Raw genomic sequence first — 43964 nt, 5'->3', positions numbered from 1 at the left:
CGCCGACGGTGCCGGGGTCGCCGACCGCCCGCCACGACGCACCGCCTTGCCGCCGCGGCGATCACGGCCCACCGGGTGCAGCGATCCCACCAGCTCGGACGGATCGGAGGGTGCGGTCCGGCCGTCTCTCGGCTGGGTTCGACCGCTCGCCGCGCCCGCGCCGGGGCCGGGGCCGGGGGGCGTACCCGCGGGTTCGCCCGCCGCAGTGCCCTCCGCAATGCCCTCCGACGGCGGCGAAGAGGGCTCGCCGGGCTCCTGCCAGGCCGCGTCCGCCCCGCCGCCCGCCCAGACGTCCGGAACAGCGGCCTCGGAAGGATCGCCGCCGGGTGGCAGCAGCCGCCCGCCGGCCCCGTCCTCACCGACAACCTCGCCGCCGCCCTGGGCACGCGCGGTGTGGCGGCGACCGGCCTGCCACTCCGGCCCCGTGGCCCACGGGTCACGGTCGCGGTCACCACCGAGATCATCACCGGCGTCTGCCACCGGCTCCGCCTCGTCGATCCACGGGTCGGAGGCGAGCTCGATCTCGCTGCCCACGGAGCCGCCGGGCGAGACGCCCGTCATGCGGATCGGCAGTGGGGTGGCACTGCGTGCGAGGCCGGCGGCCAGCTCGGCCGCGGACGGCCGGCGCAGCTGATCGTCGATCAGCGCCATCGCGACCGCCACCGCGACCGCGGCCGCGTCGGGGCCGGTGGCCTGGCTCATAGCCCCGAGCAGAAGCTCCGCGAGATCATGCACGTCGTCCGCGGGAGACCCGCCGGGGCTGGTCAGGGCGGCGACGCCGACGCCGGCGAGCACCGGCCGGCCGTTCGGTTCCAGCAGGATGTCCAGCGCGGTCAGCTCGCCGTGGACCAGCCCGGCGCCATGCGCCGCCGCGAGTGCCTGCGCCACGGGCAGGCCGATCGTCACGACCTCGCCCGGCTCCAGCCGGCCCCGGGCCGCGAGCAGCCGGGACAGGCTGACGGTCTCGGGCACCGGCTCGGCCACGACTGCCAGCCCGTCCGCCGTCCGGATGGCATCGGTCACCGAGACCAGGTGCGGATGGCGGACGTCGAGCTGACGCCGGATCTCCCCCAGCCCTTCGGCACGCACCAGCGGATCCGCCGGCAGCCGCACGTACCGAACCGTGACGTCCGCGCCGAGCTGCTCGACACGACCGGCCCAGACCTCACCGGCCCCGGCGTCGTAGCGCCGGTGGCGAAGGATAATGCCCGGCACCGTGGGATCACCGCCGTGCCGGCCCGGCCGATCGCCGGAATCGTCCGTGAAGGTCACGATCGTCGACGCTAGGCCGAACCGGCAACCCTCGCAGGACACTTTCCGCTGTTGTGGATAACTTCGTTCCGAACGGTGGGAGCGAGCCGGCCGGGCCTTCGGTCGAGCCAGGAGCCGAACTCAACCAGGAGTCAGCTGTGCAGATCCTCGCGACAAGCGGTGGCTTCCAGCCCGACGGCAGGTGGGGTGCCAAGGTCGGGCCGCTGCTGGATCACGCGATCGCCCTCGCGGAGCCGACCGGCCGGCCCCGGCTTTGCCTGTTGCAGACAGCTCTCGGCGACGACCAGTCCGCCTACGCCCGCGGCTACGCGGCGCTGAACCGGGACCGGCCGGACGTCGCCGTCTCCCACCTGGCGCTGTTCCCGATGCCGAACGTCGCCGACCCGCGGGCCCACCTGCTCGCCCAGGACGTCATCTGGGTCGGCGGCGGCAGCGTGGCGAACCTGCTCGCGCTCTGGCGGGTGCACGGCCTCGACGAGATCCTGCGTGAGGCCTGGGAGGCCGGCGTGGTGCTGGGCGGCGTCTCGGCCGGGTCGCTGTGCTGGCATGTCGGCGGCACCACCGACTCCTTCGGCCCGGACCTGCGCCCGGTCACGAACGGCCTCGGCCTGCTGCCACACAGCAACACCCCGCACTACGACTCCGAGAGCGCGCGCCGCCCGCTCTACCAGCGCCTCGTGGCCGACGGGACGCTCCCCGCCGGCTGGGCCACCGACGACGGCGTCGGCCTGCACTTCCGCGGCACCGAGCTGGTCGAGGCCGTCTCGGACCGGCCGGACGTCCACGCCTGGCGGGTCGAGCCGGGCCCGGGCGCAACCGCGGTCGAGACACGCGTCTCACCGCGCCGCCTGCCGGAGTGACATCCGCCCTGGAAGCCAGACCGGTCTGAAGCCGGTGGGACGAGCCACTCGTCCGTTGCCGGCCGGGCCGGTCGTCCCACCGGCGTACCCTCGGGACGTGGATGTCCTGCAGTTGGGTGTCGTTCCCTATCAGGAGGCCTGGGGCAGGCAGCGCGCGCTGGCCGAGGAGCGCCGTCACGGGCGCGGCGAGGACACGCTGATCCTTCTCGAGCATCCCGAGGTCTACACCGCGGGCCGGCGCACCGACCCCGCCGACCGCCCGGTGGACGGGGCGGAGGTCGTCGACGTCGACCGCGGCGGCAGCATCACCTGGCATGGCCCCGGGCAGCTCGTGGGCTATCCGATCGTCCAGCTCCCGATGCCGTTGGACGTCGTCGCCTACGTCCGGATGCTCGAAGCCGGCCTGATCGCGGTCTGCGCCGAGTTCGGCGTGGCGACCCGCCGGGTCGACGGCCGCACCGGGGTCTGGACGGCGGACGGCACCCGCAAGCTCGCCGCCATCGGCGTCCGGGTGAGCTGGAAGGTCACCACGCACGGCTTCGCGCTCAACTGCGACCCCGCCCTGGGCTCGTTCGGCCGGATCGTGCCGTGCGGGATCTCCGACGCTGGCGTGACCAGCCTCAGCCTGGAACTGGGGCGCACGGTGACGGTGGCGGACGCCCGCCCGGTGGTGGAGCGCCACCTGACCAGCGCCATCACCGACTACCTCACCGCCGGCTACGAGGCGCAGGCCCGCCGGCAGTCGCAGGCCGGCGCGCTGATCGGCGCCGGAGACATCGAAGGAGGAGCCGCCGGATGACGGCCACGCCAGTCGTGCCGGAGGGCCGGCCACTGCTACGCCTCGAGGCCCGCAACGCCCAGACCCCGATCGAACGCAAACCCCCGTGGATCCGTACCCGGCTGCGCACCGGCCCCGAATACACCGACGTCCGCAGCCTCGTCCACGGCGCCGGCCTGCACACCGTGTGCGAGGAAGCCGGCTGCCCCAACATCTACGAATGCTGGGAGGACCGCGAGGCCACCTTCCTCATCGGCGGGGACGTCTGCACCCGACGCTGCGACTTCTGCCAGATCGACACCGGCCGCCCGACTCCCCTGGACACCGACGAACCACGCCGCGTCGCCGAATCCGTGTCGACGATGGGCCTGCGCTACGCCACCGTCACCGGCGTCGCCCGTGACGACCTCCCCGACGGCGGCGCCTGGCTCTACGCCGAGACCGTCCGGCGCATCCACGCACAGTCCCCCGGCACCGGCGTCGAAGTCCTCATCCCCGACTTCGCCGGGCACCCCGACCAGCTTGACGAGGTCTTCGGCGCGGCACCCGAGGTACTCGCCCACAATCTCGAGACCGTCCCGAGGATCTTCCGCCGCATCCGGCCCGGATTCCGTTACGAACGCTCCCTCGACGTCCTCACCCGCGCCCGCGCCGCCGGCCTCGTCACCAAGTCCAACCTGATCCTCGGGCTCGGCGAGACCGATGACGAGGTCGAGGAAGCCATGACCTCGCTGCACAACGCCGGCTGCGACCTGCTCACCGTCACCCAGTACCTACGCCCCACCCCCCGCCACCACCCCGTCGAACGCTGGGTGCACCCCGACGAGTTCATCGCCTGGCAGCAACGCGGCACCGAGATCGGCTTCGCCGGCGTCCTGTCCGGCCCCCTCGTCCGCTCCTCCTACCGCGCCGGCCGCCTCTACCAGCAGGCAATTACCTTCCGTAGTGAAACTGCCCGGGGTGAGGCGGTTACCTCCCAAAGTGTGTCGCACGACTCTCACACCGGGTGACGAGTGCGCTGGTGATGACTACCCCGGACGACTAGGCTCGTGCCTGCGTCACGCGGCGGTCACAAGACACGGGGCTCGCCGCGCTGCGGGCACCCCCGTCATCTCCGCCAGCTGCGGGAGTAATCGGCGACGCCCGCGCCTTCACACTCAGTGCTGTTCCGGCGGGGCACCTGTCCCGCCTCGGGCTCCACGACCGCGTCGGGAGGTCGTCGACACCGTGTTCCGCTCACTCCTCTCCGCCCTTGAGGAACTGACTCTTCTCGTCCTGCCGCACGGCGGCCAGCGCACCGCTCGCCACAACGCCTGGCGGGCCGCCACCGACCTGCACGTCACGACCGGCTACCGCTGGGTCGACCAGATCTCCGTCTCCGCCTTCGGCCTGGTCCCCGCCCCGGCGAACGCGTCCGTCCCGTCGCCGGCGGTCCCGCCGGCGACGACCGCCCACGCAGGCATACCCGCGGAGGCGAGGACGGGTGCGCCGCTGGTCACCCGCCCGGTGGCAGCGGCCGCCGGGGGCGACTGCCCGGCGCCGCGCGAGCGGGAGTCGGCGCCGCGGCCAGCGGTCGCCAGGGCCCCGGGAACCCGCGGCTCCACCGGGCGCGCCCCCAAGCCTCGGGTCTCCCCGCCGCGCGCCCGCGCCGCCGCCGCCGCACGTTCCTGACCCGCAGGCGCCGACCGGGCCACCAGCCGGGCCCGCGAAGGCCGTAGGCTCGCGCCTATGGCGCTGCGGAGGAAGCCGACCGGTGCCGGCGGGGAGCCGGCGCTCGCGGCCGTGGGTGGGAACGGAACAAGTGGTGGCGGGTCGTCCCGTCGGTCGGGCAAGGCCAGCGCCGCGGGGCGGAACGGACCGGGCGCGGCTGGTGATGGCCCACGTGGCCCGGAGCGGAGCACCATGGCTGGCAGGAGTGGCGGGGCTGGCAGGAGTGGCGGGGCCGCCAAGAACGGCGGGGCCGGCAACGGCGGTCCGAAGGCCGGCGCCAAGGCGGGCTCGAAGGCAGGGTCGGGCAAGGCCGACCAGCCGGAGAAGGCCGGCCGGGCCACCGGTCCCGCGTCCGGCGGCGCGGGCGCCGGCGCGCCGGGCAGGCTCGCCCAGATCCGGATGGTCTACAAGATCACCCGGCAGCGCGATCCGCAGGTGCTCTGGCTAAGCCTGCTCGGGCTGGCCGTGCCGGTGGTGATCGGCGTGTTGCTCGGAGTCTTCGTCGGCCCGCTGTATGTCTGGCTGCCGATCGCGATCCTGCTGGGCATCGTGGTGGCCCTCAATGTCTTCAGCCGCCGGGTCCAGAAGACCGCGTACGCGGAGATGGAAGGCAAGCCCGGCGCGGCGGCCGGCGTGGTGGAGCGCATGCGCGGTGACTGGCGCCTCACCCCCGCCGTCGGGGTCAACCGGCACCAGGATGTGGTCCATCGCGTGGTCTGCCGGGCTGGCGTGGTACTCATCGCGGAGGGCCGCGGGCGCGGGCCTCGGGAGCTGCTCGCCGCCGAGAAACGACGCATCCGCAAGATCGTCGGTGAGGCGCCGATGGTCGACTACATCGTCGGCAACGGCGAGGGCGAGATCCCGTTGCCGAAGCTGCAGAGCACCCTCATGCGGCTGCGCCGTGAGCTGCGCAAGCGCGACGTCGACGCCCTCGAGCGCCGACTGCGGGCCGTGAGCAGCCCCGTCCTGCCGATTCCGAAGGGCCCGATCCCGCGCAACATCCCCCGCGGCGGCCGCCCGCGCTGAACCCGCCCGCCGCGCCGCGGCGGCGGCCAGCGGTCGCGGCGGCCCATCAACGTCATGACGCCCACGTCCCCGAGCGGGGACGTGGGCGTCGGTGTCTCGCCTTCCGCTCAGGCCGCGGCTGTCTCCACGGCCTGTACGTCAGGCCTTCGACGGGACGATCTCGTCACGCACGACGACCGTGCCCGCGGCGCGGTCGTGCGTGCCGCGCAGGTCACGGTCCCAGATGAACGCCGGGACCAGCAGGGCCAACAGCAGCGTCCGGACCAGGACCCACGGCCAGCTCTGCCGCCCGAAGTCCCGCACCCGGATCACCCTGATCCCCGCGAGCCGCATGCCGATCGTCTGCCCGGCCACCGTGACCAGCACCAGTTCCTCCAGGAGGAAGGCACCGTAGATCGCCAGGCCGCGGATGTCCGCCGCCGCGTCGACCCCGACCACGAAGAGCAGGCCGACCAGCAGGTTCGCCAGCACGCCGTCGACGATGTACGCAATGATCCGGGGCCCGAAGCCCACCACCGAACCGGGCCCGTCCGCCGGAAGCCCGAGCCGGGCTCCGGGCGGCGTGTCCCGGGGCAGACCGGGGCCCTCCAGCCAACCTCCGAGTGCGCGTCCCACCACGCAAGCCTATGCGGCCCGCTCGCGCCACCAGGGCCATGACAGAACGTCACCAACGCCGTTAACGTAACATCCACGAAACGGTGCGTTGATTCCCTCGACGCGCCACGCGGTGACACCGCGCAACCGATCAGAGCGTACTCTGTCAGTCATTGGAAGCCTGAAGAACGCTGGAGGGTGGATGTTCACGAACGCCGACGACGTACTCCGCTATATCCGTGACGAAAAAGTTCTGTTCATTGATGTACGGTTCTGCGACCTGCCCGGCGTCATGCAGCACTTCACGATCCCGGCGGAGGTCTTCTCCGAGTCGGTCTTCAGTGACGGTCTCATGTTCGACGGGTCGTCGATCCGCGGTTTCCAGGCGATCCACGAATCGGACATGCTGCTGCTGCCGGACCCGCGGACGGCCTTCGTCGACCCCTTCCGCGAGCACTCCACCCTCGCGATGACCTTCTTCATCCACGACCCGATCACCAAGGAACAGTACTCGCGGGATCCCCGCAACATCGCACGGAAGGCCGAGGAGTACCTGCGCGGCACCGGCATCGCCGACACCGCGTACTTCGGGCCCGAGGCCGAGTTCTACATCTTCGACGACGTGCGGTACGACTACACCCCGTACGGTTCGATGCACGCGGTCGACTCGGTCGAGGCCGCCTGGAACACCGCACGCAAGGAGGAGGGCGGGAACCTCGGCTACAAGCCCCGTTTCAAGGGCGGCTACTTCCCGGTGCCGCCGACGGATCACTTCACCGACCTGCGCTCGGAGATGAGCCGGGTGCTCTTCGATGTCGGTATCACCGTCGAGATGCAGCACCACGAGGTAGGCACCGCCGGCCAGGCCGAGATCGACATCAGGTTCGACACGCTGCTCAAGACGGCCGACAACCTGATGCTCTACAAGTACGTGATCCGCAACGTGGCCCGCGCCCGGGGCAAGACGGTGACGTTCATGCCCAAGCCGCTGTTCGAGGACAACGGCTCCGGCATGCACACCCACCAGAGCCTCTGGAAGGACGGCGAGCCGCTCTTCTACAGCCCCAACGGCTACGGCGGGCTTTCCGACACCGCCCGGCACTACATCGGCGGGCTGCTGCACCACGCGCCGGCCCTGCTCGCGTTCACCAACCCCACCACGAACTCCTACCGGCGGCTGGTGCCCGGCTACGAGGCGCCGGTCAACCTCGTCTACTCGGCGCGCAACCGCTCGGCCTGCTGCCGGATCCCGCTCGGCGGTGACTCGCCGAAGGCGAAGCGGGTCGAGTTCCGGGTGCCCGACCCGAGCTGCAACCCGTACCTCGCGTTCGCGGCGATGCTGATGGCCGGTCTCGACGGGGTCAAGAACAAGATCGACCCGCCGGACCCCATCGACAAGGACCTCTACGAGCTCCCTCCGGACGAGCTGGCCGCCGTCCCGCAGGTGCCCGGCTCCCTGGAGAAGGTCCTGGAGGCGCTGGAGGCCGACAACGACTTCCTCCGCGAGGGGAACGTGTTCACCGGCGATCTCATCGAGACCTGGATCGACTACAAGCGGGTGAACGAGGTCGACGCCATCCGGCTGCGGCCCCACCCCTACGAGTTCAGCCTCTACTACGACATCTGAGTCTCGATTCCGTCCCGGTCCTCCACCAGCGTCACCAATGGGGTTCCACCGTCTCTCGACACACCGCGCATGGTGGCCCTCGGTGGCTTTCGGTGGCTTTCGGCATGACCTAGGACTGCGCCGCGCCGGACCTCCGCTCCGCACCCGTGGTCCGGACCTCCGACTGGTCGGCGAAGACCTGCGGTCAGACCCACCGGAATATCCTCGGCAAGGCCGTGGCGGGATCGGCCGATGAGGCGGGGCCCGTGTCCGTGAACCCCTGGACACGGGCCTTCTCTCGTTACAGCCGCTTTTCCGTTCCGCATCTGTCGCGGCTCGCCCGGTATTCGCTTCGAGGCACGGCTTTGGCCGCCCGGCAACAACCGAGTGACCGAGAATTAACAAGACGGGAACTGATTGGAAACCGGGCCCGACCAAGCTCCGGACGAACCCTCCCGTCAGTCGCGGCCGGGGTCGGCCCTCCCCCGGCCGATCACACAGTCGCTCCGTCACGTGACACGTCAACCACGGGGAGTACTAGTGAGCTATCAGGCCGAATACATCTGGATCGACGGCACCGAGCCGGAGCCGTTGATGCGGAGCAAGACCCGCATCGTCAAGAGCGGCAAGGAGCCGGAGATCTGGGGCTTCGACGGCTCCAGCACCAACCAGGCCCCGGGGTCGAACTCCGACTGCGTGCTGCAGCCCGTCGTCACCGTTCCGGACCCACTGCGCGGTGGCGACAACGTGCTCGTCCTGTGCGAGGTGCAGCTGACCGACTTCACGCCGCACCCGACGAACACCCGTGCCATCGCCCGCGCGGTGGCCGACAAGTACGCCGACATGACCCCGATGTTCGGCATCGAGCAGGAGTACACGTTCTTCCAGAACGGCCGGCCGCTCGGCTGGCCGGCGGTCGGCTTCCCCGAGCCGCAGGGCCCGTACTACTGCGGCGTCGGCGGCGAGAAGATGCCCGGCCGGGCCATCGTCGAGCGTCACACCCAGGCGTGCCTGGACGCCGGCCTCGCGATCGAGGGCACCAACGCCGAGGTCATGATGGGCCAGTGGGAGTTCCAGATCGGCGTGCTGCCGGCGCCTACGATCGGCGACCACATCTGGCTGGGCCGCTGGCTGCTGCACCGCATCGCCGAGGACTTCGACACCACGGTCTCCTTCGCCGCGAAGCCGGTTCTCGGTGACTGGAACGGCGCCGGCGCGCACACCAACTTCTCCACGAAGCAGACCATGGAGAGCTGGGACGCGATCGTCACCGTCTGCGAGTCGCTTGCCCCCCGGGTTCTGGAGCACGTCACCCACTACGGGACGGGCATCCAGGACCGCCTCACCGGCAAGCACGAGACCGCCCCGTGGAACAAGTTCTCCTGGGGTGCCTCGGACCGCGGCGCGTCGGTCCGGATCCCGTGGGCCGTCGAGAAGGCCAAGAAGGGCTGGATCGAGGACCGCCGTCCGAACGCGAACATGGACCCGTACGTGGTCTCCGCGCTCATGATCGACACCTGCTGCAGCGCGCTGGCCGGCGACAAGCCGACCCTGTTCGTGCCGTCGCAGGGCGCCGAGGCCACCGTCACGGTCTGACGTCAGATCCCGCGGACGGATACTCGCGGGCGGGCCTCGCCGCCCGCGGGACCGCTCGTCCATCGGCTCCGGTTCGGCGCATCCCGTACCGGAGCCGGTGAACCGCCCGTCGGGTGCGCACCGATCCCCGGGTGTGACGGAAAAGGCTCACTGCTCGCGGCCGAGCACGTCCAGGGCGACCGCGTGCGCACGTGCCGCTGCCCGGCGGTAGTCACCGGGCAGCTGGTCCACCTCGTCGGCGGGGTAGCCGAGCGCGCGGGCGACCCGTTCCAGGCCGGGCGCCACGCCCGGAAGAAGATCACCGCGTTGCCCGGACGTCAGCATGACGCCGTTGCGCACCCGGGAGGCCAGGGTCCAGGCCGCATCCAGCGCGGACAGCTGCGCAGGCGCGAGCAGGCCGGCCGTCGCGGCCGCGCGCAGACAGGCGCGGGTCGCGGTCGTGCGCAGCGCCGGGACGCGGTGGGCGTGCCGAAGCTGGAGCACCTGCACGGTCCACTCGACGTCCGTCAGCCCGCCGGGACCGAACTTCACGTGCATCGCCCGGTCGACTCCGCGCGGGACACGCTCACGCTCCATCCGCCCGCGCAACCGCAGGATCTCGGCGATCGTGCCCGCCGGCAGCGCCGACGGGTAGCGGATCCGGTCCGCGAGCGCGCAGAACCGGGCACCGAGCTCGGCGTCGCCGGCCAGTGGCTCGGCGCGCAGCAGCGCCTGCGCCTCCCACCCCAGTGACCACCGGTCGTAGTACGCCGCGTAGCCCTCGACCGTCCGCGACAGCGGGCCGCCGCGGCCCTCGGGGCGCAGTCCGGCGTCCAGGGCGAGGGCCGGGTCGGGCCCGGGAAGCGCAAGCAGGCGGTGCAGCTCACCGATGACGTCGGCGGCGAGCCGGGCGGCCAGCGGCTGCGGCGTGCCCGGCAGCGCCTCGTGGACGAACAGCACGTCGGCGTCACTGCCATAGGACAGCTCACGGCCACCCAGACGTCCCATCGCGATCACCGCGAGCCGCACCGGCAGCGCCTCGTCGTCCCCGCCGGCGACGCGGCGGCGCGCGACGAGCAGCGCCGCCTCCACGGTCGCGGCGGCCGCGTCGGACAGCGCCTGCCCGACAGCGCCCACGTCCAGCAGACCGAGCAGGTCCGCGCAGGCGATGCGGACCAGCTCCACCCGCCGCACCGCCCGCGCCCGGCCGACCGCGTCCGCGGCCTCGGGGTTGCGTCGCGACACCGCGAGCAGGGTGCGCACCATCGCCTCGCGCGAGGTCGGCCGCAGCTCCTCCTCGGTGCGCAGCAGCCGCACCGACTCCGGCGCGCGGGTCATCAGGTCGGCGACGTAGCGGCTCGTCGCGAGCACCCGCGCGAGGCGGTCCGCGGCCCCGGCCGAGTCCCGCAGCAGGCGCAGGTACCACGGCGTGCGCCCCAGTGCCTCGCTCACCTGCCGGTAGGCGAGCAGCCCGGCGTCCGGCTCGGGTGCGTCCGCGAACGCGGGCAGCATGGCGGGCAGCAGGCGCCGTTGGATGACGGCGGTGCGGCTCACCCCGTTGGTCAGCGCCTCGATGTGGCGCAGGCAGCGCGCGGGCTGGGCGAAACCGAGCGCGGCGAGCCGGTCCGCGGCCTCCTGCGGGGTCAGCCGCATCTCCCCCGCCGACAGCCGCGCCACCGCCTCCAGCAGCGGCTGGTAGAACAGCTTCTCGTGCAGGGACCGGACGGTGCGGGTCACCCGCCGGTGCTCGTCCTCCAGCTCGGCGGCGCCCGGCAGCCCCATGCAGCGCGCCAGCCAGCGCAGCTCGCCGGGATCCCGGGGCAGGGTGTGCAGCCGGCGCAGCCGCTGCAGCTGCAGCCGGTGCTCGGCGACCCGCAGGAACCGGTAGGCGTCGGCGAACCCGGCCGCGTCGCGGCGGCCGACGTAGCCTCCGCGCCGCAGCCCGTCCAGGGCGTCCAGGGTGGCGGCCACCTGCAGCTTGGCGTCCGCCCGGCCGTGGACGAGCTGCAGCAGCTGCACGGCGAACTCGACGTCACGCAGCCCGCCGGGGCCGAGTTTGAGGTTGCGGTCGGCCTCGAAACGGGACAGCGACCGTTCCACCCGGCGCCGCATGGCCCGGACGTCCGTGACGAAGTCGGGGCGTGACGCCGCCGTCCACACCAGCGGTGCGATCATCTCGCCGAAGCGCGCCCCCAGTTCGAGGTCGCCGGCCACCGGGCGGGCCTTGAGCAGCGCCTGGAACTCCCAGGTCCGTGCCCAGCGCCGGTAGTAGGCGCGATGGCTTTCCAGGGTGCGCACAAGCGCGCCGTGCCGGCCCTCGGGCCGCAGGTTGACGTCCACCGGGAACAGCTCGCCGGCCGCGGTGGACGTGCCGCACACCCGCACGACACCCTCGGCCAGCCTGGTGGCGGCACGCAGCGTCGCCTCCAGGTCGGGCGGGGCGCCGACGCCGGGGTGGTCTCCCGGCTCCCCCGGCTCCCCCGGCGCCCCCGGTTCCCCGAGCGCCCCCGGCCCGTGGTCGGCGGCCGGTTCGGCGACGAACAGCACATCCACGTCGCTGACGTAGTTCAGCTCACGTCCGCCGCATTTACCCATGCCGATGATCGCCAGGCGGACGGGCACATCCGCCGGGCTCGCTCCGGCGCGGGCGACCGCGAGCGCGGCGTCGAGCGCCGCCCCGGCCAGGTCCGCGAGCTCCGCGGTGGCGTCGTCCAGCGACACGGTGCCGGTGAGGTCCCGCGCGGCGAGCACCAGAAGCGCACGCCGGTAGGCCAGCCGCAGCGCGTCGAGGACCGCCACGCCGTCCTCGCGGGCCCGGGGCACGGCGGCCGCCGGGTCGGCGCCGACCGCACGCAGCAGGCCGCGGCGGATGGCGGCCTGGTCCGACGGCCCCGCGGTGGCCTCGTCCGGGGCGAGGATCATCCAGTCCAGCGGATGGGCGACGAGGTGGTCCCCCAGCGCCGAGCTCGCGCCCAGCACGGCGATCAGCCGGCGGCGCAGACCGGGATTGTCGGCCAGTGCCGGCAACAGCCGGGGTTGTGCCCCGGCGGGCTGGGCCTCGACCAGCCGTTCGAGGCAGCGCAGGGCGAGATCGGCGTCCGCCGAGGCGGCGAGCTCGCCGATGATGACATTCACCGCGAGCCCGGCGGCAGGCCCGGCGGGCTCCGCGGGCCCTGCGGGCGCCGCCCCGTCCGGCGGGGGCAGCAGCCCGAGCCGGCTCATCGTGGCCGCGACCCGCTCGACGTCGGAGAAGCCCAGCCGGGCAAGCTGGGCGCCGACGGTGTTCCGGCGGGGGTCGACGCCCCTGGCCGGCCGGTCACTCACAACGTCGGAAGGTACCGGTCAATCTCGAAGGGCGTGACCTGGCGGCGGTACTCGATCCATTCGGAGCGCTTGTTCCGTAGGAAGAAGTCGAACAACTCGTCGCCAAGCGTCTCACGGACCAGCGACGAGTTCTCCATCGCGGTGATCGCCTCGGCGAGCGATCCGGGCAGCTCGGTGATGCCACGCTCGCGGCGCTGGGAGTCGGTGAGCGTCCACACGTCGTCCGCCGCGGGCGCCGGAAGCTCGTAACCGCCCTGGACGCCGCGCAGTCCGGCGGCGAGCATCAGCGCGAAGGTCAGGTACGGGTTGCAGGCGCTGTCCGGGGAGCGGAACTCGACCCGGGCCGTGTTCGCCTTGTTCAGCTTGTACAGCGGTACCCGCACCAGGGCCGACCGGTTGTTGTGGCCCCAGCAGACGTAGGCGGGCGCCTCCCGCAGCTCGCCGGCGCGCCCCTCACCCACCAGCCGCTTGTACGAGTTCACCCACTGGTTCGTCACCGCGGTGATCTCCGCGGCGTGCGTCAGCACCCCGGCGATGAAGGCCTTCCCCACCTTCGACAGCTGGTACTCGTCGGTCGGGTCGTGGAAGGCGTTGCGGTCGCCCTCGAACAGGCTCATGTGGGTGTGCATGCCCGAGCCGGCCTGGTCGCTGAACGGCTTGGGCATGAACGTCGCGTAGATGCCCTGCCGCAGCGCCACCTCCTTCACAACCTGGCGGAAGGTCATGATGTTGTCGGCGATGGTGAGCGCGTCGGCGTACCGCAGGTCGATCTCCTGCTGGCCGGGCGCGACCTCGTGGTGGCTGAACTCCACCGAGATGCCGAGGCGCTCCAGCACGCTGATGGCCTGCTGGCGGAAGTCATGGCTGATGTCGTTCGGGGTCAGGTCGAAGTAGCCCGACTCGTCCACCGGCGGCGGCACCGGGCCGCCGCGGGTCGGCGGATGCTTGAGCAGGAAGAACTCGATCTCGGGGTGGGTGTAGAAGGTGAACCCGGCGTCGGCGGCCTTCGCCAGGGTGCGGCGCAGCACCCAGCGGGAGTCCGCGGCGGCCGGCGTGCCGTCCGGCATGATCAGGTCACAGAACATCCGGGCGGTCATCGGGTGCTCACCGCGCCACGGCAGCACCTGGAAGGTGGACGGGTCGGGCCGGACGAGCATGTCCGCCTCGTGCACCCGGGCGAAGCCCTCGATCGCCGAGCCGTCGAACCCGATGCCCTCCGCCAGCGCACCCTCCAGCTCGGCGGGCGCGATCTCGACGGACTTCAGCACGCCGAGCACATCCGTGAACCAGAGCCGGACGAACCGGATGTCACGTTCCTCGAGGGTGCGGAGAACGAATTCCTGTTGCTTGTCCACGGGCCCTCCGCGCGTGAGTGCGGACTCGTCTGCACGGCGAGCCGAGTCATCATCCGGCCGTGCGTTCCGGTTCCAGGTCGGGACACGGTGCCACCGGGTGCTTCGACCCGAGAGTAGCGACTGATCGCACCTCGGGCTCCGCACGTTACAGCGAAGTTGCGCGGTCGCAATGCCCGGTGTCACCTGCGCCCCAGCAGCCCATCACCGACCGCCGGGCCGGCGATCGCGGCCTACGCTGCTGGTATGGCCCAGCTTCGGATCGCCCTCGCCCAGGTGGACACCACCGTCGGAGATCTGGACGCCAACGCCGACCTGGTGAGCTCCTGGACCAAACAGGCACTGACCCAGGGCGCGCATCTGGTCGCCTTCGGCGAGATGACCCTGACCGGCTACCCGGCCGAGGACCTCGTCCTGCGCCGCTCCTTCGTGGCGGCCTCCGCGGCGACGCTGGAGCGGCTCGCGGCCCGCCTCGACGAGGAGGGAACGGGCTCCGTCGCCGTCGTCGTCGGGTACCTCGACGCCTCCCCCACCCCGGCGCCGGCGGTCGGGCGCCCCGCCGGCGAGCCACAGAACTGTGTCGCCGTCCTGTGGCAGGGCCGCGTCGCCGCCCGCTCGGCCAAGCACCACCTGCCCAACTACGGCGTCTTCGACGAGTTCCGCTACTTCGTGCCCGGCACGACCTTCCCCGTCTTCCGCCTGCACGGCGTGGACGTCGGCCTCACCGTCTGCGAGGACCTCTGGCAGGCCGGCGGCCCCGTCGCCGTGGCCCGCAAGGTCGGGGTCGGGCTGCTGCTGTGCATCAACGGCTCGCCCTACGAGCAGGGCAAGTCCTTCCACCGGGACGAGCTGTGCGCACGCCGGGCCCGCGAAGCGGACGCCACCCTCGCCTACATCAACCTGGTCGGCGGCCAGGACGAGCTGGTCTTCGACGGCGACTCGCTCGTCGTCGACCCGACCGGGGCGGTCCTCGCCCGGGCACCGGTCTTCGAGGAGACCCTGCTCACCGTCGATCTCGACCTGCCCGCCCGCAACACCCCGGGAACGGCCACCGGGATGACCGGCCAGGTCGCCGCCGGCGACGGCACCATGATGGAGGTCAGCCACATCGTGCTGGCCGGCGAGCCACTGCCGGCCTGGGAGCCGCGGCCGCACCAGATCGCGCAGCGCCCCGACCCCGTCGGTGAGCTGTACGCCGCGGTGGTCACGGGCACCCGCGACTACGTCCGCAAGAACGGCTTCCGCTCGGTGGCGCTCGGCCTGTCCGGCGGCATCGACTCGGCCCTGGTCGCCACGATCGCGGTGGACGCCCTCGGCGGCGAGGCCGTGCACACGGTCGCGATGCCCTCGGCCCACTCGTCCCAGGGGTCGCTGGACGACGCCGCGGAGCTGGCCCGCCGCCAGGGCACCCAGCACAGCGTCGTCCCGATCGAGCCGACCGTCGCGGCCTTCCACGCGGCGCTCGCCGCCGCCGGCGGCCTGCACGGCCTGGCCGCGGAGAACCTGCAGGCACGGGTGCGCGGAACGCTGCTGATGGCGCTGTCGAACGAGCACGGCCACCTCGTGCTGACCACCGGCAACAAGAGCGAGCTGGCCACCGGCTTCTCCACCCTGTACGGCGACAGCGCCGGCGGCTTCGCCCCGATCAAGGACGTCTCGAAGACGATGGTGTGGGCGCTCTCCCGCTGGCGCAACGCGCAGGCGACGGCCCGCGGGGAGGTCCCGCCGATCCCGGAGGAGATCATCGTCAAGCCGCCGTCGGCCGAGCTCGCCCCGGGGCAGCTCGACTCCGACCGGCTGCCCGACTACACCGAGCTCGACGCCGTCCTCGACGACTATGTCAGCCATGACCTCGGCCGGGCCGAGCTGACCGCCGCCGGCCACGATCCGGCCACGGTCGACCGGGTGATCCGCCTCGTCGACCTCGCCGAGTACAAGCGGCGGCAGAACCCGCCCGGCCCCAAGGTGACCTCCAAGGCGTTCGGCCGCGACCGCCGCCTGCCGATCACCTCCCGCTGGCGCGAGCGCGAACGGGAATGAGTCCTCCCCCGTTGGCCGGGTCACCGGCTCGACCCTCACCCGGAGGCCGCGCGCGGAGCCTGGCGGCGATCTCGTCCAGGTAGGGGTTGAGTTGCCCCTGACACTCCCTCCGAGACAAGATCGAGACGGGTGTCGCTGCCCACCGGTGGCAGTCGGCGGCGTTCGCGGGGCCAGGGAGGTTCGGTTGCGCATCGGGTGTGCCAGTGGGCTGACGGAACAGCACTCGCCGCGAGTCGACCGCACGGGTCTTCGGAGATGTTGGCGATCCGCCGGCATCTTCGCCGCGGTGGTCGTCGCACTGGCCGCGTGCGGCGATGCGGTAACCGGGGCGACACCGGCCGCGCCTTCCGGCACGCCCGGGCTCCCGCCTGTCGTGCTCCCCGCCGGGCCGGGGGTGAACCGGTCACGCTCCGCTTCGTCGAGAGCCGACCGCTGCTCGATCTCGACACCGCCGCCGAGGCAGCCGTCGTCCACCGTTGCGCCCCGGGGAACATCCGCGGTCCGGTGGCCCCGGGCGGCAGCGCGCCGGGCGGCAGCGCGCCGGACAGCAGTGGCCGGCTGCTCGTCGCGGTCGACGGCCCCCTCGTGCTCGTCCAGAACAGCCGGGGTCTGGCCGCCTGCCTGGTCAACCTGGTCAGCCGCGACGGCCCACCGGACTTCTCCTGGTCCGACGAGCCCATGCTCCAGTGGTGGGCCTCGGACCGCGACCCCGACTTCTCCCGGCCGCCGGTGACACCGATCGAGGTCTTCAGTACGAGCACCAAGGTGGACGGCGTGGTCGACTGGGTGCGCCCGACCTGGTTCTGGCACGCCTTCGGGCGGGTTTCCCTCGAGGTGAAGGAACTGTTCGCCGTGATCCCGGACGGCGAGGCAGTCAACGTCGCCTTCGGCGACACAGGCGCGTTCGCCCTCTACTGGAGCAGGACGGTCGACAGCCCCGAACAGGCGGAGGCCAGGCCGCCGCTGTCACTGTTCGCCCGTGACGGCGCAGGTCGGGTGCTGCACTCGATGACCCTTCCCTGACCTCGGCCACGAGGGTGGGTCGGGGACCGGCCCGAACAGCGGCCCACGATGCTGGTCGCTGTTCCGTGGACTCCGTGGACCCGGCGTGGTCTCCGGGTCCACGCTCGCGTTCGCGGCTCAGACCTGGACGCGGCGCTCCACGACGTCGAGGATCTCGGCGACGGCCTCGTCCACCGGCACACCGTTACGCTGCGTCCCGTCGCGGAAGCGGAAGGACACCGCGCCCTTCGAGACGTCCTCGTCGCCTGCCAGCAGCATGAAGGGGACCTTCTGCTTCTGCGCGGTGCGGATCTTCTTCTGCATCCGGTCGTCGGAGGAGTCGACCTCCACCCGGATGCCGCGTTCCCGCAGTTTCGCCGCGACGTCGGCCAGGTAGGGCACGTGCTCGTCGGTGATCGGGATGCCGACGACCTGCACCGGGGCCAGCCACGGCGGCAGCGCGCCGGCGTAGTGCTCCAGCAGGATCGCGAAGAATCGCTCGATCGTCCCGAACAGCGCCCGATGGATCATGAACGGGCGCTGGCGGGTGCCGTCGGCGGCCTGGTAGGTCATGTCGAAGCGCTGCGGGAGCTGGAAGTCCACCTGGATGGTGGACAGCTGCCAGGTCCGCCCGATCGCGTCCTTGGCCTGCACCGAGATCTTCGGACCGTAGAAGGCGCCGCCGCCCTCGTCCATCACCAGTTCGAGATCCTGCTTGGAGGCGGCCTCGCGCAGCAGCTCGGTGGCCTCCGCCCATTCCTCGTCCGAGCCGATCGCCTTGCCCTCGGGACGGGTCGACAGCTCCAGGTAGAAGTCCTCCAGGCCGTAGTCGCGCAGCAGCCCGAGGACGAACTTCAGGACGGAGTCGAGCTCCTCCGGGAGCTGCTCACGGGCGCAGAACAGGTGCGCGTCGTCCTGGGTGAGCCCGCGCACCCGGGTCAGGCCGTGCACGACGCCGGACTTCTCGTACCGGTAGACGGTGCCGAACTCGAACAGCCGCAGCGGCAGCTCCCGGTACGACCGGCCGCGCGACCGGAAGATCAGGATGTGCATCGGGCAGTTCATCGGCTTGAGGTAGTAGTCCGCCCCGCCGTCGAGCTGCATGGGCGGGTACATGCCGTCGGCGAACCAGTCCAGGTGCCCGGAGATCTCGTACAGGTCGGACTTGGTGATGTGCGGGGTGTTCACGAACTCGTACCCGGCCTCGATGTGCCGGCGGCGCGAGTAGTCCTCCATGACGGTGCGGATCGCGCCGCCCTTGGGGTGGAACACGGCCAGCCCCGGGCCGATCTCGGTCGGGAACGAGAACAGGTCCAGCTCGGCGCCGAGGCGCCGGTGGTCGCGCTTCTCCGCTTCGGCGAGGCGGTGCTGGTACTCCTTCAGCGCCTCCCGCGACTCCCAGGCGGTGCCGTAGATGCGCTGCAGCTGCGGGTTGCGCTCGCTGCCCCGCCAGTAGGCCGCCGCGGAGCGCTGCACCGCGAACGCGGGGATGTGCCGGGTGGTGGGCACGTGCGGCCCGCGGCACAGGTCCTTCCAGCACAGCTCGCCCGACTTCGGGTCGAGGTTGTCGTAGATGGTGAGCTCGCCCGCGCCCACCTCGACCGAGGCCTCGGCGTCGTCACCCGCGCTCGACTTCAGCCCGATCAGCTCGATCTTGTACGGCTCGTCGGCGAGCTCGGCGCGGGCCTCGTCGTCGGTGACGACCCGGCGGGAGAACCGCTGGCCCGACTTGATGATTTCCTGGGCGCGCTTCTCGACGGCCTTGAGGTCCTCCGGGGTGAAGGGGCGCTCGACGTCGAAGTCGTAGTAGAAGCCGTCCTGGATCGGCGGGCCGATCCCGAGCTTCGCCTTGGGGAACAGGTCCTGCACGGCCTGGGCGACCACGTGCGCGCACGAGTGGCGCACGATCGCCCGACCGTCCGGCGAGTCGACGGTGATCGGCTCGACGACGTCCCCCGCGGCCAGTGGATGGGCCAGGTCACGCTGGCGGCCACCGACCCGGGCGGCGATCACCGACCGCTCGCCGTCGAAGAGCTCGGCGGCCGTCGTACCCGCCCGCACCACCCGCTCCTCGGCCTGCTGACCTCGCTGAACGGTAACGCGGACGTCGGACACCGGATTCTCCTGCGGCAGTGGACGGATGGCCGGGCGCACCCACGCACGCCCTGACCATGGCTGGTGATGAACTCTGGAGGCTGTTCATTTGTCGGGACGGCCGCCCACGCCGGCACCTGATGCCCGGCACCCGACGCCGGCCGGAGCCGGGCGGGGCCACGCACGCGCGGCGGGGTGCCTCCCCGATCGCGATGCTACCCGTGCACACAGAGCGCACCCACGCGATTTTCCGGCGGCGTCGACCAGCCCAGCCGCGGGGCGCTTCGGTCAGCGTCGGCCAGGCCAGCCGCGGGGAGCCTCAGTCGGCGCGGATGCCACCCAGAACGGTGTCGACGATCTGGCTTATCCGCGTCCCGCTCACCTCGTTGCTGCCGGCGGTGTACTGCCGGTAGGAGACCGGGCCGACGAGCATGTCCGTCGCCAGGTCGACGTCGAGGTCGGCCTTGAGCTCACCGCTGGCCACCCCGCGGCGCAGCACGTTCGCGACCTGTTCCCGGGCCGGGACGATCACCTGCTGGCGGTAGGTGTCGAACAGGTCGGGGTGGGACTCCTTCTCCGCCAGCACGCGGGGCATGATCCGCCCCGACAGCGTCTGGATGCTGTGCCGGCGCACCGCGTTCACCGTCGCGACCAGGTCGTCGCGCAGGGATCCGGTGTCATGCGGCTCGTGCGAGGTGGCCAGGGTCGCGAGCGCCTCGGCGACCAGGGCGCCCTTCGTCGGCCACCGCCGGTACACGGTGGCCTTGCCCACGCCCGCCGCGGCCGCGACCGCCTCCATGGACAGGCCCCCGAAGCCGTTGGCGGCGAGCTCCGTCAGGGTCGCCTCGATGATCAGCGGGTCACGCCGGGTGTCCCGGGGCCGCCCCGGTGGGCGGGCCACACCTGACGGTGGCCGGGACGAGTGTTCACGCGGGTCCGTCCCGTTGGCATGAGCCACCGACATCAGACCGCCTTGCCGGGTCGCCTGTGGAAGGCGTCGCGCCTGCGCCGGTCGCCCGGCCGATCCATCCGCATGCCCGCCGCCACCCGCGCCTTCTTCGCACCATTCACGTCACGCGGCCGTGGAGCACGGCCGCGAATGCCTGGCCCGGTCGACACCGGGCTCATCGTGCCGGTGTTTCCCGGCCCCGAGGATTTGTCAAGATCGGAGAGTACGTGCGTTCGACGCCACATGCATCTGATTGCGCGAACAACACGCCTGAGTAACGCACCCGCGCCGGCCGGCCACACCACACCCGACCGATTCCTCCACGACGTGCATCCGTCAGAACACCGCCCGCAGCCGTTCCGGCACAGCTGGCGACATCACCGGCACGAATGATGGCCCGGTACAGGCAGGCCCGCGCCAGACCTGTCGGCGACGGCCCTTTCGGTGGCAGCATGGAGCCACGCCGGGACGCGATCCCGCGCCCGGACGGCTCACCGGGAGTTTGTATGGACTCGTCGATCGGCAATTCCACCCCCTCCGCTGCGGGCGGCCCCAGCTCCACCCCAGCCGGCGCCGCCGACGGCAGCGACGAGGCGGCGACGCTCTACGGCGCGCCGACCACCGCCGCGACCGCCACCGCACCCCCCGCGACCGATGCATCCGGCACCACCGGCGCGCCCGGCGCGCCCGGCGCGCGGAGCACGATCCGCTCGACCCGTTCGATCCGCCTGGGCCGCAGCGGCCGGACGACGGTGCGCGACATCCGCGCCGCCAAGGAGCGGGGCGAGAAGTGGGCCATGCTCACCTCCTACGACGTCCTCTCGGCCGGAATCTTCGACGAGGTCGGTATCCCGGTCCTGCTCGTCGGCGACTCCGCCGCGAACACGGTCTACGGCTACGAGACCACCGTTCCGATCACGGTCGACGAGATGATCCCGCTGGTGCGGGCGGTGGTGCGCGGCGCGTCGAACGCGATGGTCGTCGCCGACCTGCCTTTCGGCTCCTACCAGTCGAGCCCGCAGCAGGCGCTGGAGACAGCCGCCAGGTTCCTCAAGGAGGGCGGCGCGCAGGCGGTCAAGCTCGAGGGCGGCGCGCGGGTGCTGCCACAGGTCGAGGCGCTCGTCGCCGCCGGCGTCCCGGTGGTCGGCCACCTGGGCCTCACCCCGCAGAGTGTCCACACGCTGGGCGGCTACCGCGTCCAGGGGCGTGACCGCGCCGGTGACGTGCTGCTCGCCGACGCGCTGGGCCTGCAGGAGGCCGGCGCGTTCGCGGTCGTGCTGGAGGTCGTGCCCGCCGATCTGGCCGCCCGGGTGACCAAGGAGCTGACGATCTCCACCGTGGGCATCGGCGCGGGCGCGGACTGCGACGCGCAGGTGCTCGTCTGGCAGGACATGGCCGGGTTGAGCGGCGGCCACTCACCGCGCTTCGTCAAGCGCTTCGCCGAGCTGCGGACGGCACTGGCCGACGCGGCGGCGGCGTACAGCGACGAGGTCTCCCGCGGGGTGTACCCGACGGTGGAGCACAGCTACTGACCGCCGGCCATCGAGCCGCCGGCCATGAGCCGCCGGCCAGCGGTCTGACCAGCGACTACTGGAACCCCAGCGCGTTCGCGAGGTCGGCCCGTGCCTGCACCAGGGACGGGCCGTACCACGTCAGCAGCCGGCCGGACACGCAGACCGCCCGGGCCTCGAACGACTCCGGGCCATCGGACGGGCTGAACGCGTACGGCTCATCCGGCAGCACCACCAGGTCGTGCGGTGGCAGCGCGGCGATGTCCACCCGCGGGTAGCGCTGCTCGGATCCGGCCAGCGCGTTGTCCACTCCGAGCCGGGCCAGCACGTCGCCGGTGAAGGTGTCCCGCCCGACAGCCATCCAGGGCCGCCGCCAGATCGGGATGATCGCGCGGCGGCGCGGGCCACGGAACGGTTCCGCCCACACCTGCTCCGCGGCATCCAGCCAGTCCGGGCGCGCCAGGCCGCAGCCCAGCCGCAGCATCCGGTCGAGGCTGCGCAGCGCCGCGGGGACGGTGGTCGGCGCGGTGACCCAGACCGCGAGACCCGCCGCCCGCAACGCGGCCAGATCCTCCGCGCGGTTCTCCTCCGCGTTGGCACAGACCAGGTCGGGCGCCAGCGCCCCGATGGCGGCCAGATCCGGGTTCTTCGTCCCACGCACCCGGCGCACCGCCAGACCGGGCGGGTGGGAGCACCAGTCGGTGGCGCCCACCAGCAGCTCCGGCGCGCTCGCCGCGACGGACTCCGTCAGGCTCGGCACCAGGGACACCACCCGCCGGACCACCGCCGGCACGGGCACCAGATCACCCAGGTCGTCACGGGCGCCCGAGTCGTCACGGGCGCCCAGGTCGTCACGGGCGGGCCCGCGGGACGAGCCCGGGAACGGTGCCGCCGGCGGGAATGTCATACGGCCAGTCTCACCCGAGCCCGCGCCGGGAGGCGCTTCGGACGTCTCCGCGGTCGTCGGTCGTCTCAGACGTCCTCAGAAGCCTCAGACGTCGGTGACCCGCAGGCCGGCGTGCGCCTTGTAGCGGCGGTTGACGGAGATGAGGTTCGCGGTGAGCGCCTCGACCTGACCGGCGTTGCGCAGCTTGCCGGCGTAGATGCCCCGCATCCCGGGGATCCGGTTCGCGAGCGCGATCACCGTGTCGGTCGCCGGGCGGTCGTCGCCGACCACCAGGATGTCGGTGTCGATGGACGCGACCGACACGTCCATGAGCAGGACCGCGGAGACGTGGTGGAAGGCACCGACGACGGTGCTGTCCGGCAGCACGGCCGCGGCCTGCTGCGCGGCGCTGCCCTCCTCGACCGGCAGCGCGAACGCGCCACCCTTGTCGAAGCCCATCGGGTTGACACAGTCGATGACGATCTTGCCCGCCAGCTGCTTGCGCAGGTCGGCGAGCAGCTCGCCGTGGCCCTCCCAGGGCACCGCGATGATGACCACGTCCGCCTGCTCGGCGACGTCGGCGTTGTCCCCACCCTCGACGAGCCGCCCGGCCCCGGAGAGCTTGGCGGCGGCGTCCCGACCGCGCTCCGCCGAGCGCGATCCGACGAGCACCCGGTGCCCGGCCAGCGCGAAACGGACCGCGAGCCCGCCACCCTGGGGCCCGGAACCGCCCAGGATGCCGATCGCGAGGGAGGAGACGTCAGGAAGAGAGGGCGCGGCTGAGGTCACAGACCCATCCTGCCCGAATCGGCCCGCAGGTGCCGGTGCGCGTCGCTGCCTGTGACTCCGCTCCCAGTTGCCCGGGTCATCCGCCAGGCCCCGGGGCGCTCACGTGGACTGGGCGTCAGATCCGACGAAGGCCCACGGTCAGCACAGATGCCACAACGGGAGACGGCAGGACATTTTTCCCCACCCCGCCGGCGCGGACACTCACCCGATAGTGGACTATGAGGGAACAACGGGGCAGCTACGATCGCGACCGCGACTCCCGGGCCGGCCTGCACCCCAGGCCCGACGAACAGCAGCGCGGACCTCAGGAAAAGCGTCGCGACCGGCGAAGGAGCAGGACCAGTGGCGGATCCGCACAGAACTCTGACCGCGACATGGAGCGCCAACGATCTGACACACCGTGAGGGGTGGCCTGCTTCAGGGAACCCCGAGCGTGCGTTCGTCCGAGATGGGCCGTACCGTTCCCAGTCACACGTACCCCAGTCATACGCACCAGACAGATCTTCGGTAGGTAGACCTTCCGAGTCAGGCGAGAGAGGTCGAGCAATGGCGGACGTATCGGTTCGCTTCGCGATGACGAACGACAGCGAAGTGGTGCTGAACCTGTCGCTGCCGCAGGCACTGCGCCTGATGGAAGCGATCGCGCGCAAGGTGGGCGAGACCCTGGCCGAGCGCAGCAACCAGTCGGTCGGCGGTGTCGGCGGGGTTCCCTCGCCCGCGCCCTCCAACGGCATGCCGAGCCTCGGGCCGTACACCCCGTCCTGAGCCGGCCTCCCGGTCACCGTCCTGAGGCGGGCGGTTACGTCCCCGCCTCGGGCGACCGGACACCATCACGATCACCTGCGCCGATCGGATCACCATCGCCGATCGGCCGCTCTCCGACCGGCGCCGGCACGGACGGTCTCGTCACCGCCGGCGCTGTCGCTGTTGCGGTCGTGCCTGAGCATGGGCACGGCACCGCCCGCGGATGCGACGACGTGTACACCTCGCGAAGATGGTCCATGGTCGTCAGGTCTGTGTTCTTCAGGGTGTAGATCTGGGTCGTGCTGACCGACGCGTGACCCAGCAGCTCCTGGACGACCCGTACATCCGCGCCGCGATCGAGCAGATGGGCCGCGAACGAGTGCCGCAGCACATGCGGTGACGCCCCGGTCACGCCGGCCGCATCCGCCGCCGCCCGCAACGCCGACCAGGCGCTCTGGCGGGACAGCCGGGTACCCCGCCGCGAGACGAACACCGCCGGGCCCACCCCCACCGCCGGATCGGCACCACCCACGGCATCGGCTTCACCCAAGGCCCCGGCACCGCCTGCGACGCCGGCTCCGGCGCCCTCCGCACCCGCCCCGCCAGCTTCAGCACGGCCTGCTCCAGCGCTGGCAGCTCCAGCACTGCCAGCTCCAGCACTGCCGGGGCCGGCCACCAGCAGCGGCCGGCCGGCCCGCAGATACCGCTCCAGCGCGATCACCGCGTAGCGCCCCAGGGGCACCACCCGGCCCCGCCCGCCCTTGCCGCGCAGCCGGACCGCGGACCCGTCCAGATCGAGATCGTCGAGGTCGAGCCCGACCGCTTCCGAGATCCGCGCACCGGTCCCGTACAGCAGCTCGAGCAGAGCCGCGGAGCGCAGCCGGCGGGCCGGGCCGGACTGGTCCGCCCCCGCGGCCGCCCCGGCCTGCAGGATGAGCGCCGTCACCTGGTCGACCGTCAGGGCCCGGGGTGGACGCCGCGGCGGCGCCGCCGGCCGGACCGGCCCGGACACGTCCGCGCTCACATCTCCCTCGCGGGCCGCGTAGCGATGCAGCGACCGCACTGCGACCAGCATCCGGGCGACCGACGCCGGCGCGAGCGGCGGATGCGACTCGTCGCCGGTGCGCAACGTGATGGCGAACTGCGCGATCTGCGCCTCGCCGACCGCGCCGAGCGACCTGATTCCACGCCCCGACAGGTGCTCGTGGTAGCGACGCAGATCCCGTCGGTAGGCGAGCACCGAGTTGCGCGCCAGCCCGCGCTCACCGTCCACATGATCGAGGTAGCGGGCGATGACCTGGCCCGCGTCGGCCCCCTCATCCGCCCCATCGCCCACCAGGCCACCGCTCGCGGCATCGGCCGGATCACCGACCGGATCAACGGCCGCGGTCGGGGCGTGGTCGTGTGCGGGCCCACCGCGGCGGGCGTCGCCGCCTTCCGCCGTGGTCATCATCGAACTGATATTAGGGCGCGCGGACGTCGGTTCGTTGATGCCCGTTCCCGACGGCGCCACCGAACGTCTATCGTGACACCCTGTGCGGACTGACGCTGAATCGTCACGTTTCGCTGCATGTCGGAGGCTTGTCATCGCCACTGTCTCGGCCGGCACAGTCCCGGTCGCCGCTGTCTCGGTCGTCCTCACCCTCTGCGCGGGCGTGTCGCTCGCCGGGTGCGGCGACGCGCAGGGCCGGTCGGCCGGCGCACCGCCCCCGGCCCGCCCCGGCTCCGCCACCAGCTCGGGGGCAGCGGCCGGCGCCGGAGCCGAGACCCCGGCAAGCACCACCACCGCCGGGCCCGACGCCACGGCCGCCACGGGCGCGGCCGACCCCGGAGAGTCCACCCCCGGCGGCACGGGCGGAGCCAGCGCCGGTGGGCCCGCGGCCAGGGACGACTCCCCCGCCGGCGCCGGCCGGATCGTCTCCGCCTACTACGGCGAGATCAACGCGGCCGCGCAGGCCGGCCGGGTCGCCGACATCTCCGCGACCGCGCTGCCCGGCTGCCAGACCTGCGCGCTCGACGTCGGCATGACCCGCTACCTCGACCAGACCGGCGCCCGGGCCGCCCAGGCACCCTACGAGATCACCGGCCTGGCCGCGGGAGCACGCCGCGGCACCGTCGTCGACGTCCGGTTCGCCGCGACCACCCGGGCGGTCGGGCTCCTCGACCCGGCCGGGCGCGACGCCGGCCAGGTGCCCGCGGTTCCGACCCGCTCCGCCGTCGCACAGCTCGTCCTGACCGGCCCGGGCTGGCGCATCCAGAACATCACCTACGCGGCGGGGCAGCGGTCATGAGCGACAGCCGCGCCCGGCCGCCGGCTTCGGCCCGCGCGGCCACCCGCACCATGCTGGTGGGTGTGGCGGTCATCACCGCGATACTGGCGCCCGGCGGCGGGCCGCTGCCCGGCGCCACCCGGCCGGCCCTCGCCGCACCACCCCCGCAGGCCGCCTGCACGGGAGCCGTCTGGGGCAGCTGCGACACCCGCGCCACGGACAACGGCTTCCAGTACCACTACCGCGGCGGCTACCTCACCAAGGTCCCGCTCGACGACGGCACCGGCGCCGGTGGTGGCTGCGGCGACGACTGCCCACCCGACCCGGACGCTGTGTGCGCGGCACTGACCGGTGTCGGTGCGGCCCCGGAGATGACCGCGGCGGAGCGGGCCGAGTACGACGCCCTGGTCGCCGACTGCGGGCCGGTCCTCTACGACCCCAACGGCATCGCCGTCAACGACCTCGCCGCCCAGTTCGCCGACTACCTGCGTGAGGAGCTGCTGCCCACCCCGAAGGTCGTCGTCCAGCCGATCGGGAACAGCTTCGCGAACCTGCCGACGATCATGTACACCGGCGTGCCCGCCGCGTTCACCTTCGACGTCACCCAACCCGTTCTGGCGACGATCAGCGCGGTCCCGCGCTACTCCTGGCAGTTCGGCGACGGCGAGACCGGCCCGGACGCCCCGGGCCGCCCCTACGACCCGGCGATCTCCCCCCGCGACCACCCGGACGCCTACGTCACCCACCAGTACCACCGGCCCGGGACGTACCAGGTGACCCTCACCGTGACCTGGGACGGCTATTTCACCGTCCCAGGCGTCGCCCAGGCCTTCCCGCTCGACGCCGTCGCCCTCACCGCCGCCACCCCGATCACGATCGAGGAAGCCGGCGGCGTCCTCGTCGGCAACGACTGACCGACCCCCCGACGGATGTCGGGATCACCGGAGCGGCCGTCCGCTCTGTGACGGTACGTGGCAGGCTTGGCACCTATGACGGGGGTCATGGCGGGCCAGAACGGCGCTACAGGCGTGCAGGCGGATCACCGCATGGTCTTCATCAGCTATACGGCGGCCGACGAACCATGGGCGGTTTGGGTCGCTTGGCAGCTGCGACAGGCCGGATACCGACCCCGACTGCAGGCCTGGCATGCAGTCCCCGGGCGCAACCTCGTCGGATGGACCGTTCAGGAGCTGACGACGGCACCGTGCGTAATGGTGATCCTCTCCCCCGCCTACCTGAGCTCCGAGTGGCCCAGGGCGGAGTTGAACGCGGCGCTAGCAGCGTCGGTCTCCGGGCGCCGGCTACTGGTTCCCGTACGGGTGGCGCCGTGTGAGTCACCGCCATTGCTACGTGAGATCGCCCGGATCAGCTTGGTCGATCATGGTGAGGCCGACGCCCTCCGAGTCCTGATCGAGGGGATGCATGCGGCTGTCGGGGGTGAGCCGATGCTTCCCACGGTCGCACCGGCCTTTCCGGGGTGCAACGGCGAGGCCTGGGATCGGCAGGTACCGCCGTTCCCGGGCCCGGACCGGCTGGCCTTGACCTCTCGGCTGCTGGGACTGGCCGAGGATGCATGCCGGCAACGCCACCCCGAGGCGACTATCCGCCGGGACGGGCCGGGCGGATTGTTCCGTTATCTGGACGTGGCCGGGGAACGCGACGGCGAAAGGCAGCGATGGCCGGTCGGGGCCAGCATCGACTCCCCCGACGTGGCCGCGGTCGAGGCCTTCTACGAGGCGGTGGTGAAGCCGGTCTACGTTCCGGTTGACGAGTGGGTCGGTTCCGAGCTGGTCCATCTCGGGGAGCCAGTCGGGGAGGAAGCCCGCCGGCAGGCACGGCGGCGCCGGATCCGCCTGTTCAGCCTGGCCGAGGCATCCTCGCCACCAGCGACAGCGGCAGCAGCGCGGTGCGGCTGTGGTCGCCCGCCACAGGCGCACTTCTGGCGACTCTCGTGTCGACGCGGAGCGGTTGGGCGACAGTCCTTCCTGACGGGGGGCATAAGACCTCCGTCGATACCGGCTCCGTGGTGTGGTGGGCAGTGAAGCTACGCCGCTTCGAGATCGACGATCTCGACGGCGTCGCTTCGATTCGACGGCTCGGGCAGGGTGATCCCATCCCTGGGCTGGAACACGCCCCGCGCAGTGCCCCGCAGGCGCTGAACCATTCTCACCGCCGTCTGCTCCCCTGGACCCGCCGCCCATAGCCCTCAGTTGTCCGGATCCGGTAGCGGTCCGCTCGTCGAGGTGGCCGGCGTTCCTGGTGTCGCTAACGGCGGCGGAGTTCGTCGAAGCGACGCGGGGGTCAGCCGCTGGCCGCGGGCCTGGCCTCCCAGCGGGCGTCTAGCGGGCGCAGGTTGCGGTAGCCGTCGACGCGGGCGCGGTAGGTGGCGAGCAGGCCCATCACCGCCATGCCGTTGGTGATCTCGCCGCGCATCACCTGGTCCACCGCCGCCGACAGGTCGACGCGGGTGATGCCCATCTCGGCCTCCTCGTGGACGCCGACATGCCGCTCGGCGGCGGGGATCTCCGTCAGGTCGCGGGCCAGGAACACGCGGAACGCCTCGTCGGTCATCCCGGGTGAGGCGTAGACGTCGATCAGCAGGTCGAGGCGGCCGGCACGCAGGCCGGCCTCCTCCGCGAGCTCCCGGGCGGCCGCGACCGACGCCGGCTCGCCGGGGACGTCCAGGATGCCGGCGGGCAGCTCCCACAGCGGCCCGCCGACCGGGTGGCGGTACTGGCGCACCATCACGACCCGTTCCTGCTCGTCGAGGGCGACGACGCCGACCGCGCCGGGGTGCACGACGACGTCGCGCTGCGAGGTGTCGCCGTCGGGCATGCGCACCATGTCGCGGCGCAGGGAGATGACCCGGCCGCGGTAGACGACGGAGCTGTCCGCCACCTCGTAGCGGTGCACGGTGTCGCTGCTGTGCACGGTGTCGCTCATGGGGAGACCAGCTCCCCGTCGACACCGGTCACGTCCGCGGTGGCGGTGGAGCCCGCCGCCGCGCGGCTGCCGTTCTTCGAGCCGGCCGCCTTCGAACGGCCCGCCTTCGAGCCACCGGCCGCAGGGCCGCCACTGTCAGGCGCCACGCCGGCCGGGTCGGCGACACCGGCCGCGCCGGCCAGGGCCGAGGCCGGCATGTCGACGGGAAGCAGGCCGCGGCGCCGGTCCGCGTGCACGACCGCCGCACGGGCGAGCCCGCGGAACAGCGGATGCGGGCGGGTCGGCCGGGAGCGGAACTCCGGGTGCGCCTGCGCGCCCACGTAGAACGGGTGGACGTCGGTGGGCAGCTCGACGACCTCGACGAGGCGGCCGTCCGGCGACGTCCCGGAGAAGACCAGGCCGGCGGCGGCGAGCTGGTCGCGGTAGGTGTTGTTCACCTCGTAACGGTGGCGGTGGCGCTCCATCACCTCGGGTTCGCCGTACTCGCGGCGGGCGACGGTGTCGGGGCCGAGCGCGCACGGGTACAGGCCCAGGCGCATCGTGCCGCCCATGTCGCGGCGGCCTTCGACGACGTCGAGCTGGTCGGCCATGGTGGAGATCACCGGGTGCTCGGTCTGCGGGTCGAACTCGGTCGAGTTGGCCTCGGCCAGCCCGGCCAGCGAGCGCGCCGCCTCGATCACCATGCACTGCAGGCCCAGGCAGATGCCCAGGGTGGGGATGCCGTGGGTGCGGGCGTGCCGCAGCGCGGTGATCTTGCCTTCGATGCCCCGGACGCCGAACCCGCCCGGCACGATGATCCCGTCGACGCCGTCGAGCAGGTGCGCGGCGGCCTCCGGGGAGGTGAACTCGTCGGATGCGATCCAGCGGATGTCCGGGCGGGCGTCGGCGGCGAACGCGCCGGCCCGCAGGGCCTCGCTCACCGACAGGTAGGCGTCGGGCAGGTCGATGTACTTGCCGACGATCGCCACCGTCGCCGAGTTCGCGGGATGGTGGACCCGCCGCAGCAGGGTGTCCCACTCGGTCCAGTCGACGTCCCGGAAGCTGAGGCCGAGGCGGCGCACCACGTAGGCGTCGAGGCCTTCACGGTGCAGCACCTTCGGGATGTCGTAGATGGAGTCGGCGTCCGGGGCCCCGACTACGGCCTCGTCGTCGACGTCGCACATCAGCGCGATCTTGCGCTTGAGCGCGTCGGGCAGCGGCCGGTCCGAGCGGCACACGACCGCGTCCGGCTGCAGGCCGATGCTGCGCAGCGCCGCCACCGAATGCTGGGTCGGCTTCGTCTTCAGCTCACCCGACGGGGCGAGGTACGGGACGAGGCTGACGTGCACGGTGAAGGCGTTGTCCCGCCCGACCTCGTGCCGGACCTGGCGGATCGCCTCCAGGTAGGGCAGCGACTCGATGTCGCCGACCGTGCCGCCCACCTCGGTGATCACCACGTCGACCGCGTCGGTCGCCAGCCGGCGGATGCGGTCCTTGATCTCGTCGGTGATGTGCGGGACGACCTGCACCGTCTGCCCCAGGTAGGCACCGCGCCGCTCCCGCGCGATCACCGCCGAGTACACCTGGCCGGTGGTCACGTTGGCACTGCCGTCCAGATCGACGTCGAGAAACCGCTCGTAGTGGCCGATGTCCAGGTCGGTCTCGGCACCGTCGTCGGTGACGAACACCTCGCCGTGCTGGAACGGATCCATCGTGCCCGGATCGACGTTGAGATATGGGTCGAGCTTCTGCATCGTGACCCGCAACCCGCGGGCCTTCAGCAGACGGCCGAGGCTGGACGCCGTCAGGCCCTTACCCAGACTGGAGGCCACGCCTCCAGTTACGAACACATGCTTGGTCATATGCGCCTGCGCCACGCGGAACTCCCGTGGTCACGCCGCCGGTACCGGCCCCGGCGCCTCCACGGGTCTTCACGGTAACACCGCCCTGAGCAGGGCCGCAGGCCGCCCCGCCGGGAACGGCCGCTGAGCGGGGATGTGCGGCGGAGCGTGCGCGCTCAGGAACGGGCCAGTTCGGCCGGGCTCAGGAACGGGCCAGCTCGGCCTTGTCCGCGGCGGCGGCGGCGAGGAGCTCCTCGGCGTGCCCACGGGCCAGCGTGCTCTCCTCCTGGCCGGCCAGCATCCGGGACAGCTCCCGGACCCGCGCCGGGCCGTCCAGCGCCACCACGCCGCTGCGGGTCACCGAGCCGTCGCTGGCCTTGTGCACGACCAGGTGCTGGTCGGCGAAGGCCGCCACCTGCGGCAGATGGGTGATGCAGATGACCTGGTGCGTGCGCGCGAGCCGGGCGAGGCGGCGGCCGATCTCGACCGCGGCGCGGCCACCCACACCGGCGTCGACCTCGTCGAAGACCATCGTCGCGCCGGCGTCGGCCGCGGCGAGGACCACCTCGATCGCCAGCATCACCCGGGACAGCTCACCGCCCGACGCGCCCTTCTCCACCGGGCGGGCGGGCGCGCCCGGGTGCGGCACCAGCCGCAGCTCCACATCGTCGACCCCGCTCGGCCCGTAGGCGACCGTACGGCCCCCCACCGACAGCCCGGCCGGGTCGTCCCGCTGGCCGACCACCGCCAGCACCTTCGCCCTGGGCATCGCCAGGCCCGCCAGCTCCGCCGCCACCGCCGCGCCGAAGCGCTCCGCGGCGGCGCTGCGCGCGGCGCTGATCCGCTCGGCGAGCCCGGCGAGCTCCGCGGTGAGCTCCGCGCACTCGGCGGTGAGCGCGCCGGACTGGTCGCCGTCGGCGTCGAGCTCCAGCAGCCGGCGCCCCGCCGTCTCGGCCCAGGCGAGCACGCCGTCGACGTCCGTCCCGTGCGCGCGGGCCAGGGTCGTGAGTTCGGCCCGGCGGGCCTGGGCGGACGCGAGCCGCGCCGGATCGGACTCCACCCCGGCCCCGTAGGAGGCCAGGTCGGCGGCGACGTCGGCGAGCAGGGCCACCACCTCGGCCAGCCGGTTCGCGAGCTCGGCGAGCTCCGGGTCGAGCGACGCGTCACCCGCGACGATCCGGCGGGCGGCGCCGGCCAGGTCGACCGCGCCCGGGGTGTCGTCGCCGGACTCCGGATCGCTGACGAGCGCCCCGTGCGCCGACCGCGCCACCTGGGACAGGGTCTCGGCGTGCTCCAGCCGGCTCAGCTCCGCGGTCAGCGCGACGTCCTCCCCGGACAGCGGGGCGACCCGTTCGACCTCGGCGAGGCCGAGCCGCAGCAGCTCCGCCTCCTGCGCCCGCTCCCGGGCCCGCCCGGTGATCTCGGCGAGCCGCGCCCGGGCCTTCGCCAGCCGGGCGTAGACCCGGGCGTAGTGCGCCAGCGGCTCGGCGACCGCGGACCCGGCGAAACGATCAAGCGCGTCGCGCTGCATCGCGGGGCGCCGCAGGCGCTGTGCCTCGGACTGGCCGTGCACCGCGATGACGTTCTCGGTGATCTCGGCGAGGACACTGGCGGGCACCGAGCGACCGGCCAGCTGGGCCCGCGACCGGCTCTCGGCGGTAAGCGTGCGCCCCATCAGGATCACGTCGTCGTCGAGCTCGCCGTCGAGCTCGTGCACCCGCTTGACCAGCGGGGAGTCGGCGGCCACGACGAGCCGGGCCTCCACGGACGCCCGGCCGGCCGCCGCGGAGACGAGGGCGTAGTCGGCCCGGCCTCCGGTCAGCAGGCCCAGACCCTGGACGATCATGGTCTTGCCGGCGCCGGTCTCACCGGTGACCACCGTCAGCCCCGGCGCCAGGTCGAGGACAGCGTCATCAATGACACCGAGGCCGCGAATGCGAATCTCCTCGAGCACGCCCCGAACTCTAGCGTCACATCCGCCCCGGCCGGCACCCGGAAATCGTGGAAAGGGCGGCGTGCCGCCGATTCCCGGCACGTCCCGGCGCGGGGTGATGCCGACGCGCGTACTGGTCGGCGCGCTGGTCAGCGCTCCGATCGCCCCCGCCAGCCGGCGACGGGAAGGTCGAACTTCGCCACCAGGCGATCGGTGAACGGCTGTGGTCTGATCACCGCGAGACGCACCGGCCGCCGCCCACGCACCACCTCGACCCGCGACAGCCGCGGCAGATCGAACATCCGGCGCCCGTCGCAGTAGAGCACGGCCGGGACGTCCGGCAGCACCTCGATGGCCACCACCGCGCCCGGTGCGAGCACCAGCGGCCGCGCGAACAGCGCGTGCGCGCTGATCGGCACCACCAGCAGCGCCTCGACGCCCGGCCACAGCACCGGACCACCCGCGGAGAACGCGTACGCGGTCGAGCCGGTCGGCGTCGAGCAGATCACACCGTCGCACCCCCACCGCGACAGCGGCCGGCCGTCGATCTCCACGACGCATTCGAGCATCCGGGCCCGCTCGGCCTTCTCCAACGACATCTCGTTGAGCGCCCAGCCGGTGTAGAGAACCTCACCCTGGTGACGGACCGTCACCTCGACGGTCATCCGTTCCTCGACCGTGTACTCCTTGCGGACCACGTGTTCGACGGTGGCGCGCAGTGCGTCCGGCTCCGCCTCGGCCAGGAAGCCGACATGGCCGAGGTTGACGCCGAGCAGCGGGATGTCGGCCGAGCGGGCGAACTCGGCGCCCCGCAGCAGGCTGCCGTCGCCACCGAGGACGAGCACCAGCTCCGTTCCGACGGCGGCGTCGATGTCCGCCGGCACGACGTTCGGCGCCGAGAGGTCCAGCAGCTCCGCCTCGTCCCGCAGCACCCGCGGCGAGACGCCGGCCGCCGCGAGCATCTCCAGCACCTGCTGGGCGCTCTCCCGCACCACGGAACGGCGCGGATGGGTGACGACAAGCACCTCGCGGGTCATCGATCGGTCCTTGGGGAGTAGGGGGACGAAGGGTGCGCGACCGGCGGAGTGGCCGGCGCAGGCCCGGCCGGTCCGGCGGCGATCGCCGCGGCCGTCATCGCCTCGATCTCCCCGGCGCCACGGACCACGTCGGCACGCAGCCAGAGCAGGTACTCGACGTTGCCCGCCGGGCCCGGCAACGGGCTGGCCGTCACGCCGCACACGCCGAGCCCGAGCTCCGCGGCGGCCGCGGCGACGGATCGCACCGCACCAGCATGCAAGGCCACATCACGGACCACACCGCCCGCGCCGAGGAACTCCCGGCCCACCTCGAACTGCGGCTTGACCAACAGGACGAAATCCGCGTCGGGCCCCGCGCAGGCCCTCAGCGCCGGCAGCACGAGAACCAGCGAGATGAACGAAAGGTCACCGACGACCAGATCCACCGGCTCCCCGACCTGATCGGGCGCCAGGTGCCGCGCGTTCGTCCGGTCCAGCACCCGCACCCGTGGATCCGCGCGCAACCGCCACACCAGCTGCCCGTAGCCGACGTCGACCGCCACCACCTCCCGGGCGCCGTAACGCAGGAGCACGTCGGTGAACCCCCCGGTGGAGGCACCGACGTCGAGGCAGCGCCGCCCGGCCACGACGAGCGCCGGGTGCGCAGGATGCGCTGGCAGGTCCCGCGGCTCATGCTGCGGCTGCGGCTGCTGGGGCTGCGGCTGCGGCTGCGGCTGCGGCGGCTGCGGCGGCTCGACAAGCGGTTCCGCGGAACCGGCGCGCACCGGAAGCGGTTCCGCGGAACCGCCGGACGCCGGAAGCGGTTCCGCGGAACCGCCGGACTCCGGGGCTGCACCTCCCGAACCAGGAATCCCCGCCGAACCAGGAATCCCCGGCTCAGGGACCTCCGGCGCGGGAACACCGAACGCTTCGAAGGCGCCGACCAGCTTGTGCGCGCCTCGGGAGGCATAGCCCGGATCGTCGCCCACCGCCAGGACGATCGACGCCGACGCGTCGACCATCGTCGCCGGCTTCGTCGCCGTGACCCCGCCGACCCGGACCCGGCCGGCGCTGATCGCCTCGGCCGCGCGCTCCCGCGACGTCACCAGCTTGCGGCGGACGAGTTCGACGTCCAGCCGCGCACGGCGAGCCACCGACGACCCCGCCCGACCCGACCGACTCACCGAGGCGCCCGGGCGCCGTCCGGACCGGATGTGCCGGCCAGATCCCGCAAGGCGTCCTCCAGAAGGCCGTGCACCTCCTCGAACGCCTTCAGATGCTCGACCGCCGGCCGGCCGGGGAGCATCGCGAGCCGCGCGAGTGCCGCCGTCAGCTCGGCGGACAGTTCGTCGGTGTTCACCGGACAAGCCTCTCGCATTCCGGATGGTGCCGATGCCCGGCCTGGGCATCGCCATCCCACACGTGGTCGCACTCACACCGGGCCAGTCCCGCTCCGGCCGTCGGCAGCGCTCTCGCGTTAGTGTCTGACGGCGGTGGGGGAAGGAGGTGGACGTCCGGAATGGCGGACCGTTTGCAGTGTGAGGCCGCACTGCGTGACCTCGCCTCCCGCCTGGACGAGCTCGCCCGGAGCAACCGTGCGGCCCGCACCCCCGATCGTGTCATCGTCTGCCGCATCCCGGATCTGGAGACCACCTTCTCCGGTCATCTGCGCGGTGGCTGCCTGCATGACATCGGGGAGGGCGAGCGGCCCGGGGCGCAGATCACCCTCACCCTCAGCAGCGACGACCTCCTCGCCGTGACCAGCGGGACACTTTCGGTCACCTCGGCCTGGGCCAGTGGCCGCCTCAAGGTGGACGCGAGCGTCCGCGACCTGCTCCGGGTACGCGCGCTGCTGTGACCTGCGCTGCCTGACCGACCCGCGTTACTCGCGCTGACCTGCGCTGCGCCGGCCGGAGCCGGCATCAGCGGGGTACACGCAGGTCCTCGCAGCCGGGCGGCCGCTCGTCGGCGAGCGTGGTCAGCGTGCGTCCCGCGTCGGCAGCCGCCCAGGCCAGGGCGCAGGCGGCGCGAAGCGCGTCGAGGCCGTCATCTCCGGCGTCGACGCCGGCGTCGGCGTCGACGTCGACGTCGACGTCGGCGTTGCGACCAGGTGCCCCGTCGTCCGCCGCCGAGTGCCAGCGCAGGGTGGTTCCGTCCAGAACGCAGGCCCAGGCGCCGCACCGGGACGAATCGTCCCGTACCTGGACCGCCGGCTGGGTACGGCGCAGCCCGCGCAGGTCGGCCGCGACGAAGGTGGGCCGGTGCCACGGCGGCGCCGCGAACAGCTCGGCGGGCCCGGTGACACCGGTGAACACCAGCAACGTCGGTGTCGCCGACCGAGTGCCCGCCTCGATGTCGGTGTCCAGCCGGTCGCCGACGATGATCGGGTTGCGTGCACCGCTGCGCCGCACCGATTCGGCGTGCATCGCCAGCTCCGGCTTCCCGGTCACGACGGGCTCGGCCTCCGTCGCGGCCCGGACGAAGGCCACCAGCGCCCCGTTACCGGGCGCCAGCCCACGCTCCGTCGGCACCGTCAGATCCGTGTTGCTCGCGACCCACCAGGCACCCGCCCGGACGGCCAGCACGGCCTCGACCAGCCGGGCGTACGTCATCTCCGGGTCGAAACCCTGGACGACGGCGGCCGGCTCGTCGGCAGCCGACGACGTCGGCGACAGCCCCTCGGCCCGCACCGCCTCCCACAGCCCCGCCCCGCCGGCCACCAGCACCTTCGCCCCCGCAGGGAGACGCTCGGCCAGCACGTGCGCGGCGGCCTGCGCCGACGTCACCACATCGGTGGGCCCGGCCGGAACCCCGAAGCCGGTCAGCCGAGCGGCGACTGTCTCCGGGGTCCGCAGCGCGTTGTTCGTCACGTAGACCGTGCGCATTCCGTCGACCGCCGCGGCCTCGATCACGGCCGCGGCATGTGGCACGGCCCGCTCACCCCGGTTCACGACACCGTCGAGATCCATCAGGGCGACGTCGAACATCGACGCGGGTGTCCGCGACGAACCGGAAAGCGGCGCCCACGTCGCCACCGCCGTCGCGGCCGATGCAGCCGCCGCGGCTGGCGCGGCTGGCGCGGCCGTCGCGGCTGGCGCAGCCGTTACTGGCGCGGTCGAGGGCCTCATGCGCGGTTCAGCGCCGCGCGCGCGCCGCGCAACGCGACACCGTAGTGGGCCAGGTCCGGCCGCATCGCGACGGCGAGCGCCAGGTGCTCGATGGCGACCCGCAGGTCTCCCGCCCGACGGGCCGCCATTCCCAACCCGAACTGGGCGTAGTCGTCCGTGGGATGCCTGTCGACGATCCAGGCGAAGGTGCGCGCGGCGTCGTCGAACTGGCCGGCCTCGAACTGGGCCCGGGCCAGTGCCTCCCGCACGCTCGGCGACGCCGGCTCCGCCGCCACGGCGTGCGCGAGAAGCTGCACGGCGGCGTTCGCGTCGCCGTGCCCCAGCAGGGCCATCCCACGTGTGTACCAGTCGTAGACCTCACCGGCAGGCGAGCGCGCCGGCTCCGGCCCCCGCCGACCGCCTCCGCCCCCCGTGCCGAACTCCTCCGTCATGGCACCTCCACGTCGTCCGGACCACCGCGGTCGCGGCAACCACGGCAGCGGGAACAGCACCGCCCGGCCGACGCCCTCGGCGACACAGATGGGAGGGAGGTGTCCCACCCTCCCAACCAGTTTCACCGTAAGCGGCACTCACATGCCCCAACATCGGAATAACGGCCTGTCTTCCACGCCACCCGGATCCGTCCCGCCGGGACCGCCGCGCCGGGACCGCGGCGTCGCCAGGGTGGGGCAGCCAGCGGGACCTGGACCTCGCGGCGGATGAGGGCGCGGGGTCGGAGCACCTACGATGCGCCTCATGGTTGCCCCTGATGCCGCCGCGCCAGTTCCCCCGGTGTCCGTCCCGGTGCCAGTCCCCGCCGGACTCGTGCTGGCGCCCTTCCGCGCGGCCCGTTTCGCGGCCACCGGCGCGGATCTCGCCGCGCTCACGTCGCCGCCCTACGACGTCATCGACGAGGACGAGCGCACGGCGCTGGAGGCCTCCGCCGCGCACAACGTCGTCCGGCTGATCCTGCCGCGTGACGTTCCCGGCGATGTTCCCGGCGCCCTTCCCGAGCACGTCGCAACGGGCGGGGCGGACGAGGTCGGCAACCGTTATGAGCAGGCGGCGCGAACCCTGCGCGCGTGGGTGGACAGCGGCGTGCTGGTCCGCGACGACGTCCCCACGCTCTACGTGTACGAACAGCGACAGGGAGATCACGTCCAGCGCGGCCTCGTCGGAGTGCTGGCACTCGCGGACCCCGACGCTCAGATCGTCCTGCCGCACGAGAACACCATGGCCGGCCCGGTCTCCGACCGGCTCTCCCTGACCCGCGCCACCGCGGCCAACCTGGAACCGATCTTCCTGCTCTACGACGGCGGCGGCCCGGCCAGCGCAGCCGTGGCCGAAGCCGTTGCCAGCCCTCCGATCATCGACGTCGACACCGACGTCAACACGGCGGACCGCGTGACACACCGGCTCTGGGCGATCGACGACCCGGCCACCCTGGAAGTCATCGCGGCGGACCTGCTCCCCCGCCGCGCGGTGATCGCGGACGGCCACCACCGGTATGCGACCTATCGCCAGTACCAGGCGGAGCGACACGCCGCCGGCGCCGGCGACGGCCCGTGGGACTTCGGGCTCACCTTCCTGGTCGACGCCACCGCCAGCGGGCCGCAGGTACACGCCATCCACCGCGCCGTGCGGGGCCTCACCCTCGCCGACGCGGTAAGCCGGGCCCGGGAGTCCTTCACCGTCCGCCAGCTCACCACCACGAATGCCGACGGCACAGCCGCCACCGCTGCCGGGACCGACGCCATCGCGACCGGCGCGACCGCCGCTGCCGCAGGCACGGCGACCGCACCGGTGCCCGTCCCCGTCGACCCCGCGACGCTGCTCGACGAGCTCGCCACGGCCGGACGGGCCGGCCACGCCTTCGTGATCACCGATGGGTCGGCGGCCTACCTGCTCACCCAGCCCTCGGCCGACCTGCTGCGACAGGCGCTGCCGGCCGAGCGGTCGGAGGCGTTTCGGCGCCTCGACGTCACCGTGGCGCACCTCGCGCTGATCTCGCAGGTGTGGAAGCTGGAGGACGCCGTCGGGGTCGTTGACTACTACCACGACGCGCCGGCCGCGCTGGCTGCCGCACGCGCCTCCGGCGGGGTTGCACTCCTGCTGAACCCGACTCCGGTCACGGATGTGATCGCCGTCGCCGGCGCTGCTGAGCGGATGCCCCGCAAGTCCACCCTTTTCACGCCCAAGCCCCGCACCGGGCTGCTGATGCGTCCGCTGGACTGAGGCTGGCCTTTGGTCGTTCCAGAGCCGGCTCGACCCGCACCGCCACCCATCGCGGATCCCGCACCGCCGCACAGCACCAGCAGTTCACCTGAAGAGGGGCAAAAGGGGCGGGGAGTCGCCTGGCGACCCGCAAGAAAGAACGATTTGGGTCGTCGGAACGACCCAAATCGTTCGCTCTTGCGACTCGTCAACCCGGGTTACCGGGCTACCGGGCGCTCGGAGGTCCGGCCGCGTTCGTGGAGTGCGAACCTCCCCACCCACCGGCCAGCGATCTTGATCGGCGCCAGTCCGTACCTTGCCGCGGGCCGGCCGTCCGGCGCTCCTGGGCGCGCCGGACGGCGCACCGTCAACCGGCCGGCTGGTCCTCGTCCCGGCTTCCCGCCTCGGCCGGCTTCACACCGCCCGGAGCGTCCGAGAAGACGATCTCCGGGATCGGGGCTGCGCTGTCCGCGGCGACTGCCGACGCCGTGCTCTCCGGGGCCGCCGAGAAGTCGACGGCAGGCTCCGCCACAGGCGCCGGCTCGCCGGTGCCTGTGACTGCCGAGGTCGAGGTCGAGGCGGCGTCGACCAGCTCGGCCGCATCCACCTCGCTCGTCTCCTCGCTCGTCTCCTTGGCCGGCTCGTCCTCCGCGAGATCCTCGGCGTTCGCCGCGTTTCCCTCGGCGCGGGACTCCTCACCCGATACCTCGGGAAGGGCCCCCTCGCCTCCGTCCTCAGAGAGCGGCTGCTGCGCGAGCGCCGCCTGGGCGAGTGGCTCCGCACCGATCGGCGCGGTGACGCCGTCCGGCCCGGACTCAGGGCCTGCGTCGTGGTTCAGATCCGTGACGATCGGGATGTCGTCAGACTCGGCCGACCTCACCTGGTCGTCCTGGTCGTCCTGGTCCTCCTGGTCGTCCTGGTCCTCCTGATCGACCTGGTCCTCCTGATCGACCTGGTCCTCCTGATCGACCACATCGAGGTCGTCGACGTCGTCGTCGGCCTCGTCGGCCTCGTCGTCGATGACCGTCAGCTCGTAGATCCGCTCGGCCGCGTCGGTCTCGTCCTCGTCGATCGCCGCGGTTGCCGTGAACCAACGCAGGGCCTCCACCGGACGATCCGCGGCGAGCAGCGCCTCCGCGTAGGCGTACCAGAGCCGGGGCGTCCACGGACGCGGTTCGCTCCTGGCCATCGCCGCGTCGCGCAGCAGCACCACCGCGGCCTCGGGCTGGCCCATATCGCGCCGGGCACCGGACACCACGATCAGCAGCTCCACCCGCGCCGCCTCGTCCAGCTCGGCGACACCGGGATCGGACAGGCAGTCGACAGCACGCTCGGGTCGGCCGAGACCGCGCTCCGCGTCGGCCATCAGTGGCAGGTTGTGCGGCGACCCGTCGATGCGCCTTGCCGCACGCAGCTCCAGCAGCGCGGCCGCGTACTCACCGGCGTGGTAGGCGGCTACGCCGACTGCCTCACGCACAGCTGCCATGCGGGGCAGCCGCGCCGCCGCCGCTCGGGCGTGCTCCAACGCCAGCGCGGGATCGGTGTCGACGAGCATCGCCGCCGCGACGAGATGCCGGGCGATCGTCTCCGCCAACGGCGCCGGCACACTGCGCAGGTCCCGCCGGACGTCCCGGTCGAGCAGCTCGGCCCGCGCCTCGTCCGGCAGCGCGGGCGCGGCCGGACGACGACGCGGGACGGTGCCGTCCCCCGGCCCACCCGACCGGCTGGGGCTGTCGGTGGGACGGCGTGCGGGCCTCCCGACCGAGGAGCCGCCACGGGACGCAGGCCGACCACCATCCGAACGGCGCGGGCCCGAGCGGTTCGCGTCCGGGCGCGAACCGCTCGGACGCTCCCACCGTGGCTTCGCATCGCCACCACGGTAGGCGTCGCCACGACGGTGGGCGTCGCCACCACGGTGGGCGTCGCCCCTGCCGACCTGCGGGCCCGCGTTCGCGGCGCCGCCGTCGGCCGCGCCGCCACGGGCCACCGGCTCGCGGTCCGGCCTCGTGCCTGGTTCCGGCCTCGTGCCTGGTTCCGGCCTCGTGCCTGGTTCCGGCCTCGTGCCTGGTTCCGACCTTGTGCCCGGCTCCGGGCGCGTGCCGGACCCGAAGCGTCGCGGCCGGTCGGCGCCGTCGGACCGAGACCCGTCGGGCCGAGGTCCAGACCCGCTCCAGCGTCCGGGCCGGTCCCCGCCGTCGCGGCGGAAATCCCGGCGGCCGTCGCGACCGCCGTCGCGACCGCCGGCACCGGTTGGACGTCCGCGGTAGCCCGCAGATGACGGCCCGGACTCGCCACGTGGGGTGTTGTCCTCACCGTGCGGTCGCGCCGGCCGGTGCTCGGTGCTGTCGAAGCGTCTTTGGTCAGTACGGCGCTCGGGCCCACGATCCGCGCCTGCGAAACGCCGCTGGTCGGTGCCACGCTCAGCCCGGGGCCAGCGGTCACCGCTGGGCGTGGAAGAGCGGTCGGGGCGCTGCTCACGGGAACCGCCGTGGCGGGCGTCCCCGCGGGAGAAGCCCCTACCGGCGCCACCGCCGTCACCAGAACGCCGGTCGCCGGCGGCGAACCGCTCGGGGGCACGTCCACGGCCCCCGTCGCGACGTGCATCGTCCCGGCGGGCCTCGTCGCGATCACGGCGATCGCTGTCACGGCGGTCGCCGTCTCCGCGGCTGTCCTCTCGGCGGTACCCCTCGCGGGTGGCACCACCGCGTGCAGGTCCGCCCCGCCAGCCATCAGTACCCGGAGCACTGCCGCGCCGAGCTGCGTCATCGCGAGGAGCACCATCACGGCCAGTGGACCAGGGCCGGTTCGTGGAGACACGCGCAGGACCGTCGGAACGCGCACGGTTCACCGGCGCGCCGGCGGACGGCTTACCGGTCCCGCCACCAGGCCGCCGTGCCGCCCGGTCACCGACATAGCGACCGGAACGCGCACCATATCCGGAGCTGTCGCCTTCTCCGCCGTCGCTCGGACGGGACCAGCGTCCGCCGCCGGACGGACCGCCATCAGGTCGACCCGCGCCAGGGGGCCTGCCGTAACTCTCGCGCCGGCCGGAGCTCTCCGGCCGGCCAGACCTCTCCTGCCAGCCGGAGCTCTCGGCGCGGCCTGCACCCTCAGCGCGACCCGGGCCCGCGCCCGCGCCCGGGCTGTCGCCTCTCCCAGCACGCTGCCACTGTGGACGCGGCCCCGAGCCCGAACCACCACCCGATCCGCCGGTCTGGTTGTCGCGCCAACGGCCTCCACCGGCCCGCGGTGCAGGGCCACCACGCCCGGACGACGCCCGCCCGGACGAAGGCGTCCATCCGGAGGAGGCGGAGCCACGCCCGGCGCCCGCTCCCCGCGCCGGACCAGCGCCACGCGAGCCGCCGCCCGCGGCACCGCCGGTCGTCGAACCACTCGAACCGCCATGGCCGCGGGGGGCAGCCGAACCCGCCGGGCCGCGGCCGCCCTCGGTGCGGCGACCGGGCCGGTCCTGGGACCACCCGCCGTCGCCCTTCATCACTCGCCCGGATCGCCTGACCTCGCCGCCGCCTCCACGGCCGCCCTCCGACGAGGCGCGGCGCGGTCCCTGACCGTCGCGTCGGTCCCCACCGCTTCTCGCTGGTCGCGCCGGCCGCCCCTGCTGGCCGGCGCGCCGCTCCCGCGGAGGCCCTCCAGACCCGGACGGCTGGGACCTCGACGACTCGTCGTTCGGCATAACGGAAAGCATTCCCTTCGTTCCGGGGTGCCGGAACGCGGCCTTCCCCAGGTACATCTCATTCTCTGCGGCCGGCCGGGCAGGCACCCGCCGGGCCGGCCGAGAGCCCACTGATACCGGACGTCTCACCGGCCCCGGTCCGCCGCGCCCTCCAGGCCGGCCCCGGGCCGGCGACGCCGACGAACCTGCGGGACACGCTCGGAGCCTCGACAGCACCTGGCCAATGGTGATACGCCCAGCGAACCAGTACCCCTGGCACGGCCAGCGGCCCGCGACCGGGCAGCCACGAGAGCCTCCGGACCCATCCGAAAAGGCACTACAAATACAGGTAGGGGCTGCCTCCGGCACCAGCCAGAAACAGCCCCTACCTAAAGAAGTCCGGCGGCGTCCTACTCTCCCACGCGGTCCCCCGCGCAGTACCATCGGCGCTGAAGGGCTTAGCTACCGGGTTCGGAATGGAACCGGGCGTTTCCCCTTCGCCAAAGCCACCGAAACACTATCAGACCCGACCCATCCGGTCGCAGCCCGAGAACCGCACAGTGGACGCAAAACAGCAGAATCTTACAAGTAGTCAAGCCCTCGGCCTATTAGTACCGGTCAGCTCCATGCGTCACCGCACTTCCACCTCCGGCCTATCAACCCGATCATCTAGTCGGGGGCCTTACCAGGCTACCCTGTGGGAGACCTCATCTTGAAGCGAGCTTCCCGCTTAGATGCTTTCAGCGGTTATCCCTTCCGAACGTAGCCAACCAGCCATGCCCTTGGCAGAACAACTGGCACACCAGAGGTTCGTCCGTCCCGGTCCTCTCGTACTAGGGACAGCCCTTCTCAAGTCTCCTGCGCGCGCGGCGGATA

The 43964-nt window shown here is 72.8% G+C and carries 35 protein-coding genes and 2 rRNA genes; 16 read left to right on the top strand and 21 right to left on the bottom strand.

Annotated features, from left to right (window positions below; all coding sequences use genetic code 11):
- Positions 1-1272: protein kinase (locus FREUN1FDRAFT_RS21135; protein WP_232295318.1), on the bottom strand; the 1272-nt coding region annotated here is incomplete at its 3' end.
- Positions 1273-1409: 137 nt separating this feature from the next.
- Here FREUN1FDRAFT_RS21135 and FREUN1FDRAFT_RS21130 point away from each other — a divergent pair.
- The 5 genes from FREUN1FDRAFT_RS21130 to FREUN1FDRAFT_RS21110 all read left to right on the top strand — a co-directional run bounded on the left by FREUN1FDRAFT_RS21130 (position 1410) and on the right by FREUN1FDRAFT_RS21110 (position 5646).
- Positions 1410-2132: a peptidase E gene (locus FREUN1FDRAFT_RS21130; RefSeq protein ID WP_006542211.1), complete on the top strand. Its 723-nt coding sequence runs from the start codon at positions 1410-1412 to the stop codon at positions 2130-2132.
- A 106-nt stretch (positions 2133-2238) separates the two neighbouring features.
- A complete protein-coding gene (gene lipB / locus FREUN1FDRAFT_RS21125; RefSeq protein ID WP_369809808.1) occupies positions 2239-2931 on the top strand; it encodes a lipoyl(octanoyl) transferase LipB in 693 nt (230 codons plus the stop codon).
- Entirely contained in the window at positions 2928-3920 is a 993-nt protein-coding gene (lipA, locus tag FREUN1FDRAFT_RS21120; RefSeq protein ID WP_006542208.1) for a lipoyl synthase, read from the top strand. The genes lipB and lipA overlap by 4 nt, the downstream gene beginning before the upstream one ends.
- 217 nt (positions 3921-4137) lie before the next feature.
- Positions 4138-4581 carry a hypothetical protein gene (locus FREUN1FDRAFT_RS21115; protein ID WP_006542207.1) on the top strand — a complete coding sequence of 148 codons (444 nt, stop codon included), beginning with the start codon at positions 4138-4140 and terminating at the stop codon, positions 4579-4581.
- 57 nt (positions 4582-4638) lie between these two features.
- Positions 4639-5646, top strand: a complete 1008-nt coding sequence (locus tag FREUN1FDRAFT_RS21110) for a DUF4191 domain-containing protein (protein ID WP_035952767.1) — start codon at positions 4639-4641, stop codon at positions 5644-5646.
- Positions 5647-5784: 138 nt separating this feature from the next.
- On the opposite strand, the gene FREUN1FDRAFT_RS21105 is transcribed toward FREUN1FDRAFT_RS21110, so the two are convergent.
- Entirely contained in the window at positions 5785-6261 is a 477-nt protein-coding gene (locus FREUN1FDRAFT_RS21105) for an RDD family protein (protein ID WP_232295316.1), read from the bottom strand.
- A gap of 181 nt (positions 6262-6442) precedes the next feature.
- Here FREUN1FDRAFT_RS21105 and glnA point away from each other — a divergent pair, with 181 nt between their 5' ends.
- Together glnA and glnII are read left to right on the top strand one after the other, a co-directional pair.
- Positions 6443-7867, top strand: a complete 1425-nt coding sequence (gene glnA / locus FREUN1FDRAFT_RS21100; RefSeq protein WP_006542203.1) for a type I glutamate--ammonia ligase — start codon at positions 6443-6445, stop codon at positions 7865-7867.
- A 519-nt stretch (positions 7868-8386) separates the two neighbouring features.
- The gene (glnII, locus tag FREUN1FDRAFT_RS21095; RefSeq protein ID WP_006542202.1) at positions 8387-9442 is read left to right on the top strand and encodes a glutamine synthetase GlnII; all 1056 of its coding nucleotides are present in this window, start codon (positions 8387-8389) and stop codon (positions 9440-9442) included.
- A gap of 147 nt (positions 9443-9589) precedes the next feature.
- Here the strand turns inward: glnII and FREUN1FDRAFT_RS21090 are convergent, their stop codons facing one another.
- Positions 9590-12745 (bottom strand): bifunctional [glutamine synthetase] adenylyltransferase/[glutamine synthetase]-adenylyl-L-tyrosine phosphorylase, encoded by a 3156-nt coding sequence (locus tag FREUN1FDRAFT_RS21090; RefSeq protein WP_006542201.1) that lies wholly within the window; start codon positions 12743-12745, stop codon positions 9590-9592.
- Positions 12742-14100 carry a glutamine synthetase family protein gene (locus FREUN1FDRAFT_RS21085; RefSeq protein WP_006542200.1) on the bottom strand — a complete coding sequence of 453 codons (1359 nt, stop codon included), beginning with the start codon at positions 14098-14100 and terminating at the stop codon, positions 12742-12744. The genes FREUN1FDRAFT_RS21090 and FREUN1FDRAFT_RS21085 overlap by 4 nt, the downstream gene beginning before the upstream one ends.
- Before the next feature lie 243 nt (positions 14101-14343).
- Between FREUN1FDRAFT_RS21085 and FREUN1FDRAFT_RS21080 the strand changes: the two genes are divergently transcribed.
- A complete protein-coding gene (locus FREUN1FDRAFT_RS21080) occupies positions 14344-16137 on the top strand; it encodes an NAD+ synthase (protein ID WP_006542199.1) in 1794 nt (597 codons plus the stop codon).
- A gap of 306 nt (positions 16138-16443) precedes the next feature.
- Positions 16444-17160 (top strand): hypothetical protein, encoded by a 717-nt coding sequence (locus FREUN1FDRAFT_RS21075; protein WP_006542198.1) that lies wholly within the window; start codon positions 16444-16446, stop codon positions 17158-17160.
- Positions 17161-17277: 117 nt separating this feature from the next.
- Here the strand turns inward: FREUN1FDRAFT_RS21075 and thrS are convergent, their stop codons facing one another.
- The gene (gene thrS, locus FREUN1FDRAFT_RS21070) at positions 17278-19254 is read right to left on the bottom strand and encodes a threonine--tRNA ligase (protein ID WP_006542197.1); all 1977 of its coding nucleotides are present in this window, start codon (positions 19252-19254) and stop codon (positions 17278-17280) included.
- A 298-nt stretch (positions 19255-19552) separates the two neighbouring features.
- Positions 19553-20197, bottom strand: a complete 645-nt coding sequence (locus FREUN1FDRAFT_RS21065) for a TetR-like C-terminal domain-containing protein (protein ID WP_006542196.1) — start codon at positions 20195-20197, stop codon at positions 19553-19555.
- 491 nt (positions 20198-20688) lie between these two features.
- On the opposite strand from FREUN1FDRAFT_RS21065, the gene panB reads away from it, so the two are divergent.
- A complete protein-coding gene (panB, locus tag FREUN1FDRAFT_RS21060) occupies positions 20689-21714 on the top strand; it encodes a 3-methyl-2-oxobutanoate hydroxymethyltransferase (RefSeq protein ID WP_006542195.1) in 1026 nt (341 codons plus the stop codon).
- Between the two features lie 55 nt (positions 21715-21769).
- Here panB and FREUN1FDRAFT_RS21055 read toward each other — a convergent pair whose 3' ends face one another.
- On the bottom strand, positions 21770-22600 hold the full coding sequence (locus tag FREUN1FDRAFT_RS21055; RefSeq protein WP_006542194.1) for a helical backbone metal receptor: 831 nt from the start codon (positions 22598-22600) through the stop codon (positions 21770-21772).
- A gap of 84 nt (positions 22601-22684) precedes the next feature.
- Positions 22685-23368, bottom strand: coding sequence for an NADPH-dependent F420 reductase (gene npdG, locus FREUN1FDRAFT_RS21050; RefSeq protein WP_006542193.1), 684 nt, complete (start codon positions 23366-23368; stop codon positions 22685-22687).
- Between the two features lie 546 nt (positions 23369-23914).
- Here npdG and FREUN1FDRAFT_RS21045 point away from each other — a divergent pair.
- Positions 23915-24133: a hypothetical protein gene (locus FREUN1FDRAFT_RS21045; RefSeq protein ID WP_006542192.1), complete on the top strand. Its 219-nt coding sequence runs from the start codon at positions 23915-23917 to the stop codon at positions 24131-24133.
- Positions 24134-24167: 34 nt separating this feature from the next.
- Here the strand turns inward: FREUN1FDRAFT_RS21045 and FREUN1FDRAFT_RS39985 are convergent, their stop codons facing one another.
- Entirely contained in the window at positions 24168-25565 is a 1398-nt protein-coding gene (locus FREUN1FDRAFT_RS39985; protein ID WP_006542191.1) for a tyrosine recombinase, read from the bottom strand.
- 82 nt (positions 25566-25647) lie between these two features.
- Here FREUN1FDRAFT_RS39985 and FREUN1FDRAFT_RS21035 point away from each other — a divergent pair, with 82 nt between their 5' ends.
- The 3 genes from FREUN1FDRAFT_RS21035 to FREUN1FDRAFT_RS48110 all read left to right on the top strand — a co-directional run bounded on the left by FREUN1FDRAFT_RS21035 (position 25648) and on the right by FREUN1FDRAFT_RS48110 (position 28424).
- Entirely contained in the window at positions 25648-26403 is a 756-nt protein-coding gene (locus FREUN1FDRAFT_RS21035; RefSeq protein ID WP_006542190.1) for a hypothetical protein, read from the top strand.
- Positions 26400-27296, top strand: coding sequence for a PKD domain-containing protein (locus tag FREUN1FDRAFT_RS21030; protein WP_006542189.1), 897 nt, complete (start codon positions 26400-26402; stop codon positions 27294-27296). The genes FREUN1FDRAFT_RS21035 and FREUN1FDRAFT_RS21030 overlap by 4 nt, the downstream gene beginning before the upstream one ends.
- A gap of 75 nt (positions 27297-27371) precedes the next feature.
- On the top strand, positions 27372-28424 hold the full coding sequence (locus FREUN1FDRAFT_RS48110; protein WP_083828763.1) for a toll/interleukin-1 receptor domain-containing protein: 1053 nt from the start codon (positions 27372-27374) through the stop codon (positions 28422-28424).
- A 2-nt stretch (positions 28425-28426) separates the two neighbouring features.
- On the opposite strand, the gene FREUN1FDRAFT_RS47455 is transcribed toward FREUN1FDRAFT_RS48110, so the two are convergent.
- The 7 genes from FREUN1FDRAFT_RS47455 to FREUN1FDRAFT_RS20995 form a co-directional block, all read right to left on the bottom strand.
- Positions 28427-28552: a hypothetical protein gene (locus tag FREUN1FDRAFT_RS47455; protein WP_255348224.1), complete on the bottom strand. Its 126-nt coding sequence runs from the start codon at positions 28550-28552 to the stop codon at positions 28427-28429.
- 131 nt (positions 28553-28683) lie between these two features.
- Complete coding sequence (locus tag FREUN1FDRAFT_RS21020; protein ID WP_006542186.1) at positions 28684-29325, bottom strand: NUDIX domain-containing protein; 642 nt, start codon at positions 29323-29325, stop codon at positions 28684-28686.
- The gene (locus tag FREUN1FDRAFT_RS21015) at positions 29322-31181 is read right to left on the bottom strand and encodes a CTP synthase (RefSeq protein ID WP_006542185.1); all 1860 of its coding nucleotides are present in this window, start codon (positions 31179-31181) and stop codon (positions 29322-29324) included. The genes FREUN1FDRAFT_RS21020 and FREUN1FDRAFT_RS21015 overlap by 4 nt, the downstream gene beginning before the upstream one ends.
- Before the next feature lie 166 nt (positions 31182-31347).
- Positions 31348-33099, bottom strand: coding sequence for a DNA repair protein RecN (gene recN / locus FREUN1FDRAFT_RS21010; RefSeq protein WP_006542184.1), 1752 nt, complete (start codon positions 33097-33099; stop codon positions 31348-31350).
- Positions 33100-33227: 128 nt separating this feature from the next.
- A complete protein-coding gene (locus tag FREUN1FDRAFT_RS21005) occupies positions 33228-34115 on the bottom strand; it encodes an NAD kinase (RefSeq protein WP_006542183.1) in 888 nt (295 codons plus the stop codon).
- Positions 34112-35248, bottom strand: a complete 1137-nt coding sequence (locus tag FREUN1FDRAFT_RS21000; protein ID WP_006542182.1) for a TlyA family RNA methyltransferase — start codon at positions 35246-35248, stop codon at positions 34112-34114. The genes FREUN1FDRAFT_RS21005 and FREUN1FDRAFT_RS21000 overlap by 4 nt, the downstream gene beginning before the upstream one ends.
- 26 nt (positions 35249-35274) lie before the next feature.
- Positions 35275-35454 carry a hypothetical protein gene (locus FREUN1FDRAFT_RS20995; protein ID WP_006542181.1) on the bottom strand — a complete coding sequence of 60 codons (180 nt, stop codon included), beginning with the start codon at positions 35452-35454 and terminating at the stop codon, positions 35275-35277.
- A gap of 159 nt (positions 35455-35613) precedes the next feature.
- Between FREUN1FDRAFT_RS20995 and FREUN1FDRAFT_RS20990 the strand changes: the two genes are divergently transcribed.
- Positions 35614-35952 carry an alkyl sulfatase C-terminal domain-containing protein gene (locus FREUN1FDRAFT_RS20990; protein ID WP_006542180.1) on the top strand — a complete coding sequence of 113 codons (339 nt, stop codon included), beginning with the start codon at positions 35614-35616 and terminating at the stop codon, positions 35950-35952.
- A 64-nt stretch (positions 35953-36016) separates the two neighbouring features.
- On the opposite strand, the gene FREUN1FDRAFT_RS20985 is transcribed toward FREUN1FDRAFT_RS20990, so the two are convergent.
- Both FREUN1FDRAFT_RS20985 and FREUN1FDRAFT_RS20980 read right to left on the bottom strand, forming a co-directional pair.
- Entirely contained in the window at positions 36017-37081 is a 1065-nt protein-coding gene (locus tag FREUN1FDRAFT_RS20985; protein ID WP_006542179.1) for an HAD hydrolase-like protein, read from the bottom strand.
- Positions 37082-37218: 137 nt separating this feature from the next.
- Positions 37219-37653 carry a M48 family metallopeptidase gene (locus FREUN1FDRAFT_RS20980; RefSeq protein ID WP_006542178.1) on the bottom strand — a complete coding sequence of 145 codons (435 nt, stop codon included), beginning with the start codon at positions 37651-37653 and terminating at the stop codon, positions 37219-37221.
- Positions 37654-37948: 295 nt separating this feature from the next.
- Here FREUN1FDRAFT_RS20980 and FREUN1FDRAFT_RS20975 point away from each other — a divergent pair, with 295 nt between their 5' ends.
- Complete coding sequence (locus FREUN1FDRAFT_RS20975) at positions 37949-39436, top strand: DUF1015 family protein (protein ID WP_006542177.1); 1488 nt, start codon at positions 37949-37951, stop codon at positions 39434-39436.
- 346 nt (positions 39437-39782) lie between these two features.
- Here FREUN1FDRAFT_RS20975 and FREUN1FDRAFT_RS20970 read toward each other — a convergent pair whose 3' ends face one another.
- The 3 genes from FREUN1FDRAFT_RS20970 to FREUN1FDRAFT_RS20960 all read right to left on the bottom strand — a co-directional run.
- On the bottom strand, positions 39783-41402 hold the full coding sequence (locus FREUN1FDRAFT_RS20970; RefSeq protein WP_006542176.1) for a hypothetical protein: 1620 nt from the start codon (positions 41400-41402) through the stop codon (positions 39783-39785).
- Between the two features lie 2083 nt (positions 41403-43485).
- Positions 43486-43602 (bottom strand): 5S ribosomal RNA (gene rrf / locus FREUN1FDRAFT_RS20965).
- Positions 43603-43676: 74 nt separating this feature from the next.
- A 23S ribosomal RNA gene (locus tag FREUN1FDRAFT_RS20960) occupies positions 43677-43964 on the bottom strand; the annotation flags it as partial.

The organism is Parafrankia sp. EUN1f (assembly GCF_000177675.1).
Classification (GTDB): domain Bacteria; phylum Actinomycetota; class Actinomycetes; order Frankiales; family Frankiaceae; genus Parafrankia.
This window is presented reverse-complemented; position numbering and strand designations above follow the sequence as displayed.

What these genes read in the sequence shown, in the direction of transcription:
- FREUN1FDRAFT_RS20980 (WP_006542178.1), bottom strand. Translation starts at nt 37,653, where the DNA reads ATGACGGAGGAGTTCGGCACGGGGGGCGGAGGCGGTCGGCGGGGGCCG.
- FREUN1FDRAFT_RS48110 (WP_083828763.1), top strand. Translation starts at nt 27,372, where the DNA reads ATGACGGGGGTCATGGCGGGCCAGAACGGCGCTACAGGCGTGCAGGCG.
- panB (WP_006542195.1), top strand. Translation starts at nt 20,689, where the DNA reads ATGGACTCGTCGATCGGCAATTCCACCCCCTCCGCTGCGGGCGGCCCC.
- FREUN1FDRAFT_RS21030 (WP_006542189.1), top strand. Translation starts at nt 26,400, where the DNA reads ATGAGCGACAGCCGCGCCCGGCCGCCGGCTTCGGCCCGCGCGGCCACC.
- FREUN1FDRAFT_RS20985 (WP_006542179.1), bottom strand. Translation starts at nt 37,081, where the DNA reads ATGTTCGACGTCGCCCTGATGGATCTCGACGGTGTCGTGAACCGGGGT.
- FREUN1FDRAFT_RS20990 (WP_006542180.1), top strand. Translation starts at nt 35,614, where the DNA reads ATGGCGGACCGTTTGCAGTGTGAGGCCGCACTGCGTGACCTCGCCTCC.
- FREUN1FDRAFT_RS21065 (WP_006542196.1), bottom strand. Translation starts at nt 20,197, where the DNA reads ATGTCGGTGGCTCATGCCAACGGGACGGACCCGCGTGAACACTCGTCC.
- FREUN1FDRAFT_RS20975 (WP_006542177.1), top strand. Translation starts at nt 37,949, where the DNA reads ATGCGCCTCATGGTTGCCCCTGATGCCGCCGCGCCAGTTCCCCCGGTG.
- FREUN1FDRAFT_RS21020 (WP_006542186.1), bottom strand. Translation starts at nt 29,325, where the DNA reads ATGAGCGACACCGTGCACAGCAGCGACACCGTGCACCGCTACGAGGTG.
- FREUN1FDRAFT_RS21055 (WP_006542194.1), bottom strand. Translation starts at nt 22,600, where the DNA reads ATGACATTCCCGCCGGCGGCACCGTTCCCGGGCTCGTCCCGCGGGCCC.
- lipA (WP_006542208.1), top strand. Translation starts at nt 2,928, where the DNA reads ATGACGGCCACGCCAGTCGTGCCGGAGGGCCGGCCACTGCTACGCCTC.
- FREUN1FDRAFT_RS21045 (WP_006542192.1), top strand. Translation starts at nt 23,915, where the DNA reads ATGGCGGACGTATCGGTTCGCTTCGCGATGACGAACGACAGCGAAGTG.
- FREUN1FDRAFT_RS21110 (WP_035952767.1), top strand. Translation starts at nt 4,639, where the DNA reads ATGGCGCTGCGGAGGAAGCCGACCGGTGCCGGCGGGGAGCCGGCGCTC.
- glnA (WP_006542203.1), top strand. Translation starts at nt 6,443, where the DNA reads ATGTTCACGAACGCCGACGACGTACTCCGCTATATCCGTGACGAAAAA.
- FREUN1FDRAFT_RS21005 (WP_006542183.1), bottom strand. Translation starts at nt 34,115, where the DNA reads ATGACCCGCGAGGTGCTTGTCGTCACCCATCCGCGCCGTTCCGTGGTG.
- FREUN1FDRAFT_RS39985 (WP_006542191.1), bottom strand. Translation starts at nt 25,565, where the DNA reads ATGATGACCACGGCGGAAGGCGGCGACGCCCGCCGCGGTGGGCCCGCA.
- FREUN1FDRAFT_RS21080 (WP_006542199.1), top strand. Translation starts at nt 14,344, where the DNA reads ATGGCCCAGCTTCGGATCGCCCTCGCCCAGGTGGACACCACCGTCGGA.